This is a genomic window from Pseudomonas sp. IT-P2 (assembly GCF_949767575.1).
Lineage (GTDB): Bacteria > Pseudomonadota > Gammaproteobacteria > Pseudomonadales > Pseudomonadaceae > Aquipseudomonas > Aquipseudomonas pharyngis.
The window spans coordinates 394,939-451,802 of record NZ_CATKQA010000044.1; the positions used below are offsets into that span (position 1 = coordinate 394,939).

A 56,864-nucleotide genomic window follows, 5' to 3' on the forward strand; every position below is an offset into this window, starting at 1 on the left:
GAAACGTCCGCAGCTCAACAAACCGAAGTGGTAGACCAGCCGCCGTCAACGGATTCCCCTCTACCTCCGGGGAACGCAGCCATCGAAGCCCTGCTCGCTGCCGACGAAACTACGGCCGCCCTCGCCTACGATCAACTGGCCGGCGGTAACAACGCCAACCTCGCCAAGGCCACCTTGAGCAGCGTCACACCGGTCAGCGCCAGCCTGCTGTCGGCCATGCACCAGCTCGATAACCTGCATGACAACCAGCCAAACGCACCGCGCCACGCGGCCGGAAACGCCGAGAGCGGCAGGGTCTGGCTGCAGGCCCTCGGCCACAGCGGGAAACTGGATCGCGATGTGGAGCCCATGCAGCATTCCACCAAAGGACTGCTGATCGGTGCGGACTGGCGGCTCGACGAAGACTGGCGACTGGGCTTGATGGGCGGCACCTCCGGCACGCGCATGGACAGCAAGGAGCTGGACGGCGATCTCGACAGTTGGCACCTCGGTGCCTACGCCTTGCGCCAGACCGGCCCGCTGTCACTTCGGTTAGGCGTAGCCTGGAGCAACCATGAAGGCAGTACCCGCCGCAAAGTCGCGTTCGGCCGCTTCCATGACCGACTGAAAGGCAACTACCAGGCCACTACCCAGCAAGCGTTCATCGAGTCGGGATACAACCTGGGTCGGGCCAACATCAGCATCGAGCCGTTTGCCGGCCTCGGTTATCAACGCTACCACCGCGACGGCTACACCGAAAAAGGCGGGGATGCGGCGCTCCGGGTGGGTGATCAATCCCAGGGCAACTTCAACACCACCGTCGGCCTGCGCATGGCGAAAGTCAGCACGCTGGATAACGGCATGCGCCTCACGCCACGACTCAGCGCGGGATGGAAACATGTTTACGGCGAGACCGACACTAGCACCCGGCAACGTCTGGTCACCGGCGGCCGTGACTACACCGTTTATGGCGCAGAGCTGGACCGCAACAGCCTGACGCTGGACACCGGGCTTGATCTGACCGTCTCGGCCAATCACACACTCGGTGTTGGCTTGTCGGGTGAGATCGGTACCGACAGCCGAAACCATGGTGTATCGGGCCAGTGGCGAATGGCGTTCTGAGTCCGGACTGGCTGCTGCCGCACGTTGCGGCAGCAACTTGAAAGCAAAAAAAAGGGGAGCACATGCCCCCCCGAGGTTTAAAGCGTTGTATCGAGGCTGTTATCTCAGCCTTCGATCTCGATCAGGATTTCGCCCGGGTTCACCCGGTCGCCCTTGGCAACGTGAATGGCGGTGACCTTGCCGGCAATCGCAGCCTGGACTTCGGTCTCCATCTTCATCGCCTCAGTGATCAGCACGGCCTGGCCCGCCTTGACGGTGTCGCCTTCCTTGACCAGCACATCGACGATGTTGCCCGGCATGGTGGTGCTGACGTGACCCGGTGCCGAAGCCTGCTTGCGCTTGCTGCTGCCGCCGCCGACGAATTCGTTGAGTGGTTCGAACACCACTTCTTCCGGCATGCCGTCGATGGACAGGTAGAAGTGACGCTTGCCTTCAGCCTTGACGCCGACACCGGTGATGTCCACGCGGTAGGTTTCGCCGTGAACGTCAATGACGAACTCGGTCGGTACGCCTTCGCCGCCGGCCGAAGCCACCTTGCCCGCTTCCGGGATCGGCAGCAGCACTTCCGGGGTAAGGGTGCCGGCGGCACGCTCTTCGAGGAACTTGCGGCCGATGTCCGGGAACATGGCGAACGTCAGCACGTCTTCTTCGGACTTGGCCAGTGCGCCGATATCGGCACGCAGCTTGGCCATTTCCGGCTTGAGGAGGTCGGCCGGGCGTACGTCGATCACCTCTTCGCTGCCAATGGCCTGACGACGCAGCTTCTCGTTCACGGTGCCAGGCGCTTTGCCGTAACCGCCTTGCAGATAGAGCTTCACCTCGTTGGTGATGGTCTTGTAGCGCTCGCCGGCCAGCACGTTGAAGAACGCCTGGGTGCCGACGATCTGCGAAGTCGGGGTCACCAGCGGCGGGAAGCCGAGGTCTTCACGCACGCGCGGAATCTCCGCCAGCACTTCGCCCATGCGGTTCAGAGCCCCCTGCTCTTTCAGCTGGTTGGCCAGGTTGGAAATCATCCCGCCCGGCACCTGGTTGACTTGAACACGGGTATCGACGGCGGTGAATTCGCTTTCGAACTGGTGGTACTTCTTGCGCACGGCGTAGAAGTACAGACCGATCTCTTGCAGCAGCTCCAGGTTCAGACCGGTATCGAACTCGGTGCCCTTGAGCGCAGCAACCATCGATTCGGTGCCAGGGTGGCTGGTGCCCGAAGCGAAGCTGGAGATCGCGGTGTCGATGTGGTCGGCACCGTTTTCAATGGCCTTGAGCTGGCACATCGCTGCCAGGCCAGCGGTATCGTGGGAGTGGATGAACACCGGCAGCGACTGTTCGGCTTTCAGTGCACGTACCAGTTCACCAGTGGCGTATGGGGTCAGCAGACCGGCCATGTCCTTGATCGCCACCGAGTCGCAACCCATGGCTTCCATTTGCTTGGCCTGGGCAACGAACGCATCGATGGTGTGCACCGGGCTGGTGGTGTAGGCGATAGTGCCCTGGGCATGTTTGCCGGCAGCTTTCACCGCTTCAATGGCCACGCGCAGGTTACGCACGTCGTTCATTGCGTCGAAGATGCGGAACACGTCGATGCCGTTGACCGCGGCCTTGGCGACGAACGCTTTGACCACGTCATCGCTGTAGTGGCGGTAGCCCAGCAGGTTCTGCCCGCGCAGGAGCATTTGCAGACGGGTGTTGGGCAGCGCGGCGCGCAGTTGGCGCAGACGCTCCCACGGGTCTTCTTTCAGGAAACGCACGCAGGCGTCGAACGTCGCGCCGCCCCAGCACTCCAGCGACCAGTAGCCGACTTTGTCGAGCTTGTCGCAGATCGGCAGCATGTCTTCGGTGCGCATACGGGTGGCGAGCAGCGATTGGTGGGCGTCGCGCAGGATGGTGTCAGTAACGAAGATCTTCTTGCTCATTCTTGTATTCCTCACAGGCCTGCGTGGGCGGCGATGGCGGCGGCGATGGCCAGGGCCAGCTCTTCGGGTTTGCGCTTGATCGAGTAGTTGGTCAGCTCAGGGTGGCTTTCGACGAAGCTGGTATTGAACTGGCCGCTACGGAATTCCGGGTTGCGCAGGATTTCCTGGTAGTACGCGGCGGTGGTCTTCACGCCTTGCAGACGCATGTCGTCGAGGGCGCGCAGACCACGGTCCATGGCCTCTTCCCAGGTCAGCGCCCAGACCACCAGTTTCAGGCACATCGAGTCGTAGAACGGCGGAATGGTGTAGCCGGTGTAGATCGCCGTGTCGGTGCGCACGCCAGGGCCGCCGGGGGCGTAGTAGCGCGTGATCTTGCCGAAGCTCGGCAGGAAGTTGTTCTTCGGGTCTTCGGCGTTGATCCGGAATTGCAGGGCAAAACCGCGATGCTGGATATCTTCCTGCTTCACCGACAGCGGCAGGCCGGAGGCGATGCGGATCTGTTCGCGGACGATGTCGATCCCGGTGATTTCTTCGGTGATGGTGTGCTCCACCTGCACCCGGGTGTTCATCTCCATGAAGTACACCTCGCCCTCGGCGAGCAGGAACTCCACGGTGCCGGCGTTCTCGTAGCCCACGGCCTTGGCTGCGCGCACCGACAGGTCGCCGATGTAGGCGCGCTGTTCCGGGGTCAGTTGCGGGCTCGGGGCGATTTCGATCAGCTTCTGGTTGCGACGCTGGATCGAGCAGTCACGCTCGAACAGATGCACGACGTTGCCGAAGCTGTCGCCGAGGATCTGCGCTTCGATGTGTTTCGGATTGACGATGCATTTTTCCAGGAACACTTCCGCCGAACCGAAAGCCTTGGTGGCTTCGGAAATGACCCGAGGGAAATTCTGTTCGAGTTCTTCGCGGCTGTTGCAGCGACGGATACCGCGACCGCCACCACCGGAAGTGGCCTTGAGCATCACCGGGTAACCGATGCGGTCGCCCTCGCTCAATGCTTCCTCGATGCCGGAGACGTTGCCTTCGGTGCCCGGCGTGACCGGCACACCGGCCTTGATCATGCTACGGCGCGCTTCGGTCTTGTCGCCCATGCGGCGGATGACTTCCGCCGACGGGCCGATGAATTTGATCCCGCGTTCGGCGCAGATGTCTGCCAGCTCGGCGTTTTCCGAAAGGAAACCGTAGCCGGGGTGCAGCGCATCGCAGCCGGTTTCCACGGCCAGGTTCACCAGCTTGCGCGGGTTCAGGTAACCGGCCAGCGGCTCGGCACCAATGCTGTGGGCCTCGTCCGCACGCTTCACATGCAAGGCATGCCGGTCGGCGTCGGAATAGATCGCGACCGAGCGGATGCCCATCTCGGCGCAGGCACGCACGATTCGTACGGCAATCTCACCACGGTTGGCGATCAGGATCTTTGTTATCACTTGGAGGTTCCCTTGAGCCGGTGGCACCACGACCTGCTAGACCCAGGTCGGCACGTGACCAAATGTTTCAATCTGGTCTCGGCTCCACACTAGCGCTGACAAGGGATTAACAAAAATGAATAAAAATTGGGTCAGGCATAAGTAAAGACTTATAGTCATCGCATCAGCCAATGGCCAGAGTCGTTAGAAAATGCGTAAGTCCTTGATGCGTATGACATTGCGTCAATTGCAGATCTTCAACGAAGTGTGTGATTTACGTTCCTACAGCCGAGCGGCCGAGGAAATGTCGCTCACACAACCGGCCGTCAGCCTACAGATTCGTCAGCTCGAAGAACTGATCGGGCAGCCATTATTCGATTACGTCGGCAAAAAACTCTACATGACCGAAGCGGCCGAAGCACTTCAGCGCGCCAGCCGGGACATCTTTGGCCGACTGGAAAACCTCGACATGCAGCTGTCGGACATGCAGGGCTCGCTGCAGGGCCAGTTAAAGCTAGCGGTGGAATCCAGCGCCAAATACTTCGTGCCGCACCTGTTCGCGGCGTTCAAGCGCCAGCATCCGGAAGTGAACCTGCAGCTGACGGTGGTCAACCGCGGCCAGGTAATCCGCCGGCTCTCCGATAACCGCGACGATCTGGTGATCATGTCGATGGTCCCGCAGGACATGGGTCTGGAGTTCCTGCCGTTCCTCAACAACCCGATCGTCGCCGTGGCGCGGCCGGATCATCCGCTGGCGCACATGGGCCCGCTGCGCTTGCAGGATCTGGAGCCTTACACCTTGCTGATCCGCGAACCCGGTTCGGGTACTCGGCTGGCCTGCGAGGAGTATTTCAAGGAGAAGCGCGTGCACTTCACCCAGACCCAGGAAGTGGCGTCGGCCGAGGCCCAGCGTGAATGCGTGGTGGCGGGTCTGGGCCTGGCGCTGTTGACACGCCACGCCCTGAACCTGGAGCTGGCGACCGGCGGCCTGGTCGAGCTGCCGGTCGAAGAGTTGCCGCTGTTTCGCAGTTGGTGCCTGGTGCAAGCCAAGGCCAAACGGCTGTCACCGGTGGCGCACGCCTTCCTGGCGTTTATCCGCAGCGAAAGGGTGCAGATCAGCGCGCTGGTTGAGCGCTTCGACGGGAAGCTGCCGGCGCTGCCTGCCAGTGATTGATGTCCTCGGGAAAATCGCCGATTTCGGCCTGAAGCTGGCGAAGTTCGAAGCGATCTTCGATGGCGCGGCGAAACTCCATGCGGCGCTGGTCTTCCTGCTGACGACGGGTTTTCGCGGCGCTGTTGCGTTCTTCGTAGGGCTGAGCCATTTCGAGTCTCCCAAGGCGATTACGGGAGTTTCACGATAGGCCCGGGGGATGACGGTTTGGCTTCGCCGGGGTTACAGGCAGATGAAGATTGCCGTCATCCCAAGACAATCAGTCATCCAGCGCTTTCACCGATTTTGGCGACAGCCGCAAGCTGCGCAGGCTGCGCTTGACGCTCTTGAGGTGGTTGACCAGGCTCGGCCCGCGCGCCATGGCCACGCCCATCGCCAGCACGTCGATCACCACCAGGTGAGCGATACGCGAGGTCAGCGGGGTGTAGATTTCGGTGTCCTCGTGCACGTCGATTGCCAGGTTGACGGTCGACAGCTCGGCCAGCGGTGTCTGGCTTGGGCACAAGGTGATCAGCGATGCACCGCTCTCGCGAACGAGGTTGGCGGTGATCAGCAGGTCTTTGGAACGGCCGGACTGGGAAATGCAGATCGCTACGTCGGTGGGCTTCAGCGTCACCGCCGACATCGCCTGCATGTGCGGGTCGGAATACGCCGCCGCCGTCAGCAGCAGACGGAAGAACTTGTGCTGCGCATCCGCCGCCACCGCGCCCGACGCACCAAAACCATAGAATTCGACGCGCTGGGCCTGGGACATCAACGTCACCGCCCGCTGCAGCTCAAGGGGATCGAGCTTCTCGCGAACCTCCATCAGCGTGTGCAACGTGGTGTCGAAAATCTTCAGGCTGTAGTCGGCAACGGAATCGTCTTCATGGATCGCGAACTGACCGAAGCTGGCGCCGGCCGCGAGGCTTTGCGCGAGCTTGAGTTTCAGATCCTGGAAACCGGAACAACCGATGGCCCGGCAGAAGCGCACGATGGTCGGCTCGCTGATGCCGACGCTGTGAGCCAGGTCGGCCATGGAACTGTGCATCACTGCCGCAGGGTCAAGCAGCACGTGGTCGGCGACCTTGAGCTCCGACTTGCGTAACAGGTGACGTGACTGGGCGATGTGTTGCAGCAGATTCAAGGGGCTGGACTCTTGTTATGGAAAGATGTGCTTTGGCCAGATGCCAGGGATGTAGCAAGCTTGTAGTTATACTACATGAATCGGCTTTTTGCCTGCTCAATGCGTAACCGGATCCCCCCGGATCAGGAGACATGCGTTGCATGTAGCCCTTTACAGCGGTTTTTCCTGTTCACGCAGCAACGCAGCAAGGCCGACCGCCTCCACCGGACGACTGATCAGATAGCCCTGCACCTCATCGCAACCTTCAGCTTTCAGAAACGCCAGTTGCTCGGATCGCTCGACACCTTCGGCGACCACTTTAAGTGACAGCCCATGAGCCATCGCAATGATCGCCCGGGTGATCGCCGCGTCTTCGCTGCCCTCGCCCAACCCGCGAATAAAGGCCTGATCGATCTTCACGTAATCCACCGGAATCCGCTTCAGATAGCTCAGCGATGAATAGCCGGTGCCAAAATCGTCGATGGCCAGTTTCACCCCCAGATCCCGCAACTGCTGGAACGTGGCGATGATGTGTTCGACGCTGTCGAGCAGCTGGCTTTCGGTCAGTTCCAGTTCAAGGTAATGCGGCGCCAGGCCGGTTTCCTCCAGCACTTGGCGCACCAGACTGACCAGTTTGCCCTGGCGCAATTGATGCACCGACAGGTTCACCGAAACCCGGATCGGCGCCAGCCCCTGACGCTGCCATTCGCACGCCTGCCAGCAGGCCTGACGCAGGACGAACTCGCCGATCGGCCCGATCAGCCCCGTCTCTTCGGCCAGACCGATGAAGTCCCCCGGCGGCACCCGCCCCATGGTCGGATGATCCCAGCGCACCAGCGCTTCCGCCGCGTTGAGACGGCTGGTCCCCAGGCACAGCTTCGGTTGATAGAAGACCTTGAGCTGCTTTTCCTCGATGGCTTTGCGCAGCTGGTTTTCCAGTTGCAGGCGCTCCAGCGTGCTGGCCTGCAGACTATCGGTGTAGAACTGGAAGTTGTTGCCGCCCAGGTGCTTGGCATGTTGCATGGCCATGTTCGACTGGCTGACCAGCGCGGAAATCTCCCGGGCGTTATCGGGCAGCATGCTGATGCCCATCGAAGCACTTACTACCAATTCGTGCCCTTCCACGGTCAACGGCAGGCGCAGCTTGCTCGACAGTCGCGTGGCGACCCGCGCCAGGCTCGACAGGTTGCCGTAGGCGTCGAACAGTACCGCGAACTCATCGCCGGACAGCCGGGCAATGGTGTCGGCTTCCGGCAAGGCGTTGACCAGCCGCCGAGACATCTTTTGCAGCAATTGGTCCGCGATCTCGTGGCCGAGGCTGTCATTGAGCAGCTTGAAGCGATCCAGATTGATGTGCAGCAACGCCAGACTCCGACGCCCGCCCTGTCGCACGCGCTGATGGGCTTCGTGCAGGCGTTCGCGGAACAGCGAGCGATTGGCCAGGCCTGTGAGTTCGTCGTAGTGGGTCAGGTAGCGCATGCGCTCTTCGGATTCGCGGCGCGCCGACAGATCGGCGAAGAAGCCGACGATATGGCTGACATTTCCCCGACTGTCGCGCACGGCATTCAGTTGCAGCCATTGCGGATACAACTCGCCGTTCTTGCGGGTTTCCACCAGTTCGCCTTGCCAACTGCCGTGCTGCTCCAGCGCGTGGCGAATCGCGACGTAATGGCGGCGGGCGTCGCGACTGCACGGCAGTTCGACAACGTTGCGTCCGAGCATGTCGTTGATGTCATACCCGGTGACCCGGCTGAAGGCCTGGTTGATGGCGATCAGCGAGTAATTCGGATCGAGAATCACGATGCCTTCGCTGGCAGCCTCGAACACCGTCGCCGCCAATTGCTGTTGGGCTTCCAGACTTTTGCTGACGCTGATGTCGCGGCGGGTGCCGACCATGCGGATGACCCGCCCGTTCTCGTCGCGCTCCACCGCCCGTCCACGGTCTTCGATCCAGACCCAGTGACCGTCGCCATGGCGCACGCGGTATTCGATCTGATAATCCTCCGTGCGCCCCTTCAAGTGATCGGTCAGCGCGCGTTTGAGCGGCGGCACATCATCCGGGTGCAGCCTTGGTCGCAGATGCCTGAGCAGCCCGGTGACGTACTGCGGGTCGAGGCCGAACAGTTCCTGAATCTGCGTGTGGTGAACCTCGTCGGTCTGCAGGTTCCAGTCCCACAGCCCCAGCTCACTGGCCTTCAACGCCAGGGCCAGGCGCGCCTCGCTTTTGCTCAGCGCCTGGTTGGCGACATCCAGCTCTCGGCTGCGCTGGGCGACCCGATCCTCCAGCTCGACCTGCGCCTCGCGCAGCTTGCCCTCGGCGCAACGCCGCTGCTCGATTTCCTTCGCCAGCTTCTGATTGAGCTGTTCGCTGCGGGTTTGCGTTTGTTGCAGGTGCTCGATCAGGTGCTGGTTCTGGAAGCGCCGCAGCAAACCGCGATCGATCAGCCGATTGACCTGCCACGCCACCACGCTCAGGGAGCCGAGCAGGATCAGCCCGAGCCAGCCCCAACCCCGCGCCAGTTCGTCACCGCCCCAGAACAGGTAGCCGATGGCCGGCAGCAGGCACGGCAAGGTAAAGGAAAGAAACGCCGGAATGCTCACGGCGTAAGCCACGCTGGCCGACAGGGTCGCGGCTCCGATCAGGCCGAACACCCAGGCCTGCTGCATGAAGTTGTCGGCCGGGACCAGCGCGATGCCGACGCCGGCCAGGGTCAGGCCGGTCATGGTCGAGCCGAGCAGGAACATGCGCCCCCAGATCGGCTGGGCCTGGCGATCGGGAATCGCCGAGTCGAACGCGGCGACCTGAATCACCCGCAACGCCACCAGCGACAACAGCCACACCAGCCAGACGCTGACCACGAAGTAACGCTGCGGGCTCCAGAGCAGAGCGGCGCAGACCAGACCGTTGATCAACATGAACAGGGTGGGCAGCAGCGAACCCTGATAAAGAAGGCGCGTGCGCTCGACCGCCATCTGGGTGGCGTAAAGCTTGCGGATCACCCGAGGCTCCACGGAGGGGCCCGACAGGTCGAAGCTGAGGGTCATAGGCAACGTTCTTGTTCTTATAAGTGTGAGCATGCGCCCGGAAACGTGGACGGAGCATACACAAGCCGAACCACTTGCCAAACTGCCCCAGATCATAATTTCACCGAAACTTTTCCCCCGCCCAGCCCCCACCAAAGCCCTGAGCTCAGGCGGGCCAACGCCTGTAGCCGGTGACCGACCGGTCGTCATCGGCAGCACTTTCATCGGCTAATGCAAAGCTCGGTTTGCCCGGGCCTGCGGCGCACCCTAGAATGCCCCGATGCGCGATGATCTCTCCCTTCTGCTGAACTCCCTCAACGATGCCCAACGCCAGGCCGTAGCGGCTCCCGTTGGTCGTCAATTGGTCCTGGCCGGTGCCGGCTCCGGCAAAACCCGAGTGCTGGTGCACCGTATCGCCTGGTTGATCCAGGTCGAGAACGCCTCGCCCCACTCGATTCTGTCGGTGACCTTCACCAACAAGGCCGCTGCCGAGATGCGTCACCGCATCGAGCAGTTGCTGGGCATCAACCCGGCCGGCATGTGGGTCGGCACCTTCCACGGCCTGGCGCACCGCCTGCTGCGGGCGCACTGGCAGGAAGCCGGGCTGAGCCAGACTTTCCAGATTCTCGACAGCGACGACCAGCAACGCCTGGTCAAGCGGGTGATCCGCGAGCTGGGGCTGGACGAGCAACGCTGGCCGGCCCGTCAGGCCCAGTGGTTCATCAACGGGCAGAAAGACGAAGGTCTGCGTCCGCAACACATTCAAGCCAGCGGCGATCTGTTCCTGGCCACCATGCGCGGCATTTACGAAGCCTACGAGGCGGCATGCCAGCGGGCCGGCGTCATCGATTTCTCAGAACTGCTGCTGCGCGCCCTCGACCTGTGGCGCGACCACCCGGGCCTGCTGGCGCACTACCAGAAGCGTTTCCGACACATTCTGGTGGACGAATTCCAGGACACCAACGCCGTGCAGTACGCCTGGTTGCGTCTGCTGGGCAAGGGCGGCGACAGCCTGATGGTGGTCGGCGACGACGATCAGTCGATCTACGGCTGGCGCGGCGCGAAAATCGAGAACATCCACCAGTACTCTTCCGACTTCCCGGATTCGGTGACCATCCGTCTGGAGCAGAACTACCGCTCCACGGCCGGCATCCTGAAAGCCGCCAACGCCCTGATCGCCAACAACACCGGACGTCTGGGCAAAGAGCTTTGGACCGATGGCGGCGACGGCGAAGCCATCAACCTCTACGCCGCCTTCAACGAACACGATGAAGCGCGCTACGTTGTCGAAACCATCGAAAGCGCGCTGAAAACCGGCCTGGCTCGCAGCGATATCGCGATTCTCTACCGCTCCAACGCCCAATCGCGCGTTCTTGAAGAAGCCTTGCTGCGTGAACGCATTCCGTACCGCATCTATGGCGGCCAGCGCTTCTTCGAGCGGGCGGAAATCAAGAACGCCATGGCCTACCTGCGTTTGCTGGAAGGTCGCGGCAACGATGCGGCGCTCGAGCGGGTAATCAACGTCCCGGCGCGTGGCATCGGCGAAAAAACCGTCGAAGCGATCCGCGACCATGCACGCCACAGCGATGTGTCGATGTGGGAAGCCATGCGCCAGCTGGTGGCCAATAAAGGTCTGACCGGTCGCGCCGCCGGTGCACTCGGTGCGTTTATCGAGCTGATCGAGAACCTCGCCGCCAAGTGCGCCGAGATGCCGTTGCACCTGATGACCCAGACCGTCATCGAGCAATCCGGACTGATCGCCTACCACGAAGCGGAAAAAGGCGAGAAAGGCCAGGCCCGGGTAGAAAACCTTGAGGAACTGGTCAGCGCCGCGCGTAACTTCGAGAACACCGAAGAAGACGAAGAGCTGACGCCACTGGCGGCATTCCTCGGCCACGCGTCGCTGGAGGCCGGCGACACCCAGGCCGACGAGCACGAAGACAGCATTCAGTTGATGACCCTGCACAGCGCCAAGGGCCTGGAATTCCCTTACGTGTTCCTGGTGGGCATGGAAGAAGGCCTGTTCCCGCACAAAATGAGCCTGGAAGAGCCTGGACGCCTTGAGGAAGAACGGCGTCTGGCCTATGTCGGCATTACCCGGGCGATGCAGAATCTGGTGATGACCTATGCTGAAACCCGACGCCTGTACGGCAGCGAAACCTACAACAAGGTGTCGCGTTTCGTACGGGAAGTACCGAAAGGCCTGATTCAGGAAGTACGCCTGTCAAACAGCGTCAGCCGACCGTTCGGCGGCAACCAGTCGATGGGCGGCAGCAACCTGTTCAGCGGCAGCGAGATTCCGGAAACCGGCCTGAGCCTTGGCCAGGCTGTCCGTCACTCGATCTTCGGCGACGGCGTGATCCTCAACTTCGAAGGCGCCGGCGCCCAGGCCCGGGTGCAGGTGAACTTCGCCGAAGGCAGCAAGTGGCTGATGCTCGGGTACGCGAAGCTGGAAGCCATTTAAGAGCAGCCCGTCGTTGCTCATCGTTCCCACGCTCTGCGTGGGAATGCATCACGTGACGCTCTGCGTCACTGTGGACGCGGAGCGTCCATGGCGGCGTTACCACGCAGAGCGTGGGAACGATCGGACACGAACACTGGAGGCAACATCCATGGGCTCGGGCTTCTTTTCCTCCTGGACATTCTGGGCCCTGCTCTCGGCCACTTTCGCCGCGCTGACGGCCATCTTCGCCAAGATCGGCATCGAAAACGTCAACTCCGACTTCGCCACCCTGCTGCGCACAATCGTCGTATTGGTCAGTCTGGCCTTGATTTTGTACGCCACGGGCCAATATCAGTCCTTGGGATCGATCTCCGCCAAGAGCTACCTGTTCCTGCTGTTGTCGGGCCTTGGCACCGGCGCTTCGTGGCTGTGCTACTTCCGGGCGTTGAAAGTCGGCCCGGCGTCGCTGGTCGCCCCGGTGGACAAGCTCAGCGTGGTCTTCGTGGCGGTGCTTGGTGTGGTCCTGCTGGGCGAGAAACTCGACCTGCGCCAGTTGGGCGGCATCGGCCTGATCACCGCTGGTGTGGTGATGCTGGCCTTGCGGCGCTGATCTATTTCCTGCTGAACCTATCTCCTTTTCCTACAGACAAAAGTACATAGCCTTATTGCCCCGACCGAGCTGAACGTAACCTGTCAGGCAAAAGCCCGAAACACTCTCTCGCTAGCCAGTAACACTTCAGCTGTGCAACATGGCGCGCGTGTCTCCACAAACGGGAATTCCCTTTATGAAACGTTTTCTTAGCATCGCCATGGCGTTGTGCATCGGCCTGACGATGAGCCTCGACGCCAACGCCAAGCGCTTTGGTGGTGGCAAAAGCGCCGGCGCTGCGCCGACGCACCAGACCAGCCAGATGGCTCCTTCTTCCCCAGGCATGGGCGGCGCTGCGGCGACCGCTGGTGCTGCCGGTGCCGCGGGCGCTGCGGCCAAGGCCGGCGGTGCTTCGAAATGGCTCGGCCCTCTGGCCGGCATCGCGGCCGGTGGCCTGCTCGCTTCCATGTTCATGGGCGGCGGCTTCGAAGGCATGCAGTTCTTCGACATCCTGATCATGGCCGTGATCGCGTTCGTGATCTTCCGCTTCATCGCCGCCCGTCGTCGCAAGCAGCAGGAGCAGTTCGCTCCGGCCGGCGCGCCGATGCAGCGTGAAGTGTTCGAACAGAAACCAGCAGCCATGGGTTCGATCTTCGGTGGTTCGGCCGCGCCTGCTGCCGCCCGTCCGGTGATCAACGCTCCGGCCTGGTTCAACGAACAGCGCTTCCTTGAAGCTGCCCGCAGCCACTTCCAGGCGCTGCAGCAGCACTGGGACGCCAACGAAATGGACAAGATCGCCGAGTTCGTGACCCCGCAAATGTTCGAGTTCCTCAAGCGCGAGCGCGCGGAACTGGGCGATGCCTTCCAGTCCACCTTCATCGACAACCTCCAGGTACAACTGGATGGCGTGGATGACCGTGCGGACAAGACCATCGCTACCCTGACCTTCAACGGCGTGTCGAAGACTTCGCGTTTCGACCAGCAGGGCGAAGTGTTCAGCGAAAGCTGGAACATGGAGCGTCCACAGGGCGACAACCAGCCTTGGCTGGTCGCCGGTATCCGCCAGAACGGCTGATCACCTCCGACGTTTTACGCGCAGTAATGAAAACCCCGGCCTCGGCCGGGGTTTTCTATTTCGCGGTTGCATCTATAGCGAGCTACTGTATAAACCGGCCCATATAAACCGCGCCATTCAAGCAAGAGGATCCCGGACGTGGAAGAAATCATCGAACAACTGCGCGAAGCCAACGAACCCGTACCGGTTCCTTTGGAATTGCCTGACGAAGACCAGTTGGTGGAAATCGAAGAAGAACTCTTCATCAACATCCCGTTCGTCTTCAAAGAGTTTCTGCTGACCGTCAGTGACGTGGTTTACGGCAGCCTGGAGCCGGTGACCGTCACCGACCCGCAATCCCACACCTACCTGCCGGACGTCGCCGCCAACGCCTGGGATGCCGGCGTGCCGCGCGACCTGATCCCGATCTGCCAGGATGGTGACGACTACTACTGCGTCGAAGAAGACGGCACCGTGGTGCTGTGGTCGGGTGAGGAAGAACTGATCACCGAAGAGTCCTGGGAATCGGTCTGGCACTGGGCTCGGGACGTCTGGCTGGAAAGCTGAAACGCCCCATCCCATGGGTGGTCAGTGCCCCGACGGCTCCTTGTGGTTGTCGAGGGTTTCCAGCAGGGCCACCTGCATCCGCGTGTGCACCCGGATGAACCAGCGCCAGAGCAGCGCCGCCACGGCGGCTGCGACCACGGCGATCAGCACCAGCAACTTGTTGGTCGGCAAGATACTGGCCGACAAGGCTGCCAGCAGCAGGAAAATCACCAGCAGCGAGATGATCGGGATCACTTCGGCTATCACCCGGCGCACTCGCTGCGTGTGACGCCCGGCCATTTCCGGCTTCACACCCATCTCCGCCAGCAGCATCGACAGCGCCTTGAGCTTGCGATAGGCCGCGATCAGGAACGGCAGCGACACCAGCAACGCCCCACCCCAGATCAACGCCTTCTGCCAGCTCGGATCGCTGATCCAGTCCTGCATCCAGATCGAGAGGCGCCCGGCAAAGAAAGCGCCGGCAAAAAAGATCGCGATCACCAGCGCCAGATTGACCCCGACCTGCAGCAGAATCCGCCGGATCATCGAGGCCAGCATCGCGCCCTCACCCTGCGGCTGAATGCTGCGCAGCCACTCGCCGTACATCCCGAACACTCGACCGACTCGCTGCGGCATGGCGGCAGACAGCTTGATCGACAGCGGATCGGCAGCCCGGATCAGGTACGGCGTCAGCAACGTGGTAATCACCGAAACCGCCACGGCCACCGGATACAGGAAGTTGCTGGTGACCTGCAGGGTCATCCCCAGCGCCGCGATGATGAAGGAGAATTCGCCAATCTGCGAAAGCCCCATCCCGACCCGCAGTGAGGTGCGTCCGTCATTGCCGGCGATAAACGCACCGAGGCCGCAGGACAGCATCTTGCCCAGCACCACGGCAACAGTGATTACCGCGATCGGCCACGCGTATTGCAGAAGGATCATCGGGTCGAGCATCAGGCCGATGGCGACGAAGAAGATCGCGCTGAACAGGTCGCGAACCGGCTCGATCAGGCGCTCGATTTTCAGCAGCTGCCGCGACTCGGCCATGATCGCGCCGATCAGGAACGCCCCCAGCACCATGCTGTACTCAAGCTTGACCACCAACAGGCAGAAACCGAAACACAGGCCCAGCACCGTGATCAGCAGCATCTCGTTGCTTTCGAACTTGGCGACGTAAGCCAGCAGACGCGGCACCAGCAGAATGCCGACCACCAGGGCGACAATCATGAAAAGCGAGAGCTTGCCGACCGTGGAAAACACTTCGCCGGAGCTCACCGTGCCGCTGACCGCGATGCTCGACAGCAAGGCGATGATGCCGATGCCGAGAATGTCCTCGACGATCAGCACACCGAAAATCAGCTGCGCGAAGCGCTCGTTCTTCATCTTCAGGTCGTTGAGCGCCTTGACGATGATGGTGGTCGAGGAAATCGCCAGGATCGCGCCGAGGAACAGCGAATCCATGGTGTTCCAGTCGAACCAGCGGCCGATTTCGTAGCCGATCCAGATCATCAGGACAATTTCGAGGAACGCTGCGATGAAGGCCGTGGCGCCGACCTTGAACAACTTGCGCAGGCTGAACTCCAGGCCAAGGCAGAACATCAGGAAAATCACCCCCAGCTCGGCGAGGGTCTTGATGGTTTCTTCATCGTGGATCAGGCCGAACGGCGGCGTGTGCGGGCCGATGATGAAGCCGGCGACGATGTAGCCGAGTACCACCGGCTGCTTGAAACGGTGGAACAACACGGTCACCACACCTGCGACCAACATGATCACCGCCAGATCCTGAATAAAGCTGATGGCATGCATGGTGTGGGCTCCTTGAATGACGAGGCTCACGCAGGCATGGGAAATGTCTGGGCGAGCTGAGTAAAAATCCGCTTTGGGTGTAGGAATCGCCCTTGGGGAGGCGCTTTTGCAGGGTAACACCGCGACTTCCGGCTGAAAGGCGGTGCAATATATGGAAACAGATCGATTCGGGCGTGACGGCGGCGAGTTGCCTGGCGTCCCGATAACGGTGCTTTTGAAAAGCGACCAGGCACCCGCAGAGGTGTTTCTTCCAGCAACCCTGCCTTGACCCGTGAGAACGTTATGGAACCCGGAAACGCCCAGCTGTCGATGACGGTACTGATGACCCCCGACATGGCCAACTTCTCTGGCAATGTCCACGGCGGCACCCTGCTCAAATACCTCGACGAAGTGGCCTACGCCTGCGCCAGCCGTTATGCCGGCCGCTACGTGGTGACCCTGTCGGTGGATCAGGTGATTTTCCGCGAGCCGATCCACGTCGGCGAACTGGTGACCTTCCTGGCGTCGGTGAACTACACCGGCAACACCTCGATGGAAGTCGGCATCAAAGTGGTGACCGAGAACATCCGCGAGCGCTCGGTGCGCCACACCAACAGCTGCTTCTTCACCATGGTCGCGGTGGACGATCAGCGCAAACCCGCCGCCGTACCGCCGCTGCAACCGCAGAACAGCGAAGACAAACGCCGCTACATGCAGGCGCAACAACGCCGGCAGATCCGTCAGGAGCTGGAAAAGCGCTATCAGGAAATCAAGGGCGACGCCTGAGATTTTTAGCGATCTGACGACCGCTATCGCGAGCAGGCTCGCTCCCACGGATAAAACGTCACCTGTGGGAGCGAGCCTGCTCGCGATTGAAGCCGACGCGGCATCAGAGGCTGATCGGCGTAGCCTCGAATTTCACCCGCGGATGCGCAATCCGGTCCTGCGCCCGCACAAGTTGCAGCTCGTAACTGGCGCAGGCCTGGGTTTCCAGCAGCACTTCATGTACCGCTGCTGCGGTGAATTCAAACGCCGCCACCAGGCTGTCACCGAGCAGCACACGCGCCAGGAACAGACCGGACGTCAGATCGCCCACCCCCACCGGCTGACGCGGAAACGCCAGCAGCGGACGCCGCAAATGCCAGCTGCCCTCGGCCGTCACCAGCAACATTTCAAAGCCATCCGCCGGTTTGCCCGGATAATCCAGATGCTTGACCAGCACCGCTTTCGGTCCACGCGCCAGAAGCGCACGCGCCATCGCCAGACAATCGAACAGCGACTGCGGCTTGCGCCCGGAGAAGCTGTCCAGCTCCAACTGGTTCGGGCACATGAAATCCGCAACGGCAGCGGCCTCCTCCAGCAGGAAGTCACTGACTTCAGCAGGAACGCTGCAACCCTTTTCCGGATGCCCCATCACCGGGTCGCACAGATAAAGGGCTTTCGGGTTGGCCGCCTTGATCCGCTCGATGCCACTGAGAATCGCCCGCCCCTGCGCCGCACTGCCGAGATAACCTGACAGCACCGCATCACAATTGCCCAGCTCACCGATCGCGGCGATGCCCTCGACCAGCTCGGGGATCCGGTGCGGTGCCAGCACTTCACCGGCCCACTGGCCGTACTGGGTGTGGTTGGAGAACTGCACCGTATTGAGCGGCCAGACATTCACCCCGACCCGCTGCATCGGAAAAACCGCAGCGCTGTTGCCGGCGTGGCCGAACACCACATGGGACTGGATGGCGAGCAGATGAGGCGTACGTTTCATTCGGGTTTTTCCGTAAAACGATTGAAATTCAAGCCGCGCAGTATGCGACGAAACGCAGCCTGTACGACAGACCGGCGACGCAGTTAAGCTGACGCCATCATTTGGAGTTTCGTGTTGATGCTCACCCTGGAAAACATTTTCGTGCTGATGCTTTTCGCTGCCGCCGGTGCGTGGCTCTGGCACAACCACGGCTTGCGCGAGCGGGCGCTGGAGCGGGTCAAACAGCATTGCGTGAATGTCGGCGTCGAGTTGCTCGACGGTAACGTGGCGCTGAAGAAGATCGGCCTGATCAAGGACGCCAGCGGTCGGCGACGTCTGGCCCGGGTCTACAATTTCGAATTTACCGTGACCGGCGAAACCCGGCACAACGGCACCATCACCCAGTTCGGTGCGCACAGCGCGCAGATTGAACTGGCGCCCTACCCGGCACCGTTCGATGACACACCACCCGTGGTGGAGGTGACAAAACCGCGTGGTGAAGTGATTGAGCTGAGCCAGTGGCGTCAGGAGCACACCAAGTGGAAGCCTTGAATCAGCTCGCCTGAAGCCGACAACGGGCCAGCCCGGCCTGTAATTCACCGACCGCTTGCGGCTCGTCGAAAATCAGCTCGATCCGGGAATCCTTGCGCCATTCACTGGACAGCCAGCTGAGCTCGGCATTGTCCAGCGCATTGGCTGACTGCCAGCCGCCCGGGCTGTGAATCACCAGTTTGGCCCGCCGCCAGTTCAGATTTTCCAGCCATCGGCCAACACCACCGACGTCAAACACCTGGCTCGGATGCCAGCGCCAACCGATGCTCCAGCCACCCTCCTGGGCCTGGCTCAGGCAGATCGGCAGCGCCGGATCGCTCCAGATGGCCGGCATTTGTGCCAGCCCCTGCGGCACAATCAACTTATCCACACCTGCTTGCGCCTGTACTGCCAGTCCCGGCAATTCGCCGAGCGGCAACATCGCCCGTTGCGTCCAGATCAGTCTGACAGACGGCAACTGTCGGGTGATTCGCTCACGCGTGGGCTCGTCGAGGTTTTCCGCCTTGTTCAACAGCAGCAGGCCTGCACTGGACAAGGTTTCCTGCTGCGCGTCCGGCAGCGGTTTGCCCGCGGCAAGGGCCTGGGCGTCCAGCACCAGCACGCAAGGTTGTATGGCGAGTACGCCTTGCCACGGCGCCTCGTTCAGCTGCTTCAGCAACTGCGCCGGATGCCCGAGCCCCGAGGGCTCGATGAACAAGCGATCCGGCCGTGCCTTGCGCAACAATCGCCCCAGACCGATCTGGAACGGCGCACCGTTCACGCAACACAAACAGCCCCCGGCCACTTCGCCCAGTGCGATACCATCGGCGTCGCGGGTCAACAGCGCCGCGTCGAGCCCGATCTGGCCGAACTCGTTGATCAGCACCGCCCAGCGCTCGCCCGCCGGTCGCTGGGCCATGAGCTGGCGGATCAGGCTGGTCTTGCCCGCGCCCAAGGGGCCGGCGATGACGTGGGTGGGAATGTTCTGCAACATGATCAAGATTTCTGGAGGTCGAAGATGCGGTGGATGGGATGGTCGTTGCTGCTGACGCTGGTGTCGAGCGAGGCTTTGGCCCAGGCCTGCGTGGTGCACAGCCAGGCGGAGCGGCTCGACGTGAAAGTCTGCCAGCAGAACCGCAACATCCCGGAAAAACTGTTCAACGACGGCTTCTGCCAGCCGACCCTGGCCGGGCAGAAAGTCGAGGTTCAATACGTCAACCAGTGCCCCGCTGGCGCGTTCGGCGTGTGCAGCAACGCGCAAGTCGCCAATATGCCTTATCGCCAGGATATCCACTATTACGGCGTGGCCACCGATGCGGCGTATTTGCAGCCCTATTGCGAGGGCCAGAGCCAGGGGAAGTGGCTCAAGCCCTGAGGCGCTATCCGAGCCAGTCGAGGGTCAGCATCAGCCGCCGCTCACCTGGCGCCGGTTGCGGCGAGCGATGAATCAGGCCGAAACCTTCGTTGCCGTGCCATTTTTCGCCCTTGAGCAATGCCACTTCGCCGCGATTCAATTGCTGAATCCGTGACGCTTCCTGCGGCTCGGCTTGCGGCTGTCCCAGTTGCCGACGATCCATCTGCCCTTCCCTTAGCCATTCACTGCCGACACCGGCGTACGTGGTGATCAACCGCACCGGCACATGATCGACGTGGAAACGCGGACACATCGCCTTGTCCAACACCCGCAGGCGCAAGCCGATCCGCCGCGCGCCCAGCAGGCAGGCGAAGGCACTGACCAGCCATTTCAAGTCGGCGACAAACCCTTCGTAGCCTTCCAGATCGCGAAAGCCGCTGGCCAGTCCCGTGAGATCCGGTTCTGCGTCTTCGTCCGGCAATTCCAGGCACAGCGCCTCGGCGTAAGGTTCGTTCAGAGACAGCAACAGGTCCGCGAATTCGGCAATGTGCAGCGGAAGCTGTCGTTGCCAGACCGCGAGGTTGGTCTCGTCGTCGAGAATGTTCGCCAGTGCCTGCGGGGTCTGGCCGAAAGACTGATGACGAATGCTGCCTGGCAGCGATTTCAGGGCGAGCATCAGGCGACCTCGTCGTGCCAGGAGCCAAAAGGATCACGTAGCTGTAGCCAGCCTTGAGTACCGAGCGCCATTTCATCATCGGTCAGCAGGCAATCATCGAGTTCCGACGACAGCTGTGCGAAATCGATGTTCTGCCCGATAAACACCAGCTCCTGACGACAATCGCCTACGCTGGCGATCCAGTTTTCCATGATCGCGGCGGTACTTTCCTGATCCTGTGGCCACTGTTCTTTTGGCACGAAGCGCCACCAGCGTCCGGCGAAACCATGGCGCATCAGCCCTCCTGCCTGAGACCAGCTACCGGCGTCGGTGGGTTTGCTGGCCAGCCAGAAGAAGCCTTTGGAGCGCAGCAGTTTGCCGTTTACCCAAGGGCGATCGATGAAGTCGAAGAAACGCTGCGGATGAAAGGGCCGGCGAGCCCGATAGGCCGTGGAGGCGATGCCGTACTCCTCGGTTTCCGGCACATGTTCGCCACGCAGTTCCTGCAACCAGCCGGGGGCCTGGGCGGCTTTTTCGAAGTCGAAACGACCGGTATTGAGAATTTTCTCCAGCGGTACCTCACCCATGACCATCGGGATGATCTCGGCCTGAGCGTTGAGGCGCTTGAGAATGGCTATCAACTCTTCCCGCTCGCGGCTGCTGATCAGGTCGATCTTGCTGATCAACAGGACGTCGGCGAATTCGATCTGCTCGATCAGCAGATCGGTGATCGAACGTTCATCTTCTTCACCAAGAAATTCCCCACGAGAGGCGAGATTTTCCGCGGCCTGGTAGTCCGGCAGGAAATTCATACCGTCGACTACAGTGACCATGGTGTCGAGGCGAGCGATGTCGGCGAGGCTTTGCCCCTGCTCATCACGGAAGGTGAATGTCTCGGCCACTGGCAACGGCTCGGAGATTCCGGTGGACTCGATCAGCAAATAGTCGAAGCGGCCTTCGCGGGCCAACTGACTGACCTCTTCCAGAAGGTCCTCACGTAACGTACAGCAGATACAGCCATTGCTCATTTCCACGAGCTTCTCTTCTGCACGGTTCAGGCTGACATCACGCTGGACTTCGCTGCCATCGATATTGATCTCGCTCATATCGTTGACGATAACGGCGACGCGCAGATCGTCTCTGTTACGTAGTACGTAATTCAAAAGTGTACTTTTTCCGGCACCGAGAAAGCCGGACAAAACGGTCACGGGAAGTCGGGAAGACATTGGATAAACCTCATCAGACGATCGCTAAACAACGCTGAGGCTCTCGGGGCGAGCGTTCTTGAGCTTCGATGAGATCACCAGGGAAGCAGACGCTTGAAATGGAAGCCACGGAAAGCCTTGTCCGATTAATGTTATAGTATAACAACAAAATCAATCCACTCTCTTCTTGCCCAAAGTGACAAAGGGCCGGAAGCTGCAATAGGTCGTCGCCGAGTTAAGTCATGAAAACCGCGCTGAAATACTCGTTTATCTGCCTGGCATTGCTGACGCTGAAGGCCGAAGCACAAGTGCCGGGACTCGCCAATTGCACGCGCAGCGCGAACCTTTTGGCGTGCATCGATGCCAACGGCAACGCCTACAGCGTCAACACCGTCGGCAGCACGATTTACCTGCGCGGATTCGAGAAAGCGGGAAACCGCTACTGGGCACAAACCAACAGCCGCTATGGGCAACTGACCTTCTTCACCGGCATCGCTTCCGATGGAGAAGCCTGGGTTGGCTACAACCGGCGAGTGGGCTGGACGACGATCAATCGGTTCTCCAGCTCAGGCGGCAGCAGTGCGAAGTTCACCTGCAGCCGGATCACTGGCTGCTAAACCCGCGATCCTTTCTGCTCTTGTTGCCAGGCCATATAGCTGTCGACAGGTGGATTCTTCTGGAAATAGCGCTGCAAGCCCTCAAACAAACCGTCTGCTACGGCCTGCTGGTGACGCGCGGTCACCAGACGCTGACTGTCCCGCGCGTTAGAAATGAACCCGGTTTCCACCAGGATTGACGGCACATCCGGCGATTTCAGAACGGCAAATCCAGCCTGTTCCACGCGCTTTTGGTGCAGCGTAGTGATGCCAGCCAGACTGCCCAGCACTGTGCTTCCGAGTTGCAGACTGGCAGCGATGGTTGCGTTCATCGACATGTCGAGGATCACGCCAGCGAGCATCGGATCCTTGTCCTTGAGATTGAGCAGGCTGGTGGCGCCAAGCAGATCCACACCGTTCTCACGCTGCGCCATGAACCGCGCGGTGGCGGACGTAGCGCCACCTTCGGACAAGCAGTACACCGACGCCCCGGAAGCCGTCAGACGCGGTGCAGCATCGGCGTGCACCGAGATGAACATATCGGCCTTGTGCTGACGCGCAATCTCCACACGCTTGCGCAACGGGACGAAGAAATCGTCGTTACGAACCAGCTTCACATCAAATCCTTTCTCTCGTTTAAGCCGACGTGCGAGTAGTTGTGCAATAGACAAAACCACATCCTTTTCCCGCTCGCCTTTGGCGCCGATTGCACCCGGATCTTTTCCGCCATGACCAGGGTCGACCACCACCATGATGTCGCGCTTGGGGTGGGATTTTTCCTGGGGTGTTTCACGTGGAACGCTTGGAGGCGGCCCCGATGATGCGCTCATCAAGTCCAAAACCAGGCGATGTCCTTGCCCATCTTGAGGCGCCAACAAAAATGAATTGAGCTGAACCGGACTGCTTAAATCCAGCACGATCCGGGTGTTCCCTTGGCCAAAATGGCCGGAGCGGATCGAATGAATAGGGGTGCCGGATAACGCCAACTGGCTGAAATCCCCACTCAGGCTGGCGCCGCTCAAATCGATGATCAACCGCTCCGGCGCACTCAAGGTGAAGGTCTTGTAGCTCACAGGACCACTCAGATCGAACACCAGCCGAAGCTTGTCATCCGAACGCCAAAGCCGCGCATTGCGTATCTGCGTGGCGGACACCGAAAAAGGCAAAACAAAGGCCGCGCTGGCCAGCATCAGGTTGAGCAAGTGGCGTCTGTGCATATGAAAGCCTGTTCATGAAAAAGGCATCGTGGCTTGAATTGTTATAATGTAACATTAAATTCAATCACCATGATGGAACTGCTCATGAACGCGCTGACTTTGCCGGATGTCGCGGCTCAAGCCGCCCGCCAGGCCCTGCCACTCGAATGGGTGGGAATGTGCGGCATTGCATTACCTGTGTTTATCGAAGGCCAACGCTTGGCTGCAAAAGCGGATGCAGGCGTCAGTCTTGATGATGGAGACGCACGCGGCATTCACATGTCGCGGCTCTATCTGGGGCTGGAAGCGCTGGAGCAGGAGAACCTTTCTCCCGCCCTTTTGCGAAAAGTTCTGCAGCGTTTTCTCGACAGCCACGAAGATCTTTCCGAAGCCGCCTATCTCAATATCCACACAGATTTATTGCTGAGAAGGTCGGCATTGGTCAGTCCTTTGGCAGGATGGAAAACCTACCCCGTCACTGTTTCAGCTCACCTGAAAAGCAAAATGTTCCACGTGGAACTGAAAATGGAGGTGGCTTACTCGTCGACTTGCCCGTGTTCTGCAGCATTGGCGAGGCAACTGATCCAGCAACAATTCATCGAAGACTTTGCCAACAAGCCACTGCAGCACGCCGACGTGTTGGCGTGGCTGGGCTCGACCCAAGGCATCGTGGCCACACCTCACAGCCAACGCAGTACCGCCCAGTTGCATTTGCACCTGGACGAATTCGTCGACGAACTACCCCTGACGTCCATCATCAATGACGCCGAAGCAGCCCTCGGCACCGCCGTACAAACCGCCGTAAAGCGCGCCGACGAACAAGCCTTCGCCCTCGCCAATGGCCAGAACCTGATGTTCTGCGAAGACGCTGCCCGACGCCTGAACCTGGCACTGCGTCGCTCACCCGGTGTCAGCGAATTCCACGTACGGGTCATCCACGCCGAAAGCCTTCATGCTCACGACGCCGTCGCCGAGAGTCACTGGCGCCGGGAGCAGCCATGATTCGTTGCCAGAACATGAGCTGGGGAGCCCCCGGCCAACCGCTTACCGCACCGCTCAACCTGAGGTTGGAAAGCGGCAGCCTGACGGCAATCATCGGCGTCAACGGCAGTGGCAAAAGCAGCCTGCTCAAAGTCATCGCCGGATTACAGCGACCGCTGGCTGGCAAAGTCGAACTAGGTGTTCCACGCCAAAGCGGTTTGTCCTTCCTGCCTCAGCAACAGCATCTGGATCGACAGTTCCCGATCAGTCTTCAAGAGTTGGTGGCAGCCGGTTTCTGGGGACGCCGACTGTCGTCGCATCTCAGAGCCCAGCGTCTCGAATCCGCACTGGAAGACTGGCATCTGAGCGGACTGGAACATCGTCCCCTGATGGCCCTCTCCGGCGGAGAACTGCAACGCGCCCTGCTCGCCCGATTGAGTCTGGCCGACACTCCGTTGCTGCTGCTCGACGAACCCCATGCCGCGCTCGACGAACTGGGGCAGAAACTGTTGTGGCAACACCTGCACGCCTGGCATGAGCAGGGACGAACCCTGGTGGTGGTTTGCCATGACCTTGCCGCCGTGCGCCAACACATTCCACAGACCTTGCTGATCAAACAGAGCGGCTGCGCATTCGGCAGCAGCACCGACCTCATTCAGCAAACACCTCACACGCAGGTGGCCTGATGCTCACGCTGAGCCATTTATGGCAACCGTTCCACGAGTTCGTCTTTATGCGCCGGGCCCTCCTCGGCGGTCTGGTCCTGGCGTGCAGCACCGCGCCATTGGGCGTGTTTTTGATCCTGCGCCGGATGAGCCTGATTGGCGACGCCGTCGCCCACGGCATCCTCCCCGGCGCCGCGCTGGGGTTCTGGTTCGCCGGGTTGAGTCTGCCGGCCTTGACCCTCGGCGGACTCGGTGCCGGCCTGAGCATGGCCGGACTCGCCGCGTGGATCACCCGGCGCACCGGCCTGCGCGAAGACGCCAGCCTCGCCGCGATCTATCCCATCTCGTTAGCCAGCGGCGTGCTGATTCTCGGCATCGCCGGCAAGCGACTCGATTTGCTGCACCTGCTGTTCGGCTCCGCTTTGGCGGTCGATGGGCCGACCCTCAACGGCATGCTGTGGGTGTCGGCACTCAGCCTGATGGCCATGGCGCTGATCTACAAACCCTTGCTGCTCGACACCCTCGATCCGTTTTTCCTGCGCACGGTCAGCCGACTCGGCCCCGTGGCCCATGGCGTGTTCCTGACGCTGGTGGTGCTCAATCTGGTGATTGGCTTCCAGGCCATCGGCGCCTTGATGGTGGTCGGCCTGATGATGCTGCCCGCCGCCGCATCACGCTTCTGGAGCCGACGCCTGCCGATCCTGATTGCCATCGCCGCGCTCATCGGTTGCGCATCGGTATGGCTCGGCCTGTTGCTGTCGTTCTACTACTCGCTGCCCAGCGGACCGGCCATCGTGTTGGTCGCCGGCGGCGGTTACCTGTTATCCGTGGTGTTCGGACCGGTGCACGGTCTGTTGCGCCGCCCGCCTTTGCTCACATCCCAATGAGGTGTTTCCCGATGCGCGCTCTACTCGTGCTGTTCAGCCTGATGCTGTCGATGTCGTTATCGGCGGCGGAAAAACTGCCGGTGGTCACCAGTTTCAGCATCCTTGCCGACATGGTGCATCAGGTCGGCGGCGAGCATATCCAGATCACCAACATGGTCGGCCCTGACGCCGATGCCCACACTTACGAACCCACTCCGGACGACGCCAAAGCCCTGCTCAAGGCGAAACTGATCGTCAAGAACGGTCTGGGTTTCGAGCCGTGGCTGGATCGGCTGGTCGCCAGCACCGACACCAGAGCCCCGGTGATCAGCGCCAGTCGCGGCGTAATTCCGCGCTCGCTGGATGAGGACGGCGAAACCGTTCCCGACCCTCACGCCTGGCACAACCTGGCGAACGCCGAGCTGTACGTCGCCAACATCACCAAGGCGCTGATCGCTGCTGACCCTGCAAACAAAGCCGACTACGAGCGCAACAGCCAGGTCTACCTGAAACAGATCTACGCCCTCCTCGCCCAGGCGAAAGCCAAGCTCGGTTCCTTGCCGCCGGGCAACCGCAAGATCGTCACCAGCCACGACGCCTTCGGTTATCTCGGTCAGGCCTACGGCATCGACTTCATGGCGCCACAAGGTCTGTCCACCGAACGCGAACCTTCCGCTGCCGAAGTCGCCGCGCTGATCACCCAGATTCGTCAGGCCAAGGTTAAAGCGGTGTTCATGGAAAACATCAAGGACGCGCGCCTGCTCAAACAGATCGCCGACGAAAGCGGCGCACACATCGGCGGCACGCTGTACTCCGACGCCCTCGCCGCCAGCGGTCCGGCCAGCACCTTCACAGGGCTGTTCGAATACAACCTCAACACTCTTTACCAAGCCCTGAGCCAACCATGATCCGTAAAAATCCTTCCGGTGATTTGCCGCAGATTGCCGAGTCTGCCTACGTCGATAAAACCGCGATCATCTGCGGCAAAGTCGTCATCGGTGAAAACGTATTCGTCGGCCCGTACGCGGTGATCCGCGCCGATGAAGTGGACGCCACAGGCGACATGGAGCCGATCACCATCGGCGCCAATTCGAACATCCAGGACGGCGTGGTGATCCACTCCAAATCCGGCGCGGCGGTGACTATCGGCGAATTCAGCTCCATCGCCCACCGCTCGATCGTGCATGGCCCGTGCACGGTCGGCGACCGGGTGTTCATCGGTTTCAACAGCGTGCTGTTCAATTGCGTGGTGGGCAACGGCTGTGTGGTGCGGCACAACTCGGTGGTCGACGGCCGAGATCTGCCGGACGCGTTCTACGTGCCCTCCACCACGCGCATCGGCCCGGGCACCGACCTCTCGCAATTCCCGCCGGTGAGCGTGAGCGCTTCGGAGTTTTCCGAAGATGTGGCGCGCACCAACGTCGACCTGGTGCGCGGCTACAAAGCCTTGCAGAACGAGTTCTGAATCATGAGCAGTGTGTTGATTCGCAATGCGCGGCTGGTGAACGAGGGGCGTGAGTTCGACGCCGATCTGTTGGTCAGCCACGGGCGCATCGTCAAGATCGCCGGCAGCATCGAAGGGGAAAACGCGACCCGTGAAATCGACGCCGACGGTCAATGGCTGCTGCCGGGAATGATTGATGACCAAGTGCATTTCCGTGAGCCGGGTGCGCCGGCCAAGGGCAGCATCCACACCGAGTCCCGTGCAGCCGTGGCCGGCGGCATCACCAGTTTCATGGACATGCCCAACACCCACCCTGCCACTCTGACTCTCGAAGCGCTGGCCGACAAAAAGCGCCGGGCGGCAATCAACTCGGTGGCCAACTACGGTTTTCACTTCGGCGTCAGTCACGACAATCTGGACACGGTCGCAGCACTCAACCCGAGCGAAGTGGCCGGGGTCAAAGTGTTCATGGGCGCGTCCACCGGCAACATGCTGGTGGACGACCCGCACACCCTCGAGCGCCTGTTCGCTGAAGTGCCGACGATTCTGCTGGCCCACTGCGAACACACCCCGAGCATCGAGGCGAATGCCGCGAACCTGCGCGAACGCTTCGGCAACCAATTGCCAGCCGATGCCCATGCGCTGATCCGTAATGCCGACAGCTGCTTTCGTTCATCGTCTCTGGCGGTGGATCTGGCCAAACGTCATGGCACTCGCCTGCACGTCCTGCACCTGACAACGGCCCGCGAGCTGGCGTTGTTCGAAGACAAACCGCTGTCGCAAAAACGCGTCACCGCCGAAGTCTGCCTGCATCACTTGCTGTTCGATGACCGTGACTATCCGAAGCTTGGCAACCTGATCAAATGCAATCCAGCGATCAAGTCCCAAGCCGATCGTGATGCCTTGCGTCAGGCACTGCTGAGCAATCGACTGGACGTGATCGGCAGCGATCACGCACCGCACACCTGGGCGGAAAAGCAGCAAGCGTATGAACAGGCGCCGTCTGGACTGCCACTGGTGCAACACGCGCTGCCGGCGCTTCTGGAACTGGTGGCGGATGGCGTATTGCCGATCACCACGCTGGTGGCGAAGACCAGCCACCGGGTGGCCGATCTGTTTGCCATTCCGGATCGCGGTTATTTACGTGAAGGATATTGGGCGGATCTGGTGTTGGTTCAACCGGAGCCTGGGGGTGTCGCGGTGTCCCGCCAACCGGTTCTGTCGCAATGTGGCTGGACGCCGTTCGCTCAGCGCAGCTTTCGGCATCGGGTCAGCACGACGATGGTGTCGGGGCAGATCGCGTGGCATGACCATCGGATCCACGACAACTGCCAAGGATTGCCGCTGCGTTTCATGCGCTGAAAAAAAACCGCCTCCACTCGATGTGGAGGCGGTTTCGATAATGACGTTACGCTCTCGGTTTGACCGTGCCGCAATCCTGACCCAGCCAGACTGCCCGGGTTTCCAGACTGCCCTTCTGGTTGATCCCGATCGCATTGAAAGTGCCATTGGCGACGGTGGTGAACTCGCGGTCACTGAGGAACGTCGCGACGCCGGTGCCTTGGGCTTTCGGGCAACTGAAGCGGAATTTCCACTGGTTGCCGACACGCTCGGTGATCTGCTGTTTGCAGCCCGACTGCGGGTCCGCCAGCGGAATATCGTTGGTCGCCACCTGCTGCGGCGTCAGGCAGGCGCGGATACCCTTGCCACCGATATTGATCCCCTGCTTCTCCAGTTCCGCCCGCTGCTGCGGGGTGATCTGGCCCTGAATCTGGCCGAGGATCGATTGCACATCCATCACCTGATCATCGACCTTCACATTGCTCGACGTCATTTCCCACAACCCCGGCTGCAGCATTTGCGCCTGAGCAACCACCGGCAAGGCCAAACCCAGGCCCAGCGCCAAACCCAGCAGACGAACGTTCATTGAAAAACTCCTGATCAGTAGTGGCCGTTAGACGCCGGCCGCCTGTTTCGGTTCATGGCGGGCGCTGACGGCGTGAAAACAAATAGCGACAATCGCCATGGAACATGGTCTGTTAAGCATTGAATCTTCAGGAGCAAGGTTGCCCCATGGATTATTTCGGACCGCACATTTTCGGTTACCTGATCGCCCTGATACACACCCTCGGCTCGATCGCCGCGATCCATGCCGTATTGACCGTACGCACCGCCCAAGGCTCGATCGCCTGGGCGCTGTCGCTGATCTTCATTCCCTACCTCACCCTCATTCCTTATCTGGTGTTCGGCCGCAGCACCTTCGATGGCTACATCAAGGCCCGCCGCCAGGCCAACGAACAAATGCGCCTGGCGATTTCCGAGCTCAACTGGCGGCCGTGGGTGGAAGAGGCCCTGACCGCCCGCGCCTCGAATGCTTACGACTCGTTGCGGGCAATGCCGAAGCTGGGGCGCATGCCGTGCCTGGCCAACAATGAAGTGCAATTGCTGATCAACGGCGCGGCGACCTTCGAGGCGATTTTCCACGCAATCGACCAGGCGCGGGAAGCGGTGCTGATCCAGTTTTTCATCATTCACGATGATCGCCTCGGCCAGCGTTTACGTGACCTGTTGCTGAAGAAAGCCGCCGAAGGCGTGGTGATTCATCTGCTCTACGACCGCATCGGCAGCCACGCCCTGCCCCACAGCTACGTGCAGGCGCTGCGCGATGGCGGCGTCGAGGTCAAGGCGTTCGCCACCCGCAGCGGCTGGCTCAATCGGTTCCAGGTGAATTTTCGCAACCACCGCAAGATCGTGGTGGTCGACGGGCTGATCGGGTTTGTCGGCGGCCACAACGTCGGCGACGAGTACATGGGTGAAAAACCACCGCTGGCGCCGTGGCGCGACACTCACGTCCAGGTGCGCGGCCCGGTGGTGGCGTGCATGCAGGAGTCGTTTGCCGAAGACTGGTTCTGGGCCGCGCGGTCATTGCCGCCGCTGATCCTGCCGGACGCGTACCCGGAGGACGGCGTGCTTTGCCAATTGCTCGCCAGTGGCCCGGCGGATGCTTACGAAACCTGCTCGCTGTTCTTCGTCGAAGCCATCCACGCCGCCACCGAGCGCGTGTGGATCACCAGCCCCTACTTCATTCCCGACGAAGCCGTATTCGCAGCATTGCGCCTCGCGGTGCTGCGCGGAGTCGACGTGCGCCTGTTGCTGCCTTCGCGCCCCGACCACCGCATCGTCTACGCCGCCTCCAGCCTGTATGCGTTCGAAGCGGTGCGCGCCGGCGTGCGGGTATTCCGCTACGAACCGGGTTTCCTGCATCAGAAAGTGGTGTTGATCGACAGCGAAATCAGCGCCATCGGCAGTGCCAACCTGGACAACCGCTCGTTCCGGCTGAATTTCGAGGTAATGCTGCTGACCGTCGACAGCGAATTTGCCGCCAGCGTGGAACAGATGCTCAACGATGATTTCGCCCAGGCCTACGAAGTCGCCAAAGAAGAAAGCCGGGAGATCCACCGCCTGCAACAGGTCGGTATGCGGATCGCCCGGCTGATTTCACCGATCCTCTAGGTTCAAGGGTGGTAGATGTCGTCCCTCGTCCACGGCAGTTCATGGCTGCCATCGGCATGGGCCTTCACGGCGAGGATCTGGTGCAGGTTGATCCAGCCGCGAGCGAACGCATAAGCGCAGCCCGCCAGGTACAGACGCCAGATACGCAGCGCCTGGTCCGGCACCAGTTTCGCAGCGGCTTCGAGGTTGTCCTCAAGCCGTTCGCTCCAGTGGTCCAGCGTGCGCGCGTAGTGCAGGCGCAGACTCTCGACGTCGACGATTTCCAGACCCGCTTCGCTGATCTCGGCCGAGATCATCGCCAGGTGCGGCAGCTCGCCGTTGGGGAACACATATTTCTCGATGAAATCCCCGGCGCCGCGCCCCACAGGGCGGCCATCGGTGTGCTTGGCGGTGATGCCGTGGTTCATCACCAGACCGCCCTCTTTCACCGCGCCGAACAGGGTTTTGCAGTATTCGGCGAGGTTGGCGTGGCCGACGTGCTCGAACATGCCGACGCTGACCACTTTGTCGAAACGCCCGTCCCGGGGCAGATCGCGGTAGTCGAGCAGTTGCAGTTCGATCTGGTCTTCCAGACCTTCGGCTTTCACCCGCTCGCGGGCCAGGGCCAGTTGCTCTTTGCTCAGGGTGATACCGAAGACCTTGGCGCCGAACTCACGGGCGGCATACCGCGCCAGTCCGCCCCAGCCACAACCAACGTCCAGCAGATAGTCGCCGGGCTGCAGGCGCAGCTTGCGGCACAGGTGCCGGAACTTGGCTTGCTGGGCTTGCTCCAGGGATTCGCTGCCGGTTTCGAAATACGCGCAGGAATACGCCATGTCGCTGTCCAGCCACAGCTGGTAGAACGCGTTGGACAGGTCGTAGTGATAGGAGATGGCTTTGGCGTCGGTTTCCTTGTCATGCACGGTGCGCACCGGCTGACTGTCTTCGTCCTCGTCGAGCAGCGCCGTGCTCAACTCATCGCACACCCGGATGACCTCGCTGATCGAGCCTTCCAGTTCGAGTTTGCCCTCGACGAACGCCGCCCCCAGCGCGTCGAGACTTGGATGAGTCAACTGGGACACCATCAACGGGTCCTTGACCACGATGGTGACACTGGGCGTCGGGCCCAGATTGAATTCATGGCCGTCCCAGAGTCGCAGGCGTAGCGGAAGCTGCAGATTCTGTAAGGCCGGTGGAAGTTGCGCGAGCATGGAATATCCCCCTGGTTTCAGACGTCTGATCTGAGGGTAGACCATCCTTGAAAATTAGCAGGCTATCGATTTGATAGTCGCCGACTATCAGCCTCAGAGGCTGTCATCGCGCTGTCATCCCTGGTTCAGTGCGCCTTCTCAAATGACTGCGAGACCGGCGCACAGTTCGAAAATTGATCAGTCCGACGCTTTGAGCTTCAGCAGTGGTTCCTGAAAACGCAGCAAGCGTCCGGCATTGCCCAGCACCAACAGCGTACTCAGATTGTGCAGCAACGCGGCGATCATCGCCCCCGCCGCACCGAGCCAGCCGAAGGCCGCGAACACCACGATGGCCAGCGTCCAGCCCAGACCGATGATCACGTTCACCTGCAAGGTCCGTCGGCACTGGCGGCTCAGGCGCACACAGGTGCCGAGCCGCCGCAGGTCGCTGCCGATCAGTACGATATCGGCGGATGCCAGCGCAATATCCGCGCCGCCCGCGCCCATCGCCACACCCACAACACCCGCCTTGAGCGCCAACGAATCGTTGATCCCGTCGCCGACCACCATCGGCCGGAAGCCGTTGTCGATTTCCTTGAGCACTCGATTGAGCTTGTCTTCGGGCAACGCCTGGGCTTCGACTTCGTGCAGGCCGACATCCCTGGCGAGGGTTTGCGCGACGCTCTGACGGTCACCGGTCAACAGCAGTTGCCGCCCCAACCCGAGATCACGCAGTTCGCTCAACGCAAATCGCGCTTCCGGTTTGACGGTGTCGGCCAGCAACAGCCAGGCAAGGAATTCGCCGTTCAGTGCCAGCCCGGCAATCGGGCCATCGTGTTCGGGGATGGCGGTGGTCGGGATGCCCAACTGCGCAAACAGCTCCGGACGCCCGAGTGCGGCGTCGCCTTGCGCGGTTTTGGCCACTACGCCCAGCCCCTGCCGCTCATGAATATCGGTCAGCACCAGCGCCTCTTCTGCGCTGACCAGTCCGGCCAGCGCGCGGCTGACCGGATGGCTGCTAGCCGCACCCAGGCTTGCAGCCAGCGCCATCACCGACCCGTGATCTGCTCGCAGGCTGTTGATCGATTGCAAGCGCAGCGTGCCGTACGTCAGGGTGCCGGTCTTGTCGACGACCAGCGAAGTGAGATCGGCCAGCTCCTCAAGGAATGCCGAACTGCGAATCAGAATCCCGTGCCGCGCCGCCACCGCCACCCCGGCAATCGCCGTGGCAGGTGCCGACAACACCAGCGCGCATGGGCATGCTGCCACCAGCACCGCGAGCATCGCCTGCGCATCGTTGGTGATAAACCAGGTCACCGCCGCGAGCAGCAACACCAGCACCATGTAGCTGCCGGCATAACGTTCGAGCAACCGGGTGATCGGTGGTTTGGAGCGTTCGGCGTTCTGCATCAGCGCGATGACTTTGCCGAGGGTGGACTCATCCCCGGTGCGAGTCACTTCGATTCGCAGCAGCCCGTCGAGGTTGATCGCACCGCCGAATACCGCCATGCCGACGCCCGCCTCGACCGGCACCGACTCACCGGTGATCGACGCCGTATCGAGGCTGGCCTGGCCGGATAAAACCCGACCGTCCGCCGGCACTCGATCCCCGGCGCGCACTTCGACTTTGTCGCCGGCCTTGAGCGTGCCGTTGTCGACTTCGATGATCGAGCCGTCCGCCTGCACCTTGCGCGCGTGGCTGCGGGTCAATTGGCCGAGGGCATGAATCGCTTCCTCGGAACCGATCACACTGCGTTCTTCCAGCACGTGGCCGAAGATCATGATGATCGGCAACAGCGCCGCCGTGAGCAGATCGCCCGTGGCCCAGGCCCCGATCATCGCCAGGGCGATCAACTGGTCGGTGATGCCGTGCAGGCTCGGATAACGCAGGCTGAACCACGCCGAACGCATTACCGGCACCGCGACTAACAAAGAAGCAAATCCGAGCAGCAACTGACTGACGCCCGTCTGTTCCGGCATCAACCAGCGCCAGATCAACCCCAGACCAAGCAAGCCGAGGGCGAGCATTGCCAAGGTCAACTGGCGCGCGGCGCGGCGTTGTTCGGCCGAGGACAACAAGCTCGGTGCGGTGGTGGTGGCAGTCATTTGCTGGCTCCCTGAATGATCAGGCGTGAATCGTCTTTTGGATCGACCGTGGTGACCGAACCGGCCTGACCGAGAATCTTCGGCATCCGCTCGCGGTACAGACGCAAGAGCATTTGCGGGTCCGTGCCCTGCTGTTGCGCCTTGGCCAGGCTCAATACCGTCGCCGTGTCGGCGGAAGCTCTGGCCAGGCGCTCACCTGCCTGGGCGTGGGCGACTTGCAGCGTGCGGTCAGCCTGTTCGTTGGCGGACTGAGTGAGCTTCTCGGCCTCGGTGCGGGCATTGGCGACCGCTTTGTCGGCTTGCTGGCTGGCGGTGAGGACCGCGTTAAACGCGCTCACCGCCGGCTCCGGCAGACTCGATTGCACATCGACCCGTGCTACTTCGATGCCGATGCCCTGACCGCTCGCCTTCAACTCGGCGAGGCGGCGGTTGATGCCTTGCACCAGATCGCCGCGCAGTCGTTCGCGACGTTCGGCGGCCTGATTGTCAGCGCCGATCAGCTCTGGTCGTGCGACCAGAATCGTGTCCAGGTCCCGCGCGGCCGTCAGCGCCACTGCGCTGCGGGTCACCACTCGATCCAGCGCCGGCAGCACGTGCTCGCCTTGCAGCACAAAGTCATAAGGATCAGTGACCTTGTAGAACACCCGCACATCCAGCTGCACAACACCGGCGTCACCGGTGAGCAGATAACCGGAACCGGCGAGCGCATCACTCAGCGGCGTGGCGAAGGTGGCGACGCGATCCGCCTGCAGGGCCTGATCGCTGCGCAGCAAGTTTTCCACTCTGCGCTCGATCACCCGATCCGCCGCCGGCAATAAAACAACCTGCTCGAACGGCTGCGGCCACGCCAACAACAAACCGGCATTTTGAATGCGGTCCAGCGCTCCGAAATGCAAAACCACCGCGCGATTTTGCGGGTCAATCTGCCGGACATTGGAAAACGCCCAGGCCAATGCCGCGAGCACTGTCACCGCATACAGAGCGAAAAACGCCAGACGTCCCGCTTGAATCCACGGACTGTTCAGCGAATGTGTTCCACGTGGAACTTCATTCATGGCTGCGATCCGCTCTTGCTGTCGAGATTGGGCGGACCGTCGACCAACACCCGAAATGGCGCAGCGTCGGTGCGCAGGATCAGTTTGGTATCTGGCGAAACGATGGTGCCGAGGGTATCCAGCGAGCGCAGCAAGTTGTACAGCTGCGGTGAGCCGGCGTAAGCGCGCCCGTAAATCTGCGCCGCTTCCACCCGCGATTGCGCTTCGATATCGGCAGCTTTCACCGTGGCATCGGCTTGCACGATGCGCGCATCGCGTTCGGCGGCGGAGCGGATTTGCGCTGCCTCTCGCTTGCCGATGGCCGTGCGCTCGGTGGCGATGGTTTCGCGCTCGGCGCGCATCCGGTCAACCGTTGCAGTGAGGGTCACCGATGGCAATGTCAGCCGTTCGATGCCCACCTGCACCACCCGCACGCCGTAAGTGGCGAGCAGTTGCTGATCGATTTGCTGGCGCAACTGCGCTTCAAAATCGGCGATGCGAACCTGGCTGGCATCGGTATTGACCAGATTGGCCAGATCAAAACTGCTGGCCGTGGTTTCCAGTGCCGAGCCGACAAACGTGCGAATCTGCCGCGCCGCTTCGTCCGGCTGGTTCTGCACGGCGCGCATGAAGCGTTGCACGTTGTCGGGATCGCCCTGCACCTGCCAGGCCACGTACGCCTGAACGATGATGCGCAAACCGTCGCGGGTGCCGACGTCCTGCAAGCCGCTGGAGGTTGTGCGCAAACGCAGATCCACCGGAATCGCCGCTTCGAACGGTGCCGGCCAGCGCCAGCTCAGACCCGGCTCCAGCAACACGCGGGACGGATTGCCGAAACGGGTGATGACCGTGGCTTCACCGGAGCGCACTTGCACCAGGCTCGCCGCCGCGATGGCGAACGCCACCAGCAACGCTGCCCAGCCCATACGTTTCCACGGAAAAGGCCCTGCCTCTTCCGGCGCACCGTGGTGATGGTGATGATGCCCGTGATGGTGATGACCGCCGCCATGAGCATGATCGTGGCCGCTGTGGTCATGGTGATCGTGAGTGTGCGACTGGCTCAATGGGTGGCTCCTGGCTGAGCGGTGGTGCGCGCCGGATCTGCCGGCAGCGTGAACGTACGCAGGTCGATGGTCGGTGCGTTACTGCTGCCGCCCAGGCGATGGTCGAGTACCAACAGTTTGGCTTTGCTCAAACCCTGGCTGAGTTGGCTGAAGTATTGCTCCAGCACGAAGGCCTGGCCGGCGCTGGCGTAGGCCTTTTGTTCGGCGCTGAACTTCAGATCCGCCGCCCGGGCGGTGGCATTGATTTCATGGGCGTTGGCACTGGCCTGATCCCGAGCGAGGCTGGCCTGCAACTGCGCCTGGTTACTCGCTTCGGCAGCGGCGCCGCGCTCGCGAGAGATCAACGCCTGAGCGCCGATCTGCGCCGCTTGCACGCTGTGATAGGCATTGGCCGCACCGGCCGGCGGGTGTATCGCTTCGACCACTGTGGCGAGAATTTCCACGCCGCTGTCGAGTTTCTGCAGATCGCTTTGCACGGCGCGGCCGATTTCTTCGGCGAGTCCGGTCCTGTCCTCGCCAAGCAAACCATCGAGTGTGCGCGAGGCAAAGTCATGCACCAGAATCCGGCTGGCGGTGCTGCGGATCAGCGTCGGCACATCGGCGCTGTTGTAGGTGGCGGCCAGTGCGGCTTGATCGCTCAGGCCGATGCGATAGACGAAGCGCACGTCCATGTTGACGATTTGAAAGCTCTGCTGATCGCCCCGGCTGCTGGCGATAACCTGGGACTTGTCATTGACGTGACTGGCGTCCCACAAACGGTTGGCTGTCAGTGGCGCCGGACCTTCTGCCGGGTCCAACTGCACGGGTGCCGGGTTCTCGCCGACGCTGGTCGCCAATTCATGGACCACGCCGTTCTCGACATTCAGCACACGCCCCAACGGCCAGGGCAAACCCGCATGCAGCCCCGGCCCGAACACCTGCACCGGTTTACCGAAACGCTCGTAAATGCCACGGCTTTGCATCGGAATTTCGTGAAGCCCGGTGAGCAACCAGCCCACCGTTGCTACCAGTACCAACACCGGCAAGAACGCGCGGCGCATGTAACTGAAGGCCCAGATCTGACGCAGATCGATGCCGAAGCGGTTATGCAACTCATGCTGCAACGCAAGCAACGGTTGTGGCGGCCAGCGCAGCAGATCGGCGACGAAACTACGGGCCAGCAGCACCGGTTCGAGTTGTTCGCGGCGCGGGCTGAACAACGACAGCAGTGCACGCAGCAGCAATTCCAAGGCAACCAGCCCCGGCAGAATGCCGATCAACACTGCCAGACGCACCGGCCAGATCGCACTGTCACTGGCGAACAACAGGCACAACGCGCCCAGCACCAGACTGATGATTGCAACTCGCGTCAGCTGCGCCAGCGCTCCGGCCTCGGGCCATTGCGCCGGGTTTTCCTGCGCCAGTTGCCGCTCCAGCACCAGCAGACCGAACGCCAAGAGCAACGCGATAGCCGCGCCAACCGTGGCGGACAACCCCACACCCGCCGCCGGCAGCGTCAGATTCCACGTCTGCTCGAGGCTCAGCAGCGCCAGCAACGACCACCCGCCCAGCCACAATGTGGCCGCGCCGATCTGTCCGAGCAGCTGCAGACTGCGCTGGCTCATGCGATCCAGCAGCCGCTCGTACCAGCCTTCCGGCGCAGGTTCTTGCTCAGCCGTCACCGGCACGACGGGACTGATCACCCGCGCCCGCCATTGCGTCACCCACCACTCCGATTGCAGCCCCGCCACCAGCACCAGCAGTGCCGCGCTTTGATTGACCAGCAGCGCGGGCCACAGCGATTGCGGCGCAAACAGCCCGACAAAAAATGCCAGTACCCACCCTGCCCCGGCCAGCGCGCCCAGACTGATCGCCAGGCTACGCAAACGCCGGCCCTGCGTCGCCGCTTGCTGAAAGCGCGGCAATCCGTTCACCGGCGTGCCTTCATCCAGATCGACTTGCATATCCCCCCAAAACCCTTGGCTCACTGCACATATCGTTACGATATAACGAAAGTCGTGAAATATTTGTACTCATTTGCATCATTCAAAGATGGGCAACCTGTCGCTTGCCTGAAGCCTTGACCGAAATGTCTGGAAACGCACATATTACGTTCGTAATTTTAAGCACCAACTACTTTTACCGATCCGCATCCTTCAGCCAGGAGTAAGAGCATGAGCAACTATGACGTGGTGATTCTGGGCGGCGGCCCCGGCGGTTATAACGCAGCGATCCGCGCCGGCCAGCTGGGCCTCAAGGCCGCGTGTGTCGAGGGCCGCGCCACGCTGGGTGGCACCTGTCTGAATGTTGGCTGCATGCCGTCCAAGGCGCTTTTGCATGCGTCAGAGCTCTACGAAGCAGCGCTGGGAGCGGAGTTCGCCAACCTCGGCATCGAGGTCAAACCCACGCTCAACCTTGCGCAAATGATGAAGCAGAAAGACGAAAGCGTGAGCGGCCTGACCAAAGGCATCGAATTCCTGTTCCGCAAGAACAAGGTCGACTGGATCAAAGGCTGGGGCCACATCGACGGCCCCGGAAAAGTCAGCGTGACCGGCGATCAGGGTAGCCGGATCGAGCTGACTGCCAAGGACATCGTCATCGCCACCGGCTCCGAGCCCACTCCCCTGCCCGGCGTGGAGATCGACAACAAGCGCATCCTCGACTCCACCGGCGCGCTGTCCTTGAGCGAAGTGCCCAAACATCTGGTGGTGATCGGCGCAGGCGTGATCGGCCTCGAACTCGGTTCGGTCTGGCGCCGGCTCGGTGCGCAGGTAACCGTGGTGGAATACCTCGACCGCATCTGCCCCGGTGTCGACGGCGAAGCCGGCAAGACTCTGCAACGCTCACTGAGTAAACAGGGCATCAGCTTCAAGCTGAGCTCGAAAGTGACCAGCGCCACCTCCTCGGCCACTGGCGTACAACTCAGCGTCGAACCTGCCGCTGGCGGCAGCGCGGAAATCCTTGAAGCCGATTATGTGCTGGTGGCCATCGGTCGTCGTCCGTACACCCAGGGCCTGGGCCTGGAAAACGTCGGCCTGAGCACCGACAAACGCGGCATGCTCGCCAACAAACAGCATCGCACGGAAGCGCCTGGCGTGTGGGTGATCGGTGACGTGACCTCCGGGCCGATGCTCGCGCACAAGGCCGAAGACGAAGCCATGGCCTGCATCGAGCAGATCGTCGGCAAGGCCGGCGAGGTCAATTACGAGCTGATTCCCAACGTGATCTACACCCGCCCGGAGCTGGCCAGCGTCGGCAAGACCGAGGAGCAGCTGAAGGCTGAAGGCCGGGCGTACAAGGTCGGCAAATTCCCGTTCACCGCCAACAGCCGGGCGAAGATCAATCACGAGACCGAAGGCTTTGCCAAAGTCATCGCTGATGAGCGCACCGACGAAGTCCTCGGCGTACACCTGGTCGGCCCGAGCGTCAGCGAAATGATCGGCGAGTTCTGCGTGGCCATGGAATTCAGCGCCTCGGCCGAAGACATCGCGCTGACCTGTCACCCGCATCCAACCCGCTCCGAAGCGCTTCGTCAGGCAGCAATGAATGTCGAGGGGATGGCGACGCAGATGTAAGCCCTGTGCGAATACTTCCCGCGCAATGCGGGAAGTATCAGGCTGGCAGATGCCCCAGCGGCAACGCGCCAGGCGTCTTCACCGTGTGGATCGCAAAATTGCTGCGGATATCGCTCACTCCCGGCAGCTTCAACAGGCACCCGGTGAGAAAGCGGTCATAGGCGCGCAGATCCGGCACCACCACTTGCAGCAGAAAGTCCGACTCCCCGGACACCAGAAACGCCGAAATCACCTCCGGCAACGCCGTCACCGCCCGGTGAAACGCCTCGGCCTGTTCGTCGTTGTGGCGCTCGACCTTGACCCCGACAAACACCGTCAGCCCCAGCCCCACTTCATCACGATCCAGATTGGCCTGATATCCGCGAATCACCCCGGCCTCTTCTAGCATCCGCACCCGGCGCAGACACGGCGACGCCGACAGGCCGATTTCGTCGGCCAGTTGTACGTTGCTCAGGCGTCCGTCCCTTTGCAGCGCGGCGAGTATCTTGCGGTCGAAGGCATCCAGTTTCATGGTTGGCAGATCCTGATGGTTTATGCGGTGAAAGAGCGCAGATTATGCCAATCAAGACGCCTTTAGAAGCTGACTACGCAACCACCTGCCCTGCCCTTCGGCCCTAGACTGAGGCTACCGAATCGACAACGAAAGGGGTGCGACATGGCGAGTCTCTGGCTGTTTTTCCTGGCGCTGGCAGTGGTCTTTCTGTTGCCCGGCCCGGACATGATCCTGCTGTTGCAGACCGGTGCCCGTCAGGGACGCGGCGCAGCGCTGGCCACGGCGGTGGGTCTGGCCATCGCCCGAGGCTGTCATGTAGCGCTCGCGGCGCTGGGGCTGGCGGCGCTGTTCAAGGCGGCGCCGTGGACCTTCGATGCTGTGCGGATCGCCGGGGCGGCGTATTTGCTGTGGATCGGCATTCAATGCCTGCGCACCACGCTGTTGCCGGATCTGGACGCCGGCACCGTGACGGACAGTCATGCGCAGTGGTATGCAGCCATCCGCCGCGGCCTGCTGACCAACCTGCTCAACCCGAAAGCGTTACTGTTCTGCTCGGTGCTGCTGCCGCAGTTCATCGTGGCAAATGGCGCAGCGGTGCTGACCCAGTTCGCCGTGCTCGGTGCGATGCTGGTGGGCACAGGTCTGCTGTTCGACAGCGCCTACGCCCTGACCGGCGCCGCGCTGGGCCGCTGGCTGAAACACAGCCCGACGGCCCAGCGGGTGCAGCAGTGGCTGTTCGGCAGCCTGTTGATCGGCTTCGCCGTGCGCCTGACGTTCGTCCAGCAGGCTTAGGCTTTGCGGGCCTTACGCTGGCGGCGGGTGATCAGCAGCAACGCCACAGCAGTGAAGGCCACGATCGCTCCGATCTGCACCGGCCACTTGTACGGCCGCAGTGTCGAACGCACCGAATCGGTCACCTGAGTGACGTAGCGCTTGTCAGCGTTTTCAAAATCCGGATAAGGGCATTGATGGCCGAAATCCACGGCCCACGGGACGTACGGCCCTTCATCGACATAACGTTTGTACAACGCGCTCTGCTCTTCCAGGCTGCTGTTCCAGCCCGCCGCCGAGCACAACACAGCGGCGAACGCCTGGCTGGTGTGCGGCAGATTATCTGCCGCACGACTGGCCAGCGCCGTGGCGACAAAACGATAGTGATAACGCTCATCCGGTTGCGCTTCACTGGCCTTCTGACGTCGCACTTCGGCCTCGCTGACCAGCGGCCCGACTTTCAGCTCGGTGTTTTCCAGGCTGTAGTTGCCGCCGAAGGTCGCGTAATCCGGGGCCATTTCGTAGCCCAGGATGTCCATGCCCCACTCACGGGCTGTCCACGCAGCATTGAACAGTGCGCTGGCACGTTGGGTCGGCCACCACGCTGAGTCGGCCTTCAGGCGTTGCTCGCCATAGAGCCGGGCCTTGTTCTGCAGATCGGCATTGTCGAAATAACCGACCGCTTCTGCGTAGTGCCCCTCACGCAACAAGCGCCGCCCCAGCAGATTGCGCAGGCTGGCGGCCACCGGCAGCGGCACGTAATTGTCGCGATCCTGCTGGCTCAGCGCGGGCGGTGCCGGCACGTTGGTATCGACATAGTTTTTCAGCTCCTCGACCGTCAGCACTCGCTCGGCCACGGTCGCAGCGTCGAACCAGTAAAGGTGCTGGCTGCGATACAACTGGTCGAAGGCCTGCAGGTACTCGCCACGTTGCAGCGCAAGAATTGCGCTTTCACCTTCGACCCGGCATTTGGGCTGCACGGTTTCGAGATTCCAGTCGGCGGTGCGCCGCTCGCCCCAGGATTCGTCCTGCGGGAACGCTTGCGCAGCCTTCGCGTAGGCCGCAGCCGCTGCGTTCCGATCGCCATCGCGCACCGCCAGTTTTGCCCGCAGCCACCACGCCAGACCGCTGTCGCCAGCGTGTTCGAGGAACGCCTTGGCGCTGGCGTAATCGCCTTGCTGATAATTCATCGCCGCCAGGCGATCAGCGTTGTCGAGGCTGCCTCGGGTACTCGCTTGCAGCGCTTTGACCAGCTTCTTCTCGTTCGGCGGTTCATCGCCGAACGACCAGCCAATGCGGCTAATCAGCGAGGCGGTCACCAGTTGCTGCACCGCTTCGCGGCGCAGCAATTTCGCCAGCCGATCTTCGGGCTCCTCGGCCAGTTCGTTCATCAACTGCTTCAGCGAGGTGTAACCGACGTTCGAGCCGTGCAGGTTTTGCGCGGCATACAGCTTGATGGCGTTGTTCCAGTCACCCGCCATGCGCAACGCCCGCGCCTCTTCGCCAAGGCTGGCCACGCCCAGTTCCAGCGGATCGCTGAAGCCGTCGATGCTCAGTTGCCGCGTCTGGCGGAACGCGTCGATAGCGTTTTCCCAGGCTTCAAGCGCATCGCCCGCTTCGCTGCTCATGGCAAAGTACGCCCGGCCCAGAGAATAGGCAGCCCAGGTGCTGCGCAACGCACGCTGATCGGCCGGCAGCGCCAGCAACTGACGGAAATACTCGACCGCCAGTTGATGGTCACCGGCGCCGAACGCCACCGCGCCCGCCACATACAGACGCAGTTCCGCCGGCAGGCTCGCACCCTGCGCGTCGACCTGACGCGCGTCGGTCAGGCTGCGCAGCTGTTTGACCAGCGCTTGCTGTTCAGGCGTCAGGCCGATCTGCTCGGCCTTGTCGCGCACCTCGGCGGGTTCTGGCGCCTCGGCGTAGATGTCATCCGGATTGTGGGTGGCGGCGGTGACGTTCTTCAGCCCGGCGATGGTTTTGCCGAGGCGACTGATCTCGAACCTGAAGTTGCCCTCCGGCAGCTCCGCCAGCGATTGCCCGCGATCGTCGAGCAGACGCATCGGGAAGTCCGGGCCACAGGCCAGCGCCGAGCCCAGCGGCAGGCTGAGGCTCAGGCAAAGCAGATGGCGGGGCCAGTTACGGGTCAACATGCGAACCTCCTTGATCAATATTTGCGCAGCGTGCCCAACCGATCGCGCGCTGCCCTCCCGCCGGCAATCGGCCGTCGCGCAGGCGGGTGAAGGTAAGCAGATCCGGGTCTTGTTGCAACGAATAACCGGCGAGCGCGTCAGCGCCTTCGCAGCCCCGGGCCTGGATGGTGATGCGGGCGGGCCAGGCGCTGTCGAGGTTACCGACGTTACGCAGGGCAATGTCTTGCAGGCCATTCTGTTCGGTAAACACCACGCCGAGCTGGCTGCTCAACGCATCGCCTCGGGCGACCGCGCGCAGCGTGCTCAGGCTCCAGGCTCTGCGGTCGTTGGCCAACGGCAGACGAAACCAGATCAGGCCGGCCAGATGCGCCGGGCGATCCTCGCGCAATTCATTGGCGAGTCGGCCCAGTTGTTGCGGATCGGCGAGCAATTCGCGCCGCTGACCACCGCGCTCGAGCGGTACTTCGCTTTCCACCACCGGAGCGCCATCGACATCCGGCAACAGCGCTACACCATAGGCCGGCAGCGCCAGATAAAACGGTTTGTCGGTCACTCGCCCCCAGGCCTTGGCCCAGCGCTGCGCCTGTTCGGAGTCGAACAGACCGCGACGCGGATCGCTGACGGCATGCACCTGCAACACACTGCTGTCGACGGTCGCCAGCAACGCCGGCAATTGCGGACTGTCGAGCCAGGCAGGTAACGCAGTGATGCTCAGGGGCAGATTGGCCGGCAATGCCGTACGCAAGTGAGCAAGGAATCCGATGTAAGCAGGCAGGCGGGCATTGCCGGCGTCATGGTCGATCTCGATGCCGGCCAGCGTGAGCCCCTGACCTTGCCAGTCAGCAAGCACTTGGAGGATCTGCGCCGTGACCGCTTGCGAATCGAGCGCCTTGAGCTGGCCGTCGAGGCGAATCACCGCGATCAACGGCCGGGCATCGCGTCTCAGCAACGCAGAATCGACGCGTGCCCGACTCCATCCGGCATTCGGGAACGCCTGCAACGCCAAGACCCGCAACGTCGAAAAGTCGTTGCGACTGTCATTCAGGGCAAGCTCATGGGCCGGCGTCCATTGCCGTTGCCAGACGTAAAGTTGCTGATCGAGTGGCACTGCGTCCTGTCGCTCACAAGCACACAGCAACAACACAGCCACCAGGGCGGACCACCCGATGATAAAGCGCATACCTTGCAGATCCCTGAGACATCAGGCTGCAAGGTTACACAAAAGCGTTCAGGGCTTGCGGGCAATGATGACCTGACTTTTCGCCACCACCGCATCCAGCGCCTGCTTGATCTGCGCGCCGCGCGGCGAGTCGAGCACCGCTTGCCAGGTCTCGGCCCAATGGTTGAGCAGCGGATGATCCGGGTTGCTGAACTCGACCTTCGCTTCCCAGAACAGCATCATCCACATCGACCAGTAGAAGCCGTACTGGCTGTGGCTGATGATCTCGAGTCCCGCCTCGCTGACCATCGCCTTGAACTGCTCTTCGCTGATGATGCGAATGTGGTTGGGCTTCTGGAAATACTCCGGCGCGGCGATGTCCTTTTGCAGGTCTTCGGAGCTGGGGTGCGGCACGCTCAGCAAATACAGCGCGCCCGACTGGCCGACGCGCACCAGTTCGGCAAGGAACTGCGCCGGGTCGTCGACGTGTTCGATGACTTCAGTGGACACCACGCGAGTGGCGGTGCCATCGGCGATCGGCAGCGGATTGCAGTCGGTCACATGGCATTCGACGCCACGCGCCGGCGTATCGCTCAGGCGCTGGCGAGTCGCTTCGACCTTGGCGCCGTCGATGTCGGCAATGATGATCTTCGCCCCGCGCATGCCGCAGAAATGCACGTTGCCACCGTCGCCGCAGCCAACGTCCAGCAAGGTGTCGTCGGCGGTCACCGGGAAGCCTTTGAACAGCTCGCCGGTTTCCTGGTTGAACCAGCCGCTGAGCATCGCGTCGTGCAGGCCGAGCATGTAAGGGTCGACCTTGTCGGCGACCGGTGCGACAGCGTGTGCGGGGGCCGGAGCCGCCGTGAGTTTTTTCAAAAGGCTCAGCATGAGGTGGCTCCAGGGGGCGAGACAACGGTTCGCGAGGTGCCGAGGCGTTTCACCAGCGTGGCGCCTCGATTGCGCATGGGCATTTCGATCAAGCGGTAATTGAGTTCGCTGAGCAGCACGATCAGGCCACCGGCAATCAGCAGCGTCATGATCGGATGCCCGGCCGGGCTCGGCAGGCCGGCACCCTGCAAACGGAAAATCAGTTCCCGCACCAGTTGATAGGCCGGGATGTGGATCAGGTAAATGCCGTAGGAGCGGCTGCCGATCCATGCCATCAGTCGTTGCAGGCCACCGGCCGGCAGCAGGTAATTGCGGTCGTATGAAGCGATCCACACCAGCACGGCGCTGAGCACGGCGATAGACCCGATGCGGTAACCGGCGAAGGTGAAACGGTCGGTGGCCATGAAGCTCAGCAGCGCTCCGAGGCCGATCAGCGCGAACACTCCGGCCCATGGCCGCCGCAGGAATACCGGCTCCCAACGGCGATAACCCGGCTGCACGCTCCACATGGCCAACAGCACACCCAGCGCCAGCGCATCGGTACGAATCACCATCAACAGCGGCGTGCGCACCGTGAACAATTGCACCGCCACCAGCGCCAGCAATGCCCACACCAGATACTTGCGGCACAGCATGATCACAAGCGGGAACAACAGGTAGAACTGCTCCTCCAGCGCCAGGCTCCAGTAGACGAAACTGCTGCCGTATTCGTAATGAAAGAACGCATCGGCAAAGCGGAAGTTGGCGTACTGCAGCACCCCGGCCAACGTGGCCTGGACGTTGGCGGACCACGTCCCGAACGCGCCTGATCGATTCAGAAACACGCACGCCAGCAGCATCAACGCCAGCCACAGCCAGGCCGAGGGCAACAGACGAAACGCCCGACGCAGCCAGAAATTGCGCGTCTGCTCCCAGTATTCCTGGCGATTGCTGCAACCGCGCAGCGCCGGGATCAGGCTGCGGGCGATGACAAACCCGGAGATCGCAAAAAACAAGTCGACGCCCCACCACGGCTGCGCCCAGGCATGAACCCTTTCAAGCAGCGGCACCGGGTCGGTGAACAGGCTGCCCTGCAGGTGATGAAACAGCACGCCGAGTACCGCGACAGCGCGCAGGACTTCGATGTCCATGATCCGCTTGCCGCTCATGACACAGGTCCTGCATCGAGCGGTTTGCGGGCGATGATCACCTGACTCTTGGGCATGAACCGGTCGAGCATCTGCTTGATCGCCAAACCGTCTGGCTGCGCCAGCAAGTCCTGCCAGGTTCTGGCCCAGCTCTCCATCAACGGTGGATACGGCGCCTGGATCCGGTCGCGCACGGCACCGCCAAGGTCACGGCCGGCAGCCCGCTCGCTGGCCCAGAAAAAGATCATGCCCATGACCCAGAAAAATCCCGTGGCCTGACGATGCTCAATCACCAGACCAGCATCCTCAACCAATGCCGCGAAGCGTTCCGGGGTGAAGATCTGCACATGATTGGGCGACTGGTAATAACCCGCCGGGGCGATGCCCTGCTGCAAATGCTCGCCCACCGGTGCCGGCACGCTGAGCAGGTACAGCGCACCGGGACGGCCCATGCGTACCAGCTCGGCCATGAACGGCTCGGGATGATCGATGTGTTCCAGCACTTCCATGCACACGACCTTGCTCGCACAGCCGTCGCTCAGCGGCAATGGCAGGCTGTTGCTGACCAGACCGAGACTGGCCTTGCGGCTCTGCGCTTCGACTTGTCGGGCGAGGTCGCGGACCTTGTCGTGTTCGCTGTCGGTGAAGATCACCGAGGCCCCCTGGCGCACGGCGAACAATGTCGCGACACCCTCGCCACACCCCACGTCGAGCAGGGTGTCGTCCGCGTCAATGACAAAGCCCTTGAGCAACTCACCACTGTCGCCGTGAAACCAGCCGTCGAGCATGGCGTCATGCAGACCCACATCCCTGGGCGACACGCCCGCGGCAACCGGTTCAGGCACGGATACCGGCGCCGGGTGCGCAACCGGACGCAAACGCCTCAGCCATGCGCGGATCATGCGCCCGTGGCTTCCGTTGCAGCGATAGCGCGGAGCTCGTGCACTTGAGAGAGAAAATCGCGCAAACGCTGCTCGGCCACCGCCTGACTGCAGAACGCCTGGAGACTGGCAACGGCTTGCGCCGACATTTGCGCATAACGCCCGGGATCGTTCTTCGCCACCTCATAGCTGTCGCGATAGGCCACGCAGACCGATGCCCAGTTGGTCATGTAGCGCAACGTACGGAATGCCCTGCGCGGGTCGTGCGGCCAGGCCGTGAGTTCATCGGTGGACTCGACCAAAAAGGCGTTGTCGGTGCTCAGGTAATCGATCATCGCCGTGGTCCGCGGCGCCACGGCCGGTTTGCCGCAGGACATGAATTCCATCAGCGGCAGGCACTGGCCCTCGCCGTAGGAAGTGTTCACCACGTAACGGGTGGCCTGCACGAGACGCTCGTAGTCGGCATCCGCGAGGTAGCCGTAAATCAGCACGATGCGACAGCGGTAGGACTGGTTCTTGTACAGATGATGAAGAATGTCGCTGAGCGCCTCTTCGGCATCGTGGTGCGTGAGCTTGAGCACCAGTGTCGCGTCTTCGACATCGCGAAACGTCACACAGAAGGCGCTGAGCATGTCTTCCCAGTTCTTGCGTCCGTCACCGGGATTGAATACCGAGGTATAGACGACCCCCTCCAGTAGCAACTCTTGCTCGCGCACCGGTGCCTGGAAATCGATACCCTGGCCACGGCGCAGGTGTTTCGGGCCAAACGCATTGAGATCAAGCTGACGACTGTCGGCCACCAGCCCCTTGATCGTCAGGCGTACCGGCCCTGTCGAGGGCTGGCCCTGAAGCTGCGCGCCACGGGCCGCGAAGCGATCCCACACCGGCGCCGGCACCGCGACAATCGGGTAATCGGCGCCCATGGCCTCGCGCACGGCGTTGACCGTGTAGCTGGAATGGGTGATCGCCGCGCCGCAGGCCCGGAGCACCGTGCGCCAGTCATTGCGCGGCTCGTTGTCGAAGGGTTCGTTGGGGATGGTGCTGAATTCCCAGGCGAACACCGGCAACGTCGGACATGCCAGGTGGATCGGCGTGCGGTGCGGCGGCGAGAACGACAGGAACACGCAGGGCTCGCCACGGGACAGGCATTCCAGATACAACGCATCGACTTCGCGCGCCGGATCGACGACTTCCACCACACGCCCAAGGCGTTCGAGCACCGGGCGATACTCCTTGAGCACGAAGTAATAGCTGTACTCCGAACGCCCCAGGTTCTGCGCGATGGTGTGCTGGTTGGTTTCCGAATGAATGATGATCAGCATGAGGCGTTGTCCGTCACGGGGGCGGCATCGGCAGCCAGCGGCACGAGGCCGAAAAAGTCCGCCATGCGCCGTTGTACCGGGGCAAACGCGCAGTAATCGTGCATGCGTTCGACAGCGGCGGCAGACATGCGCGCGTATTCCTGCGGCTGCGCCTTGGCCATCCGGTAGCTGTTCTCATAGGCGCTTTTGAGCGAAGCCCAGTCCGGCCGATAGCGCAGGGTGCGGTAAATGATGCGGGTGTCCTGGGGCCAGATCGTCAGCTCTTCGCTGGACCGGACGACGAAGGCCACGGTGTCGTCGATGTAGTCTTCCATGGCCGTGTGATCCGGGGCGATCACCGGTTTGCCGCTGGACATGAACTCCATCAATGGCAGGCACAGGCCTTCGCAGCGTGAGGCGTTCACGTAGAAACTCGCAGCCTGGTAGAGCCGCGCGTATTGCGCGTCGTCCAGATAACCATGCATCACCAGCACCCGGCAGGCGAACGGTGTCAGTTGTGCGAGCAGGGTCATCAGTTCGCTGTAGTAGGACGCCAGATCGTTCTGGGTAATCTTCAGCACCAGTGTCGCGTCAGGCGTTTCGCGAAAGGCCCAGCAGAAGGCGGTAACCAGATGATGCCAGTTCTTGCGGCCGTCCCTGGGGTTGAACACCGTCACGTAGATCACGCCTTCCACCGTGGTCTCGACCACCGAGGACGTGTCCGGCAGATCCAGCGGCGGTGGCTCGGCCACGGCCACCGCATGCGGAGCGGCAATGGCCGGCAGGCGTTTCTCGAGCCAGGCGTGTGTGCGATCCGACAGCAGATCCTGCACACCTTCCCAGTACCAGTGATGCAGGAACTTCACCCGTTCTTCACCCGCCCCCAGCCTCCACAGACGCAGATAATGACGGGCAATGACCAAGCGGCGTTTGAACGTCAGCGGTGGCGGGCGTAGCGCCTCGATTTCGGCCAGTTGTTCGGCAGTCAGCGGCTTGGGCAACAGATCGTCGGCAGATAACGCCAGCGTGCGACTGTCGAAAATGCAGCCCTTGATGGCCAGGGTCGCGCCGGGATTGATCGGCGCACTGACATGCTGCTCACGAATGGCGGCGAAGTTTTCCCACAAGGGCGTCGGCAGCACGAGTACCGGAAAGTTCTCGCCCATGGCGCGGCGAATCGCGCGGGCGGTGTGGCTCGACAGCGTGATGACCCGTCCCTGTCGTGCGAGCATCTGCGTCCAGTCGTGGCGCGGATCATCGTCCCATGACTCATCGGGGATCGAATCGAACTCCCATGCGATGACGCAAATCGTCGGGCATTCAAGGTCGGTCGGGGTATTTTGTGGCGGCGTGAAGGACAGGAAAACGCTGCTTTCACCGGCGGCGAGCAGTTGCCGATAGAGTGGATCAACCTCGACGCTGGTGGACACCACATGCACTCGCCCCAGGCTTTCCAGCACCGGGCGATAGGCCTTGAGCACGAAGTAGTAGCTGTATTCGGGACGCCCCAGACTCTGGCTGATGGTGCGGTCGTTGACGTCCGAGTAGAGAATGAAATTCATGGCATCCCACGGTGCAACCGCCATCCCGGCAGCTTCACGCTATGACGGCCGAGCGTCGGATCGAACCGGCATCAGCGCTGTTCGTCCTGCGTCATCGGGCACGTCTCTGTTCTTGTTTTAATGGTCGGTTTTACCCTGTCGCACGATCCTTGCGAAAAGCCGCCGGGGATCGCGACGAGGGGCATTCTAAACACATCCGTCGCGCCTTCGGGAACCGCCCGGCGAGAAAAACCCGACTACTCTGACGAGAACTGACCGGTCACGGTTTGGCCGGTTGAAATTGCTGCGCAATTGGCACAGATTGGCAGCCAAACAACTACAACAATGACTTCACCTGCCGTTCTGCCCGGTTTTTTCAGGGGTCTGACAGACATTCCCTTAAAGCCTGTGGGAAGAGGTGAAAGTTAAAGACCAAGGGGTCGCTGTTTGAAAAAAAGTCTGTTCATCACGGGCCTCAGTGGGTTCGTAGGACAACACATCCAGTCACGTCTGCAAGGGGAAGACGCGACGTGGCAGCTGCTGCCTGCCGCCTCGGCCTACGACCTGACAAAACCGGACAGCCTCATCGATCTGTGGCCACAGCTGCCCGACGCGGTCATTCACCTGGCTGGCCAGACCTTCGTCCCCGAAGCCTTCCGCGACCCGGCACGCACCTTCGACATCAACCTGCTCGGCACCTTGAACCTGTTGCAGGCCCTCAAGGCCCGTGGCTTCAAGGGCACGTTCCTGTATGTCAGCTCGGGCGATGTCTACGGCCAGGTCGAAGAACCCGCGCTGCCGATCACCGAACAACAACCACCCTGCCCGCGCAATCCCTATGCGGTCAGCAAGCTGTCGGCCGAATTCCTCAGCCTGCAATGGGGCCTCAGCGAAGGCTGGCCGGTGCTGGTGGCGCGGCCGTTCAACCACATTGGTACCGGGCAGAAGGACAGCTTCGTCATCGCCAGCGCCGCGCGGCAGATCAACCGCATCAAGCAAGGGCTGCAAGCGCCGCGCCTGGAAGTCGGCGACATCGATGTCACCCGCGATTTCCTCGACGTCGGAGACGTAGTCTCGGCCTATTTCGCCCTGCTGGAAAAAGGCACGCCGGGACAGGTCTACAACATTTGCTCAGGCCATGAGCAAAGCATCCGCAGCCTCATCGAACAGATGGGCGACCTGGCCCAGGTCAAGCTGCAACTGGTTCAGGATCCGGCACGCATGCGCCGCGCGGATCAGCGTCGCGTCTGCGGCAGCCACCAACGGCTGGCCCGGACCACAGGATGGACGCCGCAAATCACTACACAACAATCCCTGCGGGCGATCCTGTCCGACTGGGAGACGCGAGTACGACAAGAATGACAAAAAGTGCATTGATCACCGGAATCACCGGCCAGGACGGCGCGTATCTGGCCAAGCTGCTGCTCGACAAGGGTTACAAGGTTCACGGCCTTGTCGCACGGCGCAGCAGCGATTCACGCTGGCGCCTGCGGGAGATGGGCGTCGAAGCGGACATCGTCTACCTGGATGGCGACATGGCCGATGCCTGCTCGGTGCAGCGCGCGGTGATCAAGTCGGCACCGGACGAGGTGTATAACCTGGCAGCCCAGAGCTTCGTCGCTGCCTCCTGGGACCAACCGGTGACCACCGGGATCGTCGATGGCCTGGGCGTGACCCACCTGCTCGAAGCGATCCGTCAGTTCAGCCCGCACACGCGTTTCTATCAAGCGTCCACCAGCGAAATGTTCGGTCTGATCCAGGCCGAGCAGCAAGACGAGAACACCCCGTTCTACCCGCGCAGTCCTTACGGCGTGGCCAAACTCTATGGCCACTGGATCACCGTCAACTACCGCGAAAGCTTCAACCTGCACGCCAGCAGCGGCATTCTGTTCAATCATGAATCGCCCCTGCGCGGCATCGAATTCGTGACCCGCAAGGTCACCGACGCCGCCGCCCGGATCAAACAGGGCAAACAGCAGGAGCTGGCCCTGGGCAACATCGACGCCAAGCGCGACTGGGGCTTTGCCGGTGATTACGTCGAGGCCATGTGGCTGATGCTGCAACAGGACAAGCCCGACGATTTCGTGGTCGCTACCGGCGTCACCACCACCGTGCGCGAGATGTGCCGCATCGCCTTCGATCACGTCGGCCTGAACTACCGGGATTATGTGAAGATCGACCCGGCGTTTTTCCGCCCGGCGGAAGTCGAAGTGCTGCTCGGCAACCCGGCCAAGGCCCAGCGCGTGCTCGGCTGGAAACCCAGGACCGACCTCGACACCCTGATCCGCATGATGATGGATGCGGACATGAAACGCGTCGCCAAGGAGTAGGCAGGCCATGCTGATCCCCGTGATTCTGTCCGGCGGTGCCGGCACCCGTTTGTGGCCGGTTTCCCGCGAAGGCCATCCGAAGCCGTTCATGACCCTGCCCGACGGCCAGTCCCTGCTGGGCAAGACCTACCGGCGCGCCGCCGCGCTGTTGGACGGCTGGGGCGACATTGTCACGGTGACCAACCGCGAGTACTACTTCCAGAGCAAGGATCACTATCAGGCCGCGCGCCTGTCCCGGCATCGCGGACACTTCCTGCTCGAGCCCACCGGACGCAACACCGCACCGGCCATTGCGGCGGCGGCACTCTCGCTGCAAGCCCTGCACGGTGATGCGGCAATCATGGTGGTGATGCCCGCCGACCATTTGATCGTCAATGAAGAGGCGCTCAAAAGCGCGGTCGAGCACGCGGTCAATCTGGCGAAGGACGGTTATCTGGTGACCTTTGGCGTGGTGCCGACCGCCCCGGAAACCGGCTTCGGTTACATCGAGACCGGCGCACCGCTCAACGACCGGGGCGCGGCCAAGGTCCAGCGATTCGTGGAAAAACCCGACCTGCAGACCGCCACCCATTATCTGGAGAGCGGCAATTTTCTGTGGAATTCGGGGATGTTCTGTTTCTCCACCGCAACGGTGATCGCCGAGCTGGCGCTGCACGCCCCCGAGCTGCTGGAACAGGCCCGCGCCTGCATGGCCGCCAGCGAACCGGTGGAAACCGCCGGTTGCCTGCAACAGGAACTGTCGCCCCAGCTGTTCGCCGAGATCACCGACATCTCCATCGACTACGCACTGATGGAGCGCTCGGAAAAGGTTGTGGTGGTGCCGGCGGGTTTCGACTGGAGCGACATCGGATCATGGGGTGCAGTGGCCGCGCTGGTGCCGGCGGACGCGGATAACAACCGCGCCAGCGGCGAAGCGATCTTCATCGACAGCCGCAACAACTTCGTTCAAAGCGATGGCCGGCTGGTGGCTGCCGTCGGTGTGGAAGACCTGATAATCATCGACACCGCCGACGCCGTGCTGGTAGCCCACGCCGACCGTGCCCAGGATGTGCGACGCGTGGCCAAACAGCTCAAGGACAAATCCCACGAAGCCTATCGCCTGCATCGTACGGTCAGCCGTCCGTGGGGCACTTACACCGTGCTCGAAGAAGGCCCGCGCTTCAAGATCAAGCGCATCGTGGTCAAACCCGGCGGCAAGCTGTCGTTGCAGATGCACCATCACCGCAATGAACACTGGGTGGTGGTCGAAGGCATGGCCAAAGTCACCAACAACGGCAGCGGCACGACCCTGGTGGCGAAGAACGAATCGACGTTCATTGCCGCCGGTCACAAGCACCGTCTGGAAAACCCCGGCGTGATCGACTTGGTGATCATCGAAGTACAAAGCGGTGAATACCTGGGAGAGGACGACATCGTCCGCTTCGAAGACCAATACGGCAGGACGGTGTGAATGCTGCTTTCCCTGTACCGCTCGCTGCACGACTATCGGGGTTTCATCCTCGGTAGCGTCAAGCGGGAGTTTCAAGCGCGGTATCGCAATTCGCTGTTCGGCGCGCTGTGGACGGTACTCAACCCGCTGTCGATGATCATCGTGTACACGGTGATCTTTTCCCACATCATGCGCGCCCGCCTGCCCGGCGTGGACGACGGCATGGCCTACAGCGTCTACCTGTGCGCCGGGCTGCTGACCTGGGGCCTGTTCTCGGAAATCACCCTGCGCAGCCAGAACATGTTTCTGGAAAACGCCAACCTGCTGAAGAAAATCAGCTTCCCGCGCCTCTGCCTGCCGGTGATCGTGCTGCTCAATGCCGGAATCAACTTCGCGATCATCATCGGCCTGTTCCTAGGGTTTCTGTTGATCAGCGGGCGCTGGCCGGGCATGGCGTTGCTGGCACTGGTGCCGCTGCTGGCGCTGCAAGTGCTGTTCTGCGCCGGACTGGGCATGATCCTCGGCGTGCTCAACGTGTTCTTTCGCGATGTCGGGCAATTGTTCGCCATCTGCCTGCAATTCTGGTTCTGGCTGACGCCGATCGTGTACCCGCTGAGCATCCTGCCCGAGTGGGTGCAGCGCCTGTTGCAGCTCAATCCGCTGACCAACCTGATCGGCAGCTATCAAAACCTGTTCCTCTACGGTCAGTGGCCGGTGTGGAGTTCGCTGGTGCCGATCTTCGTGATCGGCCTGCTGTTGTGCGCGGTCGGCCTGCGCCTGTTTCGTCGGCGGGTCGGCGAAATGGTGGATGAACTCTGATGGGGCACATACGCGTCACAGGCCTGGGCAAGGCCTACAAGCAGTACCCCACCCGCTGGAGTCGCCTGGCCGAATGGCTGATTCCGTTTTCGCCGATGCGCCATCGCCAGCACTGGGTGCTGCAGGACGTAAATTTTGAAATCGCTCCCGGTGAAGCGGTGGGTATTGTCGGGGTCAACGGCGCCGGCAAAAGCACCCTGCTGAAAATGATCACCGGCACCACTCAACCGACCTGCGGCCAGATTCAACTCGAGGGCCGGGTCGCGGCGCTGCTGGAACTGGGCATGGGGTTTCACCCGGACTTCACCGGCCGACAGAACGCAATCATGGCCGGGCAACTGCTGGGCATGCAGGTCGAAGACATCGAAGCGCTGATGCCGGACATCGAACGCTTCGCGGAAATCGGCGAGGCCATCGATCACCCGGTGCGCACCTACTCCAGCGGCATGCAGATGCGCCTGGCCTTCAGCGTCGCCACCGCGCGCCGCCCGGATATTTTGATCGTCGACGAAGCGCTTTCGGTGGGCGATGCCTACTTCCAACACAAGAGCTTCGACCGCATCCGCAGCTTCCGCAAGGCCGGCACCACGCTGTTGATCGTGTCCCACGACCGCTCCGCGATCCAGTCGATCTGCGACTCGGCGATCCTGCTCGAAGGCGGCCACATGGTGATGCACGACAAACCCGAAGCGGTCATGGATTACTACAACGCCCTGCTCGCCGAACGCGAAGGCCAGACCGTGCGCCAGGAACTGCTCGACGGCGGCCAGGTACGCACTGTGTCGGGCACCGGCGAGGCCGGGATCCTCAGCGTGCGCCTGCTCGATGAACGCGGACGCTCCATCGACGCCGCCGAAGTCGGTCAGCCGGTGACACTGGAAGTCGAGGTGGAGATTCGTCAGGACATCGAGCGGCTGGTGCTCGGCTTCATGATCAAGGATCGCCTGGGCCAGGCCATGTACGGCATCAACACCCACCGTCAGAACCAGGCGCTGGAAGACCTGAGTGCGGGTGAACGCATCATCTATCGCTTCGCCTTCGTCATGGGCCTGGGCAAGGGCAATTACTCCGTGGCCCTGAGCCTGTCGCGACTGGACTCGCACCTGGACCGCAACTTCGAATGGCGTGACTACGGTCTGGTGTTCCACGTGATCAACAACCGCCAGGAAGATTTCGTCGGCTGTTCATGGCTGGGCGCCAGCACCTCGATCACCCGCCACGCGGACAGCCTCGCGGAGCGCGCGCCATGACCCGCCTGCTGGTTGAATGCACCCACGTGTTCAAACACCCGAAGGTCAATTCGGGGATTCAGCGGGTGGTGCGCAACGTCATCAAACAGCTGCCGCCGAGCGCCGAAGGGATCGAATGCGTGCCGGTGGTTCTGCTCAAGGGCCAGTTGTACCGAGTGAAGCGTCTGGCGCCGCTGGATTCGCCGCTGTTCAATGCCATCGTCACGTTTGGCGAACGTCTTGAACGGCTGGCTCATCGTTTCTGGCAGCTGCATCAACGGCTGGACACTCGTTGCCGCACAAAACTGGCACGACGCGTGTTGTACGTCGGCTATCGCCTGACCTCGTTCGGTGCATTCGGGCTACCGCTGCGGCTGGTCGGGCTAGTCAATCGCTATCAAATGCCCCAACGCTGCGAGCCGCTGCAACACCAGCCGGGCGATCAACTGGTGCTGCTGGATTCGTCCTGGCATTCCGACTTTTTCCTGCATGCCGAGCGCCTCAAACAGGAAGGTCTGGGCATCGTTGCGGTGATCTACGACCTGATTCCCTTGTCCCACCCGCAGTTCTACGACACGCGGCTGGTCGAGGTGTACAGCGAGTGGTTCGACTGGATCGCCCGCAACGCCGACGGCTTCATGGCCATTTCCGCCACCGTGCGTGATCAGTTGCGTGCAGAAATGCAGCGTCGCCTCGGGTCGGCACAAGTCGGCAAACGCTGGTTCGACTACTTTCACCTCGGTTCGGAGCTGGATCTGCAAAGCGTCGAAGCCGCCGTCGAACCGCGTCTGCAACAGCTGTTCGCAACACCGGAGCCGGTGTTCCTGATGGTCAGCACCATCGAGCCGCGCAAGAACCACGACTATCTGCTGGATGCCTTCGACCATGCCTGGGCGAACGGCTCGAACGCCCGGTTGTGCATTGCCGGG

Annotated in this window: 50 protein-coding genes (2 of these 50 only partly in view); 25 read left to right on the top strand and 25 right to left on the bottom strand. The window is 61.8% G+C overall.

The window, feature by feature from the left end:
• On the top strand, positions 1–1,101 hold the 3' portion of the coding sequence (locus ACM6JM_RS21210; RefSeq protein ID WP_414882447.1) for an autotransporter domain-containing protein. The gene continues 288 nt to the left of window position 1, outside the view; 1,101 of the gene's 1,389 nt are visible here — the last part of the coding sequence; its start codon lies off the left edge, out of view; its stop codon occupies positions 1,099–1,101.
• Positions 1,102–1,205: 104 nt separating this feature from the next.
• On the opposite strand, the gene oadA is transcribed toward ACM6JM_RS21210, so the two are convergent.
• Entirely contained in the window at positions 1,206–3,014 is a 1,809-nt protein-coding gene (gene oadA / locus ACM6JM_RS21215) for a sodium-extruding oxaloacetate decarboxylase subunit alpha (RefSeq protein ID WP_039765069.1), read from the bottom strand.
• Positions 3,015–3,025: 11 nt separating this feature from the next.
• Positions 3,026–4,441: an acetyl-CoA carboxylase biotin carboxylase subunit gene (locus tag ACM6JM_RS21220; RefSeq protein WP_007954255.1), complete on the bottom strand. Its 1,416-nt coding sequence runs from the start codon at positions 4,439–4,441 to the stop codon at positions 3,026–3,028.
• Positions 4,442–4,631: 190 nt separating this feature from the next.
• On the opposite strand from ACM6JM_RS21220, the gene ACM6JM_RS21225 reads away from it, so the two are divergent.
• On the top strand, positions 4,632–5,594 hold the full coding sequence (locus ACM6JM_RS21225; RefSeq protein WP_039765068.1) for a LysR family transcriptional regulator: 963 nt from the start codon (positions 4,632–4,634) through the stop codon (positions 5,592–5,594).
• On the opposite strand, the gene ACM6JM_RS21230 is transcribed toward ACM6JM_RS21225, so the two are convergent.
• The 3 genes from ACM6JM_RS21230 to ACM6JM_RS21240 all read right to left on the bottom strand — a co-directional run bounded on the left by ACM6JM_RS21230 (position 5,536) and on the right by ACM6JM_RS21240 (position 9,741).
• On the bottom strand, positions 5,536–5,742 hold the full coding sequence (locus ACM6JM_RS21230) for a PA3496 family putative envelope integrity protein (RefSeq protein ID WP_007954251.1): 207 nt from the start codon (positions 5,740–5,742) through the stop codon (positions 5,536–5,538). The two genes, ACM6JM_RS21225 and ACM6JM_RS21230, sit on opposite strands and share 59 nt — an antisense overlap.
• A 108-nt stretch (positions 5,743–5,850) precedes the next feature.
• Complete coding sequence (gene hexR, locus ACM6JM_RS21235; RefSeq protein WP_007954250.1) at positions 5,851–6,717, bottom strand: transcriptional regulator HexR; 867 nt, start codon at positions 6,715–6,717, stop codon at positions 5,851–5,853.
• Positions 6,718–6,867: 150 nt separating this feature from the next.
• Positions 6,868–9,741 (bottom strand): EAL domain-containing protein, encoded by a 2,874-nt coding sequence (locus tag ACM6JM_RS21240; RefSeq protein ID WP_414882448.1) that lies wholly within the window; start codon positions 9,739–9,741, stop codon positions 6,868–6,870.
• Positions 9,742–10,000: 259 nt separating this feature from the next.
• On the opposite strand from ACM6JM_RS21240, the gene uvrD reads away from it, so the two are divergent.
• The 4 genes from uvrD (at position 10,001) to ACM6JM_RS21260 (ending at position 14,373) form a co-directional block, all read left to right on the top strand.
• Positions 10,001–12,184 (top strand): DNA helicase II, encoded by a 2,184-nt coding sequence (gene uvrD, locus ACM6JM_RS21245; protein WP_007954248.1) that lies wholly within the window; start codon positions 10,001–10,003, stop codon positions 12,182–12,184.
• 148 nt (positions 12,185–12,332) lie between these two features.
• Positions 12,333–12,773 carry an EamA family transporter gene (locus ACM6JM_RS21250; protein WP_085667325.1) on the top strand — a complete coding sequence of 147 codons (441 nt, stop codon included), beginning with the start codon at positions 12,333–12,335 and terminating at the stop codon, positions 12,771–12,773.
• Between the two features lie 175 nt (positions 12,774–12,948).
• The gene (locus tag ACM6JM_RS21255) at positions 12,949–13,827 is read left to right on the top strand and encodes a Tim44 domain-containing protein (protein WP_039765060.1); all 879 of its coding nucleotides are present in this window, start codon (positions 12,949–12,951) and stop codon (positions 13,825–13,827) included.
• 138 nt (positions 13,828–13,965) lie between these two features.
• Positions 13,966–14,373, top strand: a complete 408-nt coding sequence (locus ACM6JM_RS21260) for an SMI1/KNR4 family protein (RefSeq protein ID WP_007954245.1) — start codon at positions 13,966–13,968, stop codon at positions 14,371–14,373.
• Between the two features lie 21 nt (positions 14,374–14,394).
• Here ACM6JM_RS21260 and ACM6JM_RS21265 read toward each other — a convergent pair whose 3' ends face one another.
• Positions 14,395–16,158 carry a cation:proton antiporter gene (locus tag ACM6JM_RS21265; protein ID WP_039765059.1) on the bottom strand — a complete coding sequence of 588 codons (1,764 nt, stop codon included), beginning with the start codon at positions 16,156–16,158 and terminating at the stop codon, positions 14,395–14,397.
• Positions 16,159–16,440: 282 nt separating this feature from the next.
• Here ACM6JM_RS21265 and ACM6JM_RS21270 point away from each other — a divergent pair, with 282 nt between their 5' ends.
• Complete coding sequence (locus tag ACM6JM_RS21270) at positions 16,441–16,923, top strand: acyl-CoA thioesterase (RefSeq protein ID WP_003229693.1); 483 nt, start codon at positions 16,441–16,443, stop codon at positions 16,921–16,923.
• 103 nt (positions 16,924–17,026) lie between these two features.
• Here the strand turns inward: ACM6JM_RS21270 and pdxY are convergent, their stop codons facing one another.
• A complete protein-coding gene (gene pdxY / locus ACM6JM_RS21275) occupies positions 17,027–17,899 on the bottom strand; it encodes a pyridoxal kinase PdxY (protein WP_039765058.1) in 873 nt (290 codons plus the stop codon).
• A gap of 117 nt (positions 17,900–18,016) precedes the next feature.
• Between pdxY and ACM6JM_RS21280 the strand changes: the two genes are divergently transcribed.
• The gene (locus tag ACM6JM_RS21280; protein WP_039765057.1) at positions 18,017–18,430 is read left to right on the top strand and encodes a DUF3301 domain-containing protein; all 414 of its coding nucleotides are present in this window, start codon (positions 18,017–18,019) and stop codon (positions 18,428–18,430) included.
• Position 18,431: 1 nt separating this feature from the next.
• On the opposite strand, the gene ACM6JM_RS21285 is transcribed toward ACM6JM_RS21280, so the two are convergent.
• The gene (locus ACM6JM_RS21285) at positions 18,432–19,403 is read right to left on the bottom strand and encodes a CobW family GTP-binding protein (protein ID WP_414882449.1); all 972 of its coding nucleotides are present in this window, start codon (positions 19,401–19,403) and stop codon (positions 18,432–18,434) included.
• 24 nt (positions 19,404–19,427) lie between these two features.
• Here ACM6JM_RS21285 and ACM6JM_RS21290 point away from each other — a divergent pair, with 24 nt between their 5' ends.
• Positions 19,428–19,784, top strand: coding sequence for an NADH:ubiquinone oxidoreductase (locus tag ACM6JM_RS21290; protein ID WP_414882450.1), 357 nt, complete (start codon positions 19,428–19,430; stop codon positions 19,782–19,784).
• A 4-nt stretch (positions 19,785–19,788) separates the two neighbouring features.
• Here ACM6JM_RS21290 and ACM6JM_RS21295 read toward each other — a convergent pair whose 3' ends face one another.
• Both ACM6JM_RS21295 and zigA read right to left on the bottom strand, forming a co-directional pair.
• The gene (locus ACM6JM_RS21295) at positions 19,789–20,439 is read right to left on the bottom strand and encodes a DUF1826 domain-containing protein (protein WP_414882451.1); all 651 of its coding nucleotides are present in this window, start codon (positions 20,437–20,439) and stop codon (positions 19,789–19,791) included.
• Entirely contained in the window at positions 20,439–21,644 is a 1,206-nt protein-coding gene (gene zigA, locus ACM6JM_RS21300; protein ID WP_414882452.1) for a zinc metallochaperone GTPase ZigA, read from the bottom strand. Before zigA ends, ACM6JM_RS21295 begins: the two co-directional genes overlap by 1 nt.
• Before the next feature lie 221 nt (positions 21,645–21,865).
• On the opposite strand from zigA, the gene ACM6JM_RS21305 reads away from it, so the two are divergent.
• On the top strand, positions 21,866–22,240 hold the full coding sequence (locus tag ACM6JM_RS21305; protein ID WP_039765049.1) for a hypothetical protein: 375 nt from the start codon (positions 21,866–21,868) through the stop codon (positions 22,238–22,240).
• Here ACM6JM_RS21305 and ACM6JM_RS21310 read toward each other — a convergent pair.
• Positions 22,237–23,436: an N-acetylmuramoyl-L-alanine amidase gene (locus tag ACM6JM_RS21310; RefSeq protein WP_414882453.1), complete on the bottom strand. Its 1,200-nt coding sequence runs from the start codon at positions 23,434–23,436 to the stop codon at positions 22,237–22,239. The two genes, ACM6JM_RS21305 and ACM6JM_RS21310, sit on opposite strands and share 4 nt — an antisense overlap.
• 84 nt (positions 23,437–23,520) lie before the next feature.
• On the opposite strand from ACM6JM_RS21310, the gene folE2 reads away from it, so the two are divergent.
• Genes folE2 through ACM6JM_RS21340 form a run of 6 tightly spaced genes read left to right on the top strand, consistent with a single transcriptional unit; the run spans position 23,521 to position 28,733 of the window.
• Complete coding sequence (gene folE2, locus ACM6JM_RS21315) at positions 23,521–24,417, top strand: GTP cyclohydrolase FolE2 (RefSeq protein WP_039765046.1); 897 nt, start codon at positions 23,521–23,523, stop codon at positions 24,415–24,417.
• Positions 24,414–25,082 (top strand): metal ABC transporter ATP-binding protein, encoded by a 669-nt coding sequence (locus tag ACM6JM_RS21320; RefSeq protein ID WP_074689873.1) that lies wholly within the window; start codon positions 24,414–24,416, stop codon positions 25,080–25,082. The genes folE2 and ACM6JM_RS21320 overlap by 4 nt, the downstream gene beginning before the upstream one ends.
• Positions 25,082–25,948 (top strand): metal ABC transporter permease, encoded by an 867-nt coding sequence (locus ACM6JM_RS21325; protein WP_039765042.1) that lies wholly within the window; start codon positions 25,082–25,084, stop codon positions 25,946–25,948. Before ACM6JM_RS21320 ends, ACM6JM_RS21325 begins: the two co-directional genes overlap by 1 nt.
• 11 nt (positions 25,949–25,959) lie before the next feature.
• Positions 25,960–26,835, top strand: coding sequence for a metal ABC transporter substrate-binding protein (locus tag ACM6JM_RS21330; RefSeq protein WP_039765040.1), 876 nt, complete (start codon positions 25,960–25,962; stop codon positions 26,833–26,835).
• On the top strand, positions 26,832–27,392 hold the full coding sequence (locus ACM6JM_RS21335; protein ID WP_074689871.1) for a carbonate dehydratase: 561 nt from the start codon (positions 26,832–26,834) through the stop codon (positions 27,390–27,392). The genes ACM6JM_RS21330 and ACM6JM_RS21335 overlap by 4 nt, the downstream gene beginning before the upstream one ends.
• Positions 27,393–27,395: 3 nt before the next feature.
• A complete protein-coding gene (locus ACM6JM_RS21340; RefSeq protein ID WP_414882454.1) occupies positions 27,396–28,733 on the top strand; it encodes a dihydroorotase in 1,338 nt (445 codons plus the stop codon).
• Between the two features lie 46 nt (positions 28,734–28,779).
• On the opposite strand, the gene ACM6JM_RS21345 is transcribed toward ACM6JM_RS21340, so the two are convergent.
• The gene (locus tag ACM6JM_RS21345; RefSeq protein ID WP_007954220.1) at positions 28,780–29,298 is read right to left on the bottom strand and encodes a DUF3617 domain-containing protein; all 519 of its coding nucleotides are present in this window, start codon (positions 29,296–29,298) and stop codon (positions 28,780–28,782) included.
• Positions 29,299–29,444: 146 nt separating this feature from the next.
• Here ACM6JM_RS21345 and cls point away from each other — a divergent pair, with 146 nt between their 5' ends.
• Complete coding sequence (gene cls, locus ACM6JM_RS21350) at positions 29,445–30,884, top strand: cardiolipin synthase (protein WP_039765034.1); 1,440 nt, start codon at positions 29,445–29,447, stop codon at positions 30,882–30,884.
• A gap of 2 nt (positions 30,885–30,886) precedes the next feature.
• Here cls and cfaB read toward each other — a convergent pair whose 3' ends face one another.
• From cfaB to hflK (ACM6JM_RS21375), 5 genes are all read right to left on the bottom strand, one after another.
• Entirely contained in the window at positions 30,887–32,074 is a 1,188-nt protein-coding gene (gene cfaB / locus ACM6JM_RS21355; RefSeq protein WP_103385797.1) for a C17 cyclopropane fatty acid synthase CfaB, read from the bottom strand.
• Between the two features lie 177 nt (positions 32,075–32,251).
• Positions 32,252–34,159: a heavy metal translocating P-type ATPase gene (locus ACM6JM_RS21360; protein ID WP_074689865.1), complete on the bottom strand. Its 1,908-nt coding sequence runs from the start codon at positions 34,157–34,159 to the stop codon at positions 32,252–32,254.
• Positions 34,156–35,214: a protease modulator HflK gene (gene hflK / locus ACM6JM_RS21365; RefSeq protein WP_039765030.1), complete on the bottom strand. Its 1,059-nt coding sequence runs from the start codon at positions 35,212–35,214 to the stop codon at positions 34,156–34,158. The genes ACM6JM_RS21360 and hflK (ACM6JM_RS21365) overlap by 4 nt, the downstream gene beginning before the upstream one ends.
• Positions 35,211–36,257, bottom strand: a complete 1,047-nt coding sequence (hflC, locus tag ACM6JM_RS21370; protein ID WP_045121726.1) for a protease modulator HflC — start codon at positions 36,255–36,257, stop codon at positions 35,211–35,213. The genes hflK (ACM6JM_RS21365) and hflC overlap by 4 nt, the downstream gene beginning before the upstream one ends.
• Positions 36,254–38,200 (bottom strand): protease modulator HflK, encoded by a 1,947-nt coding sequence (hflK, locus tag ACM6JM_RS21375; protein WP_414882455.1) that lies wholly within the window; start codon positions 38,198–38,200, stop codon positions 36,254–36,256. Before hflK (ACM6JM_RS21375) ends, hflC begins: the two co-directional genes overlap by 4 nt.
• 210 nt (positions 38,201–38,410) lie before the next feature.
• On the opposite strand from hflK (ACM6JM_RS21375), the gene lpdA reads away from it, so the two are divergent.
• Positions 38,411–39,811 (top strand): dihydrolipoyl dehydrogenase, encoded by a 1,401-nt coding sequence (lpdA, locus tag ACM6JM_RS21380; RefSeq protein WP_039765024.1) that lies wholly within the window; start codon positions 38,411–38,413, stop codon positions 39,809–39,811.
• A gap of 37 nt (positions 39,812–39,848) precedes the next feature.
• On the opposite strand, the gene ACM6JM_RS21385 is transcribed toward lpdA, so the two are convergent.
• Complete coding sequence (locus tag ACM6JM_RS21385; RefSeq protein WP_414882456.1) at positions 39,849–40,322, bottom strand: Lrp/AsnC family transcriptional regulator; 474 nt, start codon at positions 40,320–40,322, stop codon at positions 39,849–39,851.
• A 144-nt stretch (positions 40,323–40,466) separates the two neighbouring features.
• Between ACM6JM_RS21385 and ACM6JM_RS21390 the strand changes: the two genes are divergently transcribed.
• A complete protein-coding gene (locus ACM6JM_RS21390) occupies positions 40,467–41,096 on the top strand; it encodes a LysE family translocator (protein WP_039765022.1) in 630 nt (209 codons plus the stop codon).
• Here ACM6JM_RS21390 and ACM6JM_RS21395 read toward each other — a convergent pair.
• Genes ACM6JM_RS21395 through ACM6JM_RS21425 form a run of 7 tightly spaced genes read right to left on the bottom strand, consistent with a single transcriptional unit; the run spans position 41,093 to position 50,149 of the window.
• Positions 41,093–43,231, bottom strand: a complete 2,139-nt coding sequence (locus tag ACM6JM_RS21395; protein ID WP_414882457.1) for a hypothetical protein — start codon at positions 43,229–43,231, stop codon at positions 41,093–41,095. The genes ACM6JM_RS21390 and ACM6JM_RS21395 overlap by 4 nt on opposite strands.
• Positions 43,218–44,411, bottom strand: a complete 1,194-nt coding sequence (locus tag ACM6JM_RS21400) for a DUF3142 domain-containing protein (RefSeq protein WP_163973761.1) — start codon at positions 44,409–44,411, stop codon at positions 43,218–43,220. Before ACM6JM_RS21400 ends, ACM6JM_RS21395 begins: the two co-directional genes overlap by 14 nt.
• A gap of 48 nt (positions 44,412–44,459) precedes the next feature.
• Positions 44,460–45,278, bottom strand: coding sequence for a class I SAM-dependent methyltransferase (locus ACM6JM_RS21405; RefSeq protein ID WP_074689855.1), 819 nt, complete (start codon positions 45,276–45,278; stop codon positions 44,460–44,462).
• Complete coding sequence (locus ACM6JM_RS21410) at positions 45,272–46,426, bottom strand: acyltransferase family protein (protein WP_039765016.1); 1,155 nt, start codon at positions 46,424–46,426, stop codon at positions 45,272–45,274. The genes ACM6JM_RS21405 and ACM6JM_RS21410 overlap by 7 nt, the downstream gene beginning before the upstream one ends.
• The gene (locus ACM6JM_RS21415; RefSeq protein ID WP_074689851.1) at positions 46,423–47,307 is read right to left on the bottom strand and encodes a class I SAM-dependent methyltransferase; all 885 of its coding nucleotides are present in this window, start codon (positions 47,305–47,307) and stop codon (positions 46,423–46,425) included. Before ACM6JM_RS21415 ends, ACM6JM_RS21410 begins: the two co-directional genes overlap by 4 nt.
• Entirely contained in the window at positions 47,304–48,608 is a 1,305-nt protein-coding gene (locus ACM6JM_RS21420) for a glycosyltransferase (RefSeq protein ID WP_414882458.1), read from the bottom strand. Before ACM6JM_RS21420 ends, ACM6JM_RS21415 begins: the two co-directional genes overlap by 4 nt.
• Entirely contained in the window at positions 48,602–50,149 is a 1,548-nt protein-coding gene (locus ACM6JM_RS21425; protein ID WP_414882459.1) for a glycosyltransferase, read from the bottom strand. Before ACM6JM_RS21425 ends, ACM6JM_RS21420 begins: the two co-directional genes overlap by 7 nt.
• 426 nt (positions 50,150–50,575) lie before the next feature.
• Between ACM6JM_RS21425 and ACM6JM_RS21430 the strand changes: the two genes are divergently transcribed.
• The 6 genes in view from ACM6JM_RS21430 to ACM6JM_RS21455 are tightly spaced (at most 7 nt apart) and all read left to right on the top strand, a layout consistent with a single transcriptional unit that may run on beyond the window.
• Positions 50,576–51,490: a GDP-mannose 4,6-dehydratase gene (locus tag ACM6JM_RS21430; protein WP_163973767.1), complete on the top strand. Its 915-nt coding sequence runs from the start codon at positions 50,576–50,578 to the stop codon at positions 51,488–51,490.
• Positions 51,487–52,458 carry a GDP-mannose 4,6-dehydratase gene (gene gmd / locus ACM6JM_RS21435; protein WP_039765008.1) on the top strand — a complete coding sequence of 324 codons (972 nt, stop codon included), beginning with the start codon at positions 51,487–51,489 and terminating at the stop codon, positions 52,456–52,458. The genes ACM6JM_RS21430 and gmd overlap by 4 nt, the downstream gene beginning before the upstream one ends.
• A 7-nt stretch (positions 52,459–52,465) precedes the next feature.
• Positions 52,466–53,908 carry a mannose-1-phosphate guanylyltransferase/mannose-6-phosphate isomerase gene (locus tag ACM6JM_RS21440; protein ID WP_039765006.1) on the top strand — a complete coding sequence of 481 codons (1,443 nt, stop codon included), beginning with the start codon at positions 52,466–52,468 and terminating at the stop codon, positions 53,906–53,908.
• Positions 53,909–54,706 (top strand): ABC transporter permease, encoded by a 798-nt coding sequence (locus ACM6JM_RS21445; RefSeq protein ID WP_414882460.1) that lies wholly within the window; start codon positions 53,909–53,911, stop codon positions 54,704–54,706.
• Positions 54,706–55,956, top strand: coding sequence for an ABC transporter ATP-binding protein (locus tag ACM6JM_RS21450; protein ID WP_039765002.1), 1,251 nt, complete (start codon positions 54,706–54,708; stop codon positions 55,954–55,956). The genes ACM6JM_RS21445 and ACM6JM_RS21450 overlap by 1 nt, the downstream gene beginning before the upstream one ends.
• Positions 55,953–56,864 carry the 5' portion of a glycosyltransferase family 4 protein gene (locus ACM6JM_RS21455; protein WP_414882461.1) on the top strand. It continues 456 nt past the right edge of the window, so 912 of the gene's 1,368 nt are visible here — the first part of the coding sequence; the start codon lies at positions 55,953–55,955; its stop codon lies off the right edge, out of view. The genes ACM6JM_RS21450 and ACM6JM_RS21455 overlap by 4 nt, the downstream gene beginning before the upstream one ends.

Bases quoted from the DNA above. Each gene is read 5' to 3' on its own strand.
- oadA (WP_039765069.1), bottom strand. From the start codon at position 3,014: ATGAGCAAGAAGATCTTCGTTACTGACACCATCCTGCGCGACGCCCAC.
- ACM6JM_RS21225 (WP_039765068.1), top strand. From the start codon at position 4,632: ATGCGTAAGTCCTTGATGCGTATGACATTGCGTCAATTGCAGATCTTC.
- ACM6JM_RS21230 (WP_007954251.1), bottom strand. From the start codon at position 5,742: ATGGCTCAGCCCTACGAAGAACGCAACAGCGCCGCGAAAACCCGTCGT.
- ACM6JM_RS21240 (WP_414882448.1), bottom strand. From the start codon at position 9,741: ATGACCCTCAGCTTCGACCTGTCGGGCCCCTCCGTGGAGCCTCGGGTG.
- uvrD (WP_007954248.1), top strand. From the start codon at position 10,001: ATGCGCGATGATCTCTCCCTTCTGCTGAACTCCCTCAACGATGCCCAA.
- ACM6JM_RS21250 (WP_085667325.1), top strand. From the start codon at position 12,333: ATGGGCTCGGGCTTCTTTTCCTCCTGGACATTCTGGGCCCTGCTCTCG.
- ACM6JM_RS21255 (WP_039765060.1), top strand. From the start codon at position 12,949: ATGAAACGTTTTCTTAGCATCGCCATGGCGTTGTGCATCGGCCTGACG.
- ACM6JM_RS21265 (WP_039765059.1), bottom strand. From the start codon at position 16,158: ATGCATGCCATCAGCTTTATTCAGGATCTGGCGGTGATCATGTTGGTC.
- ACM6JM_RS21270 (WP_003229693.1), top strand. From the start codon at position 16,441: ATGGAACCCGGAAACGCCCAGCTGTCGATGACGGTACTGATGACCCCC.
- pdxY (WP_039765058.1), bottom strand. From the start codon at position 17,899: ATGAAACGTACGCCTCATCTGCTCGCCATCCAGTCCCATGTGGTGTTC.
- ACM6JM_RS21280 (WP_039765057.1), top strand. From the start codon at position 18,017: ATGCTCACCCTGGAAAACATTTTCGTGCTGATGCTTTTCGCTGCCGCC.
- ACM6JM_RS21285 (WP_414882449.1), bottom strand. From the start codon at position 19,403: ATGTTGCAGAACATTCCCACCCACGTCATCGCCGGCCCCTTGGGCGCG.
- ACM6JM_RS21290 (WP_414882450.1), top strand. From the start codon at position 19,428: ATGCGGTGGATGGGATGGTCGTTGCTGCTGACGCTGGTGTCGAGCGAG.
- ACM6JM_RS21295 (WP_414882451.1), bottom strand. From the start codon at position 20,439: ATGCTCGCCCTGAAATCGCTGCCAGGCAGCATTCGTCATCAGTCTTTC.
- zigA (WP_414882452.1), bottom strand. From the start codon at position 21,644: ATGTCTTCCCGACTTCCCGTGACCGTTTTGTCCGGCTTTCTCGGTGCC.
- ACM6JM_RS21305 (WP_039765049.1), top strand. From the start codon at position 21,866: ATGAAAACCGCGCTGAAATACTCGTTTATCTGCCTGGCATTGCTGACG.
- ACM6JM_RS21310 (WP_414882453.1), bottom strand. From the start codon at position 23,436: ATGCACAGACGCCACTTGCTCAACCTGATGCTGGCCAGCGCGGCCTTT.
- folE2 (WP_039765046.1), top strand. From the start codon at position 23,521: ATGAACGCGCTGACTTTGCCGGATGTCGCGGCTCAAGCCGCCCGCCAG.
- ACM6JM_RS21320 (WP_074689873.1), top strand. From the start codon at position 24,414: ATGATTCGTTGCCAGAACATGAGCTGGGGAGCCCCCGGCCAACCGCTT.
- ACM6JM_RS21325 (WP_039765042.1), top strand. From the start codon at position 25,082: ATGCTCACGCTGAGCCATTTATGGCAACCGTTCCACGAGTTCGTCTTT.
- ACM6JM_RS21330 (WP_039765040.1), top strand. From the start codon at position 25,960: ATGCGCGCTCTACTCGTGCTGTTCAGCCTGATGCTGTCGATGTCGTTA.
- ACM6JM_RS21335 (WP_074689871.1), top strand. From the start codon at position 26,832: ATGATCCGTAAAAATCCTTCCGGTGATTTGCCGCAGATTGCCGAGTCT.
- ACM6JM_RS21340 (WP_414882454.1), top strand. From the start codon at position 27,396: ATGAGCAGTGTGTTGATTCGCAATGCGCGGCTGGTGAACGAGGGGCGT.
- ACM6JM_RS21345 (WP_007954220.1), bottom strand. From the start codon at position 29,298: ATGAACGTTCGTCTGCTGGGTTTGGCGCTGGGCCTGGGTTTGGCCTTG.
- cls (WP_039765034.1), top strand. From the start codon at position 29,445: ATGGATTATTTCGGACCGCACATTTTCGGTTACCTGATCGCCCTGATA.
- cfaB (WP_103385797.1), bottom strand. From the start codon at position 32,074: ATGCTCGCGCAACTTCCACCGGCCTTACAGAATCTGCAGCTTCCGCTA.
- ACM6JM_RS21360 (WP_074689865.1), bottom strand. From the start codon at position 34,159: ATGACTGCCACCACCACCGCACCGAGCTTGTTGTCCTCGGCCGAACAA.
- hflK (WP_039765030.1), bottom strand. From the start codon at position 35,214: ATGAATGAAGTTCCACGTGGAACACATTCGCTGAACAGTCCGTGGATT.
- hflK (WP_414882455.1), bottom strand. From the start codon at position 38,200: ATGCAAGTCGATCTGGATGAAGGCACGCCGGTGAACGGATTGCCGCGC.
- lpdA (WP_039765024.1), top strand. From the start codon at position 38,411: ATGAGCAACTATGACGTGGTGATTCTGGGCGGCGGCCCCGGCGGTTAT.
- ACM6JM_RS21385 (WP_414882456.1), bottom strand. From the start codon at position 40,322: ATGAAACTGGATGCCTTCGACCGCAAGATACTCGCCGCGCTGCAAAGG.
- ACM6JM_RS21390 (WP_039765022.1), top strand. From the start codon at position 40,467: ATGGCGAGTCTCTGGCTGTTTTTCCTGGCGCTGGCAGTGGTCTTTCTG.
- ACM6JM_RS21395 (WP_414882457.1), bottom strand. From the start codon at position 43,231: ATGTTGACCCGTAACTGGCCCCGCCATCTGCTTTGCCTGAGCCTCAGC.
- ACM6JM_RS21400 (WP_163973761.1), bottom strand. From the start codon at position 44,411: ATGCGCTTTATCATCGGGTGGTCCGCCCTGGTGGCTGTGTTGTTGCTG.
- ACM6JM_RS21405 (WP_074689855.1), bottom strand. From the start codon at position 45,278: ATGCTGAGCCTTTTGAAAAAACTCACGGCGGCTCCGGCCCCCGCACAC.
- ACM6JM_RS21410 (WP_039765016.1), bottom strand. From the start codon at position 46,426: ATGAGCGGCAAGCGGATCATGGACATCGAAGTCCTGCGCGCTGTCGCG.
- ACM6JM_RS21415 (WP_074689851.1), bottom strand. From the start codon at position 47,307: ATGATCCGCGCATGGCTGAGGCGTTTGCGTCCGGTTGCGCACCCGGCG.
- ACM6JM_RS21420 (WP_414882458.1), bottom strand. From the start codon at position 48,608: ATGCTGATCATCATTCATTCGGAAACCAACCAGCACACCATCGCGCAG.
- ACM6JM_RS21425 (WP_414882459.1), bottom strand. From the start codon at position 50,149: ATGAATTTCATTCTCTACTCGGACGTCAACGACCGCACCATCAGCCAG.
- gmd (WP_039765008.1), top strand. From the start codon at position 51,487: ATGACAAAAAGTGCATTGATCACCGGAATCACCGGCCAGGACGGCGCG.
- ACM6JM_RS21440 (WP_039765006.1), top strand. From the start codon at position 52,466: ATGCTGATCCCCGTGATTCTGTCCGGCGGTGCCGGCACCCGTTTGTGG.
- ACM6JM_RS21445 (WP_414882460.1), top strand. From the start codon at position 53,909: ATGCTGCTTTCCCTGTACCGCTCGCTGCACGACTATCGGGGTTTCATC.
- ACM6JM_RS21450 (WP_039765002.1), top strand. From the start codon at position 54,706: ATGGGGCACATACGCGTCACAGGCCTGGGCAAGGCCTACAAGCAGTAC.